Source organism: Rhodomicrobium vannielii ATCC 17100, from assembly GCF_000166055.1.
In the GTDB taxonomy this organism is placed as follows: domain Bacteria; phylum Pseudomonadota; class Alphaproteobacteria; order Rhizobiales; family Rhodomicrobiaceae; genus Rhodomicrobium; species Rhodomicrobium vannielii.
Window position 1 is genome coordinate 3,700,654 of record NC_014664.1, and the last position, 55,832, is coordinate 3,756,485.

General features: G+C 62.5%; 55 protein-coding genes, 1 tRNA gene and 2 pseudogenes (2 of these 58 only partly in view). 23 read left to right on the top strand and 35 right to left on the bottom strand.

Features of this window, described 5'->3' with window-relative positions; genetic code table 11:
- The 3 genes from RVAN_RS17010 to RVAN_RS17025 all read right to left on the bottom strand — a co-directional run.
- Positions 1-1,369, bottom strand: the 5' portion of a protein-coding gene (locus tag RVAN_RS17010; RefSeq protein ID WP_013420936.1) for an amidohydrolase family protein. The gene continues 77 nt to the left of window position 1, outside the view; the window shows 1,369 of its 1,446 coding nt (coding positions 1-1,369); the start codon lies at positions 1,367-1,369; the stop codon falls past the left edge of the window.
- 429 nt (positions 1,370-1,798) lie between these two features.
- A complete protein-coding gene (locus RVAN_RS17020) occupies positions 1,799-2,158 on the bottom strand; it encodes a hypothetical protein (protein ID WP_013420937.1) in 360 nt (119 codons plus the stop codon).
- A gap of 165 nt (positions 2,159-2,323) precedes the next feature.
- Positions 2,324-2,962 carry a hypothetical protein gene (locus RVAN_RS17025; protein WP_155942503.1) on the bottom strand — a complete coding sequence of 213 codons (639 nt, stop codon included), beginning with the start codon at positions 2,960-2,962 and terminating at the stop codon, positions 2,324-2,326.
- Positions 2,963-3,208: 246 nt separating this feature from the next.
- On the opposite strand from RVAN_RS17025, the gene ispH reads away from it, so the two are divergent.
- The 3 genes from ispH to rnhA are packed head-to-tail and all read left to right on the top strand — an operon-like array spanning position 3,209 to position 5,663.
- Entirely contained in the window at positions 3,209-4,180 is a 972-nt protein-coding gene (gene ispH, locus RVAN_RS17030; RefSeq protein ID WP_210160443.1) for a 4-hydroxy-3-methylbut-2-enyl diphosphate reductase, read from the top strand.
- Between the two features lie 21 nt (positions 4,181-4,201).
- Positions 4,202-5,161, top strand: a complete 960-nt coding sequence (locus RVAN_RS17035) for a homoserine kinase (RefSeq protein WP_013420940.1) — start codon at positions 4,202-4,204, stop codon at positions 5,159-5,161.
- A complete protein-coding gene (rnhA, locus tag RVAN_RS17040) occupies positions 5,151-5,663 on the top strand; it encodes a ribonuclease HI (protein ID WP_013420941.1) in 513 nt (170 codons plus the stop codon). Before RVAN_RS17035 ends, rnhA begins: the two co-directional genes overlap by 11 nt.
- Here the strand turns inward: rnhA and RVAN_RS17045 are convergent.
- Together RVAN_RS17045 and RVAN_RS19845 are read right to left on the bottom strand one after the other, a co-directional pair.
- Positions 5,660-6,625 (bottom strand): IS481 family transposase, encoded by a 966-nt coding sequence (locus RVAN_RS17045; RefSeq protein ID WP_013420942.1) that lies wholly within the window; start codon positions 6,623-6,625, stop codon positions 5,660-5,662. The two genes, rnhA and RVAN_RS17045, sit on opposite strands and share 4 nt — an antisense overlap.
- A gap of 156 nt (positions 6,626-6,781) precedes the next feature.
- Positions 6,782-6,913, bottom strand: a pseudogene (locus RVAN_RS19845) (transposase domain-containing protein); the annotation flags it as partial.
- Between the two features lie 439 nt (positions 6,914-7,352).
- On the opposite strand from RVAN_RS19845, the gene RVAN_RS20390 reads away from it, so the two are divergent.
- Positions 7,353-7,592: a hypothetical protein gene (locus RVAN_RS20390; protein ID WP_155942504.1), complete on the top strand. Its 240-nt coding sequence runs from the start codon at positions 7,353-7,355 to the stop codon at positions 7,590-7,592.
- 27 nt (positions 7,593-7,619) lie between these two features.
- Complete coding sequence (locus tag RVAN_RS19855) at positions 7,620-7,859, top strand: hypothetical protein (protein WP_081449522.1); 240 nt, start codon at positions 7,620-7,622, stop codon at positions 7,857-7,859.
- A gap of 284 nt (positions 7,860-8,143) precedes the next feature.
- Here RVAN_RS19855 and RVAN_RS17055 read toward each other — a convergent pair whose 3' ends face one another.
- The 5 genes from RVAN_RS17055 to RVAN_RS17070 all read right to left on the bottom strand — a co-directional run bounded on the left by RVAN_RS17055 (position 8,144) and on the right by RVAN_RS17070 (position 11,934).
- Positions 8,144-8,428: a hypothetical protein gene (locus RVAN_RS17055; protein WP_013420944.1), complete on the bottom strand. Its 285-nt coding sequence runs from the start codon at positions 8,426-8,428 to the stop codon at positions 8,144-8,146.
- Positions 8,429-8,501: 73 nt separating this feature from the next.
- Positions 8,502-10,061: a type II and III secretion system protein family protein gene (locus RVAN_RS17060; protein ID WP_013420945.1), complete on the bottom strand. Its 1,560-nt coding sequence runs from the start codon at positions 10,059-10,061 to the stop codon at positions 8,502-8,504.
- 101 nt (positions 10,062-10,162) lie between these two features.
- On the bottom strand, positions 10,163-10,441 hold the full coding sequence (locus RVAN_RS20930) for an RcpC/CpaB family pilus assembly protein (RefSeq protein WP_049779507.1): 279 nt from the start codon (positions 10,439-10,441) through the stop codon (positions 10,163-10,165).
- On the bottom strand, positions 10,384-10,767 hold the full coding sequence (locus RVAN_RS20935; RefSeq protein WP_245258006.1) for an RcpC/CpaB family pilus assembly protein: 384 nt from the start codon (positions 10,765-10,767) through the stop codon (positions 10,384-10,386). The genes RVAN_RS20930 and RVAN_RS20935 overlap by 58 nt, the downstream gene beginning before the upstream one ends.
- 102 nt (positions 10,768-10,869) lie before the next feature.
- Entirely contained in the window at positions 10,870-11,934 is a 1,065-nt protein-coding gene (locus RVAN_RS17070) for an AraC family transcriptional regulator (protein WP_013420946.1), read from the bottom strand.
- 185 nt (positions 11,935-12,119) lie between these two features.
- On the opposite strand from RVAN_RS17070, the gene RVAN_RS17075 reads away from it, so the two are divergent.
- The 12 genes and pseudogenes from RVAN_RS17075 to RVAN_RS17135 all read left to right on the top strand — a co-directional run bounded on the left by RVAN_RS17075 (position 12,120) and on the right by RVAN_RS17135 (position 25,928).
- Positions 12,120-12,884 (top strand): SDR family NAD(P)-dependent oxidoreductase, encoded by a 765-nt coding sequence (locus tag RVAN_RS17075; RefSeq protein WP_013420947.1) that lies wholly within the window; start codon positions 12,120-12,122, stop codon positions 12,882-12,884.
- A 44-nt stretch (positions 12,885-12,928) separates the two neighbouring features.
- On the top strand, positions 12,929-14,128 hold the full coding sequence (locus RVAN_RS17080) for an acetyl-CoA C-acyltransferase (RefSeq protein ID WP_013420948.1): 1,200 nt from the start codon (positions 12,929-12,931) through the stop codon (positions 14,126-14,128).
- 20 nt (positions 14,129-14,148) lie between these two features.
- Positions 14,149-15,285: an acyl-CoA dehydrogenase family protein gene (locus RVAN_RS17085; RefSeq protein WP_013420949.1), complete on the top strand. Its 1,137-nt coding sequence runs from the start codon at positions 14,149-14,151 to the stop codon at positions 15,283-15,285.
- Between the two features lie 36 nt (positions 15,286-15,321).
- The gene (locus tag RVAN_RS17090; RefSeq protein ID WP_013420950.1) at positions 15,322-16,617 is read left to right on the top strand and encodes an acetyl-CoA hydrolase/transferase family protein; all 1,296 of its coding nucleotides are present in this window, start codon (positions 15,322-15,324) and stop codon (positions 16,615-16,617) included.
- Positions 16,618-16,683: 66 nt separating this feature from the next.
- A complete protein-coding gene (locus tag RVAN_RS17095) occupies positions 16,684-18,174 on the top strand; it encodes a CoA-acylating methylmalonate-semialdehyde dehydrogenase (protein ID WP_013420951.1) in 1,491 nt (496 codons plus the stop codon).
- A gap of 97 nt (positions 18,175-18,271) precedes the next feature.
- A complete protein-coding gene (locus RVAN_RS17100) occupies positions 18,272-19,420 on the top strand; it encodes an acyl-CoA dehydrogenase family protein (RefSeq protein ID WP_013420952.1) in 1,149 nt (382 codons plus the stop codon).
- A complete protein-coding gene (locus RVAN_RS17105; RefSeq protein ID WP_013420953.1) occupies positions 19,417-20,496 on the top strand; it encodes a 3-hydroxyisobutyryl-CoA hydrolase in 1,080 nt (359 codons plus the stop codon). The genes RVAN_RS17100 and RVAN_RS17105 overlap by 4 nt, the downstream gene beginning before the upstream one ends.
- Before the next feature lie 20 nt (positions 20,497-20,516).
- Positions 20,517-21,407, top strand: a complete 891-nt coding sequence (gene mmsB / locus RVAN_RS17110) for a 3-hydroxyisobutyrate dehydrogenase (protein WP_013420954.1) — start codon at positions 20,517-20,519, stop codon at positions 21,405-21,407.
- Between the two features lie 14 nt (positions 21,408-21,421).
- A complete protein-coding gene (locus RVAN_RS17115; RefSeq protein WP_013420955.1) occupies positions 21,422-22,207 on the top strand; it encodes an enoyl-CoA hydratase in 786 nt (261 codons plus the stop codon).
- 556 nt (positions 22,208-22,763) lie between these two features.
- Entirely contained in the window at positions 22,764-24,314 is a 1,551-nt protein-coding gene (locus tag RVAN_RS17125) for an aminotransferase class V-fold PLP-dependent enzyme (protein WP_013420956.1), read from the top strand.
- 278 nt (positions 24,315-24,592) lie between these two features.
- Positions 24,593-24,733 (top strand): annotated as a pseudogene (locus tag RVAN_RS19865) (transposase); the annotation flags it as partial.
- Between the two features lie 763 nt (positions 24,734-25,496).
- Positions 25,497-25,928, top strand: coding sequence for a DUF2155 domain-containing protein (locus RVAN_RS17135; protein ID WP_245258007.1), 432 nt, complete (start codon positions 25,497-25,499; stop codon positions 25,926-25,928).
- Here RVAN_RS17135 and aat read toward each other — a convergent pair.
- The 6 genes from aat to RVAN_RS17165 all read right to left on the bottom strand — a co-directional run bounded on the left by aat (position 25,826) and on the right by RVAN_RS17165 (position 31,193).
- The gene (gene aat, locus RVAN_RS17140; RefSeq protein WP_013420958.1) at positions 25,826-26,518 is read right to left on the bottom strand and encodes a leucyl/phenylalanyl-tRNA--protein transferase; all 693 of its coding nucleotides are present in this window, start codon (positions 26,516-26,518) and stop codon (positions 25,826-25,828) included. The two genes, RVAN_RS17135 and aat, sit on opposite strands and share 103 nt — an antisense overlap.
- 47 nt (positions 26,519-26,565) lie before the next feature.
- Positions 26,566-27,906, bottom strand: coding sequence for an acetyl-CoA carboxylase biotin carboxylase subunit (gene accC, locus RVAN_RS17145; protein ID WP_013420959.1), 1,341 nt, complete (start codon positions 27,904-27,906; stop codon positions 26,566-26,568).
- Between the two features lie 12 nt (positions 27,907-27,918).
- The gene (accB, locus tag RVAN_RS17150; protein WP_013420960.1) at positions 27,919-28,386 is read right to left on the bottom strand and encodes an acetyl-CoA carboxylase biotin carboxyl carrier protein; all 468 of its coding nucleotides are present in this window, start codon (positions 28,384-28,386) and stop codon (positions 27,919-27,921) included.
- Positions 28,379-28,846, bottom strand: coding sequence for a type II 3-dehydroquinate dehydratase (aroQ, locus tag RVAN_RS17155; protein ID WP_013420961.1), 468 nt, complete (start codon positions 28,844-28,846; stop codon positions 28,379-28,381). The genes accB and aroQ overlap by 8 nt, the downstream gene beginning before the upstream one ends.
- A gap of 96 nt (positions 28,847-28,942) precedes the next feature.
- Positions 28,943-29,758: a DsbA family protein gene (locus tag RVAN_RS17160; protein WP_169309581.1), complete on the bottom strand. Its 816-nt coding sequence runs from the start codon at positions 29,756-29,758 to the stop codon at positions 28,943-28,945.
- Positions 29,759-29,819: 61 nt separating this feature from the next.
- Positions 29,820-31,193 carry a M48 family metalloprotease gene (locus tag RVAN_RS17165; RefSeq protein WP_013420963.1) on the bottom strand — a complete coding sequence of 458 codons (1,374 nt, stop codon included), beginning with the start codon at positions 31,191-31,193 and terminating at the stop codon, positions 29,820-29,822.
- Between the two features lie 182 nt (positions 31,194-31,375).
- Between RVAN_RS17165 and RVAN_RS17170 the strand changes: the two genes are divergently transcribed.
- On the top strand, positions 31,376-32,569 hold the full coding sequence (locus RVAN_RS17170) for a pyridoxal phosphate-dependent aminotransferase (RefSeq protein ID WP_013420964.1): 1,194 nt from the start codon (positions 31,376-31,378) through the stop codon (positions 32,567-32,569).
- Between the two features lie 79 nt (positions 32,570-32,648).
- Here the strand turns inward: RVAN_RS17170 and RVAN_RS17175 are convergent, their stop codons facing one another.
- Positions 32,649-33,113 (bottom strand): hypothetical protein, encoded by a 465-nt coding sequence (locus RVAN_RS17175; protein ID WP_013420965.1) that lies wholly within the window; start codon positions 33,111-33,113, stop codon positions 32,649-32,651.
- A 624-nt stretch (positions 33,114-33,737) separates the two neighbouring features.
- On the opposite strand from RVAN_RS17175, the gene RVAN_RS17180 reads away from it, so the two are divergent.
- Positions 33,738-34,280, top strand: coding sequence for a hypothetical protein (locus RVAN_RS17180; protein WP_013420966.1), 543 nt, complete (start codon positions 33,738-33,740; stop codon positions 34,278-34,280).
- A 24-nt stretch (positions 34,281-34,304) separates the two neighbouring features.
- Here RVAN_RS17180 and RVAN_RS17185 read toward each other — a convergent pair.
- Positions 34,305-34,388, bottom strand: a tRNA-Leu gene (locus RVAN_RS17185).
- 487 nt (positions 34,389-34,875) lie between these two features.
- Here RVAN_RS17185 and sauS point away from each other — a divergent pair.
- The 4 genes from sauS to uvrB all read left to right on the top strand — a co-directional run bounded on the left by sauS (position 34,876) and on the right by uvrB (position 41,412).
- Positions 34,876-36,303 (top strand): acylating sulfoacetaldehyde dehydrogenase, encoded by a 1,428-nt coding sequence (sauS, locus tag RVAN_RS17190; protein WP_041787828.1) that lies wholly within the window; start codon positions 34,876-34,878, stop codon positions 36,301-36,303.
- Between the two features lie 3 nt (positions 36,304-36,306).
- Positions 36,307-37,422, top strand: a complete 1,116-nt coding sequence (locus RVAN_RS17195) for a succinate--CoA ligase subunit beta (protein WP_013420968.1) — start codon at positions 36,307-36,309, stop codon at positions 37,420-37,422.
- The gene (sucD, locus tag RVAN_RS17200) at positions 37,419-38,303 is read left to right on the top strand and encodes a succinate--CoA ligase subunit alpha (protein ID WP_013420969.1); all 885 of its coding nucleotides are present in this window, start codon (positions 37,419-37,421) and stop codon (positions 38,301-38,303) included. The genes RVAN_RS17195 and sucD overlap by 4 nt, the downstream gene beginning before the upstream one ends.
- Before the next feature lie 178 nt (positions 38,304-38,481).
- The gene (gene uvrB, locus RVAN_RS17205) at positions 38,482-41,412 is read left to right on the top strand and encodes an excinuclease ABC subunit UvrB (RefSeq protein ID WP_013420970.1); all 2,931 of its coding nucleotides are present in this window, start codon (positions 38,482-38,484) and stop codon (positions 41,410-41,412) included.
- 274 nt (positions 41,413-41,686) lie between these two features.
- Here uvrB and modD read toward each other — a convergent pair whose 3' ends face one another.
- From modD to RVAN_RS17290, 17 genes are all read right to left on the bottom strand, one after another.
- Positions 41,687-42,631, bottom strand: coding sequence for a ModD protein (modD, locus tag RVAN_RS17210; RefSeq protein WP_013420971.1), 945 nt, complete (start codon positions 42,629-42,631; stop codon positions 41,687-41,689).
- Positions 42,632-42,770: 139 nt separating this feature from the next.
- Entirely contained in the window at positions 42,771-43,634 is an 864-nt protein-coding gene (locus RVAN_RS17215) for an SIR2 family NAD-dependent protein deacylase (protein ID WP_425337410.1), read from the bottom strand.
- A gap of 11 nt (positions 43,635-43,645) precedes the next feature.
- Positions 43,646-43,858, bottom strand: a complete 213-nt coding sequence (locus tag RVAN_RS17220) for a hypothetical protein (protein ID WP_013420973.1) — start codon at positions 43,856-43,858, stop codon at positions 43,646-43,648.
- Between the two features lie 146 nt (positions 43,859-44,004).
- A complete protein-coding gene (locus RVAN_RS17225; protein ID WP_013420974.1) occupies positions 44,005-44,277 on the bottom strand; it encodes a DUF6129 family protein in 273 nt (90 codons plus the stop codon).
- A gap of 2 nt (positions 44,278-44,279) precedes the next feature.
- Entirely contained in the window at positions 44,280-44,489 is a 210-nt protein-coding gene (gene nifT / locus RVAN_RS17230) for a putative nitrogen fixation protein NifT (RefSeq protein ID WP_013420975.1), read from the bottom strand.
- A 48-nt stretch (positions 44,490-44,537) separates the two neighbouring features.
- Entirely contained in the window at positions 44,538-44,768 is a 231-nt protein-coding gene (locus tag RVAN_RS17235) for a nitrogen fixation protein NifZ (protein ID WP_013420976.1), read from the bottom strand.
- On the bottom strand, positions 44,765-45,079 hold the full coding sequence (locus tag RVAN_RS17240; RefSeq protein WP_013420977.1) for a nitrogen fixation protein NifZ: 315 nt from the start codon (positions 45,077-45,079) through the stop codon (positions 44,765-44,767). Before RVAN_RS17240 ends, RVAN_RS17235 begins: the two co-directional genes overlap by 4 nt.
- Positions 45,076-45,912, bottom strand: coding sequence for a 4Fe4S-binding leucine-rich repeat protein (locus RVAN_RS17245; RefSeq protein WP_013420978.1), 837 nt, complete (start codon positions 45,910-45,912; stop codon positions 45,076-45,078). Before RVAN_RS17245 ends, RVAN_RS17240 begins: the two co-directional genes overlap by 4 nt.
- Positions 45,902-46,444, bottom strand: a complete 543-nt coding sequence (locus RVAN_RS17250) for a hypothetical protein (protein WP_049779670.1) — start codon at positions 46,442-46,444, stop codon at positions 45,902-45,904. The genes RVAN_RS17245 and RVAN_RS17250 overlap by 11 nt, the downstream gene beginning before the upstream one ends.
- An 80-nt stretch (positions 46,445-46,524) precedes the next feature.
- Positions 46,525-46,878: a HesB/IscA family protein gene (locus RVAN_RS17255; protein ID WP_013420980.1), complete on the bottom strand. Its 354-nt coding sequence runs from the start codon at positions 46,876-46,878 to the stop codon at positions 46,525-46,527.
- An 11-nt stretch (positions 46,879-46,889) separates the two neighbouring features.
- On the bottom strand, positions 46,890-47,105 hold the full coding sequence (locus RVAN_RS17260; protein ID WP_013420981.1) for a 4Fe-4S dicluster domain-containing protein: 216 nt from the start codon (positions 47,103-47,105) through the stop codon (positions 46,890-46,892).
- 38 nt (positions 47,106-47,143) lie between these two features.
- Positions 47,144-48,703: a nitrogenase cofactor biosynthesis protein NifB gene (nifB, locus tag RVAN_RS17265; RefSeq protein ID WP_013420982.1), complete on the bottom strand. Its 1,560-nt coding sequence runs from the start codon at positions 48,701-48,703 to the stop codon at positions 47,144-47,146.
- Between the two features lie 252 nt (positions 48,704-48,955).
- Complete coding sequence (locus tag RVAN_RS17270) at positions 48,956-50,773, bottom strand: AMP-dependent synthetase/ligase (RefSeq protein ID WP_013420983.1); 1,818 nt, start codon at positions 50,771-50,773, stop codon at positions 48,956-48,958.
- Complete coding sequence (locus RVAN_RS17275; protein ID WP_013420984.1) at positions 50,745-51,644, bottom strand: 3-keto-5-aminohexanoate cleavage protein; 900 nt, start codon at positions 51,642-51,644, stop codon at positions 50,745-50,747. The genes RVAN_RS17270 and RVAN_RS17275 overlap by 29 nt, the downstream gene beginning before the upstream one ends.
- Positions 51,634-53,625: an acetyl/propionyl/methylcrotonyl-CoA carboxylase subunit alpha gene (locus RVAN_RS17280; protein ID WP_013420985.1), complete on the bottom strand. Its 1,992-nt coding sequence runs from the start codon at positions 53,623-53,625 to the stop codon at positions 51,634-51,636. Before RVAN_RS17280 ends, RVAN_RS17275 begins: the two co-directional genes overlap by 11 nt.
- A 165-nt stretch (positions 53,626-53,790) precedes the next feature.
- Positions 53,791-54,846, bottom strand: coding sequence for a hypothetical protein (locus RVAN_RS17285; RefSeq protein WP_013420986.1), 1,056 nt, complete (start codon positions 54,844-54,846; stop codon positions 53,791-53,793).
- A 50-nt stretch (positions 54,847-54,896) separates the two neighbouring features.
- Positions 54,897-55,832: the 3' portion of an APC family permease gene (locus RVAN_RS17290; protein WP_013420987.1), read on the bottom strand. The gene runs 444 nt beyond the window's last position; only the last 936 of its 1,380 coding nucleotides appear in the window; its start codon lies beyond the right edge, outside the window; its stop codon occupies positions 54,897-54,899.

Below are 55,832 nucleotides of genomic sequence, written 5' to 3' on the forward strand. Positions count from 1 at the left end.
AGAAGCGGCACGCCTCCATCAGCATCCGGCATTCGGTCCAAACGTCGCCATCCACGATGGGCATGAACAGGTCGTGGATATTGTCGACGCCGAGATAGGTCCGCACCCCCGCCGCGAGCAGCTTCGGGAACGGCGCGATGGAATTGTGCAGCGGCGCCGTCATCGGCAGTTGCGCCATGCTGAGCGCGGCGGACGGGCAGATCACGATGCCCATATCGGCGTCGAGGATCTTCTGGATGATGCGGTCCTGCTCGCGCTCGCTTTTCGCGCCGAGCGAAATCGCATGCACACCGAAGACGCGGCCCTGCATGCCATGCTCAATGGTCTTTTCGGCGAGAAGCTCCGTCTCGTTTTCGAGCGGGTTGTTCTCCTGATCCACGTGCACATCCACCGGCTTGCCGAGGCGTTTCGCGAGGTCGAGGATCGTATCGAGATGCGCCTCGGGGCGTGGACGGTCGCGCGAGGGCAGCCCGCCGCAATAATCGGCCATCGCGCAGGCTTCGGCATATTGCTCGTAGGACGCGGGGTCGAGCACGCCTTGCAGCGGCTGAACGCCAACCTCGAAGTGAATTTGATCCGCATAGCGCTTCTTCACCTCGACCGCCGCCTTGATCGGCAGCAGGCCCACGGTGGAGTCCGCGTCGACCATCGTTCGGCAATAGGTCACGCCTTGCGCGATCATCGTCTCAAGGCCGCGGCTGATGCGCTCGACGAGATCGTCGTGGGTGTAGTTTTCCTTGAGGTAGCGGTAAATCTCCCACTTCTTCTGCATGTCGACCTGGCTGAGCCGCAGGTTATCCATGTTCACGAGGTAGGCCTTGTCGAAATGCGCGTGATGGCTCGCGAAACCGCCAAGCTTCTCGACCGCTTCCATGAAGTGAAGCCGAAGGTTCCACGGCTCGGAATTATCGGAGAGCTTGTAGCGGAACGTGCCCTTGTTCGTGTCCCGCACGATCTGCTGCAAGGTTTCGATGCCGACATCGCAATCGGTGATAAGCGGAATGCCGTTCTCGATACAGAGCTTGCGGATGAGCTTCGCGTCCGACGATTCGTCGTAGTCGTTGTCGCCCGTCAGCACGTTGATGACGAGGTCGAAGCGGTTCTCGTTCAGAAATGTGCGGATGTTCGGCGCGCGGCCGTCGGTGATCTTGTGAATCTCGACCGTGTCGATGCCGTGACGCGTGAGAAATCTGTGCGTGCCCGGCGTTGCAAAAACGTCGACTTCAAGGCTTAGAAATTGCTTGATCGCGGGAAGCATTCTTGCCTTGTCGTCCTCCTTGCCCGCACTGATAAGGACTTTCTTTCTGCTCTTTCGCCCCAAAAGCTTAAGATTGAAGGCGAGCATTTCCAGCGATATACCGTCGTTCATTCCATTTACCCCTTGCGTGACGTTCCCCCCTCGTGCTAGTTTTCCGGCTTCTCCTTCTCACATGCGCCGATGAACTTGCCGAAACTTGCCCCTCCGCAAATGGCCGCATGGTGATGAAATGCGCCTCACTCGTCAATGGCGAAATGGCGCTTTCGCGAAAATTCACAATTTTGGGAATAAACACCGGCGTTCGACGCGCGTTGAACGAAGCTTTTGACGGGACTGCGAGCGCAGTTCGCGGCAAGGAATACGCGGCGTCGGCGCGAACGCCGCCTTTGCCGCTCGATCGGCGCGCGGTTTGAAGACGTACGGTCGAATTTCGCCAGCGGCCGGGTCACCCTCCACGGCTCGACCGGGCGCAAGTCAGCCGCAGTTTTCGCGCCGAATTCGCCAAAGCGCCCTGTCGCATGTTGCTCGGAACGGTTCGGCTCAGACGGCGGGCTTCAGCAGAAAACCGGCCTTGTTCATGCACGCAGTGAAGGTTGCGGCGTACATCTCGTCGGACTGTCGTCGGGTGCGGATCGTCGCGCCAAGATTGACGTCGCCCGAAGACGACGCCCTTTGCGAATGGTCGGACTGTCCGACTTTCTGAACCGCCACGCCGGCGGCCAGCGCCTTCGCCTTGCAATCGTTTTCAGCGAATTGCTGCGCCAGTTCCCGCTCCGTTGCCGTCTTGTACCGTTCCGGCTCAGTCAGAACAAACTGATTCGCGGTCGGGACCGATGTTGCGGCGGGAGCGCAAGCGGCGGCTAGCAAGGCCAAAGCCAGTAGTGGGAGCGAACGCAGCACGGCATCTCATCCACAAACGATAAAGTTTTATACGTTTTAGCATGAAATGCGTGAAAGGGAAGCCCAAGCTTCGCCTCTGCTTAACGGCAGTTCTCACTTAGCGCATGTCGCTCACGGTTCGGCGCACCGACTAATCAACGAGCGATCCGCGTTTACCTCGCTTCTTTAAGCGGCGCCGGGGCCCTTCTTCTCAAAGGCGAACGAGACCGTGTAATCCTGCGGGGTCGTGCCATCGCGCACCGGGATTGCAACATCCCGAACCAGCGCGAAATAGGAAATCGGGTTTTGTGTGGTGATGTTCACGGAGACGTTGAAGGTCTCGGACTTGACCTTGTTTTTCGCCTTGTCGAGCACCTGCATCACGATGGACAGAGTTACCGCTCCCGGCTTGCCCTTGGGGCCGAGGAGCACCCGGCCCGCTAGGCCGTATTTGACCTGCACCACGCCCATTGTGGCCTGGCATTCGCGCGCCGTCTTCGTGATTTCCGCGCGATGGATGACTGCGGACGCGTCGCCGATTCGGTTGCTGTCATAGATCGTCACGTAGCGCTGGCCACCCTCGACCTGAAGGGGAGGGCATCCCGCGGCCGCCGCCATTTCAACCGGGCCATCCGAGTTCGTGCGAGCGGCCGTAATCATGCTGTCTTCGGTGATGATCGGGGTCCACGAAGGCTCTGCCTTTTTGCCCGAGAAGATGCCGCCGTCGCCGATGGACGGCATTTGCGACAGCCCGCAGGCGCTGACCGATACGGCTATGCAACCGCAACCAAGCAGCCGCAGCACTGCCGTTAAAGATCCCCTCATGTGCCCCATCGTTCCTTCTTTACCAAAGATTTAAACACTTCCCTCAAAGCCCGCGACTTTGAGTAGCGTTGCTTTTTTATGGTTTGTCGCGCTCATTATTGCTACAACATGGCACCGGATTTCGAGCGCGCTCCGCGAGCCTAACGAGCCGGAGAGAGGGCCGCAAGCTTCGACGCTCCCCTTCCCTGCCAAATTTGACCTTTTTGCGGAGTTCCGCACGCCTTTTGCGATCGCTCAGTTCTGGAGATGGACCTGATGACGGAAAAACCACGCCTTGAAGTTCTCCTCGCCGCGCCCAGAGGGTTTTGCGCTGGTGTGGACCGCGCGATTCAGATCGTGGAAATGGCGATTGAGAAGTTCGGCGCGCCGGTCTATGTCCGTCATGAAATCGTCCATAATCGCACGGTCGTAGAGAGCCTCGAAGCGAAGGGCGCGATCTTCGTCGAGGAGCTGAACGAGATTCCCAGCACCGACGCACCGGTCATTTTCTCGGCGCACGGCGTGCCGAAATCGGTCCCTGTCGAGGCCGCGAAACGTAACTTCTTCTATCTCGACGCGACGTGCCCGCTCGTCTCCAAGGTGCATTTCGAAGCGGAACGCCATTACAAGGCGGGCCTCGAAATCATCCTCATCGGCCATTCGGGCCATCCGGAAGTGATCGGCACGCTCGGCCAGCTCCCGGAAGGGGCGGTGACCTTGATCGAGCAGGTCAAGGACGTCGAAGACTTCGAGGCGCGCGACCCGGCCAAGCTCGCCTATATCACGCAGACAACGCTTTCCATCGACGACACCGTCGAAATGATTTCCGCGCTCAAGTCCCGATTCCCGCTCATCCAGGGGCCGGCCAAGGAAGACATCTGTTACGCCACGACGAACCGGCAGCGCGCGGTGAAAGCCATCGCGAGCAAGTGCGACGCGATTCTCGTCGTCGGCGCGCCCAACAGCTCCAATTCCAAGCGGCTCGTCGAAGTGGCGGTGCGCGCGGGATGTCCGAAGGCGATGCTCGTGCAGAAGGCGTCGGAAATTCCGTGGGACAATCTCGAAGGCATCGGGGTGCTCGGTCTGACTGCCGGTGCATCCGCACCCGAGGTGCTCGTCGACGAAATCATCGAAAAATTCAAGGCGCGCTACGACGTTACCGTCGAAATCGTTCGTACGGCAACCGAGGATGTCATCTTCAAGATCCCGCGCGCGCTCCAGCAGGCCGCCGCGCAGTGAGCGCAGCGCGACACGCGTGACATGGCTGTTTATACCGAAGTTTCGGTCGAAGATCTCGACGCGTTGCTGGCGAAATACGACATCGGGCAGGTCTTGGCCTTCAAGGGCATTGCCGAGGGCGTCGAGAACAGCAATTTCTATCTCGGGACGGACAAGGCCCAGTATATCCTCACGCTCTATGAAAAGCGCGTGGCGGCTGGCGACCTTCCGTTCTTTCTCGGCCTCATGGAACATCTCGCACAGAAGGGCGTGAATTGCCCCTTGCCTGTGCACGACCTTGACGGCCGCATTCTCCAGACGCTGGCGGGAAAGCCTGCTGCGTTCGTAACCTTCCTGCCGGGATACTCGCTCAAGCGACCGCAGCCGGTGCATTGCCATTCGCTCGGGGAAGCTATCGCGCGCCTGCACCTGGCCGGGCGAGATTTTGCGCTTCACCGCGACAACGCCTTGTCGGTAGCGGGTTGGCAGGAGCTTTTCGCGAGCATCGAAGGGCTTGCCGACAGGCTTGTGCCGAAGATCTCCGTGTCGCTCATCCGCCATCTCGACGACATCGCCGCGCACTGGCCAAGCAACCTCCCGCGAGGCGTCATACACGCGGACCTGTTTCCCGACAACGTGTTCTTCCTCGACAACCGCGTTTCGGGTCTGATCGACTTCTACTTCGCCTGCAACGACCTGTTCGCCTATGATCTCGCGATCTGCATGAATGCGTGGTGTTTCGAGCTGGACGGCGCGTTCAATGTCACGAAGGCGCGCGCGTTGTTCGCCGGCTATAATTCGGTGCGCGCGCTGGATGAGGCCGAGGTGGCAGCGCTGCCGCTGCTCGCGAAGGGGGCGGCGATCCGTTTTTTCCTCACCCGCGCTTACGACTGGTTCAACACGCCAGACAACGCCTTCGTGAAACGGAAAGACCCGATGGAATACTGGCGCAAGCTCGCCTTTCACGACGGCGTTAAGCACGTTGGCGCTTATGGCCTCTGAGGCCGAAGCCCCGCGCGAGGGCGCGGTCGTCGTCTATTCGGACGGGGGCTGCCACGGGAACCCCGGCCCCGGCGGCTGGGGTGCGGTGTTAATCTACAAGGGCCGCGAGAAGGATCTGTGGGGCGGGGAGCCGCTTACCACCAACAACCGTATGGAACTCATGGGCGCGATCAAGGCGCTCGAAGAATTGACGCGCCCGTGCGAAGTCGATCTCTTCACCGACTCGCAATATGTGCGCAACGGCATCACGCAATGGATCGGCGGATGGAAGGCGAATGGCTGGAAAACAGCCGCGCGCAAGCCCGTGAAGAACGCCGAACTCTGGCAGCGCCTAGACGCGGCACGCAAGCACCATGATGTACGCTGGCACTGGGTCAAAGGCCACGCGGGCAACGCGCTGAACGAGCGCGCGGACAAGCTCACGCAGAAGGCGATCGCCGAGCAGAAAGAAATCATCAAGCGCGGGGGCACGCCCGTCTCGCTGCCGGACGACGCGCTCTAGGTGTTCAGTCCCGGCATTTGATGGATTGGATCGATCTTGAATCTTTCCGGCTCATTCGTCCAGCATTTACAGATGAACTCATAAGGCGTGAGGCCTTTGAGGGTCTTTAGTCGGCGAGCAAAGTTATAGGCGTTGATGAAGTCCGATAGGTGGGTTTCGAGCTGCTCGTGACGGTCGTAGTGATAGCGTTTGACCGTCGCCTCCTTGATCGTCCGGTTCATTCGCTCGACCTGGCCGTTTGTCCAGGGATGCTTGACCTTGGTGAGGCGGTGCTCAATGCCGTTCTCGCTGCATCGCATGTCGAACATGTGCGTCATGTATCTGGCCGTTGGTCCATCGGCATAACGCGGCGGAAACGTGAACTGGATGCCGTTGTCGGTGAGCACCGTGTGAATCTTGTAGGGAACTGCCTCTATCAGGGCGACGAGGAAGGCTGAAGCGGACGTCCTGCCGGTCTTTTTGACGAGTTGCACGAAGGCGAATTTGCTCGTGCGGTCAATGGCGACGTAGAGATAGAGCTTGCCTTCGGCCGTCTGCACTTCGGCTATGTCGACATGAAAATAGCCGATCGGATAGGACTTGGACTTCTTCCTGGCGGGCTTGTCGCCTTCGACGTCCGGCAGCCGAGAAATACCGTGGCGTTGAAGACAGCGATGCAGCGACGAGCGAGTCAGATGCGGTATCGTCGCCTGTAGCGCATAGAGGCAATCGTCGAGCGGCAAGAGCGTATGCTTGCGGAAGGCGACGATTATCGCCTCTTCCTCGACCGACAGAACCGTGGATTTCGGCTCTTTCGGTCCAGTCGGCACATCGGCGACGGATGAGCGCTTCTTCCATTTCGAGACCGTCTTCGTGTTGATGCCGTAGCGCTTGGCCAGGGCCCTCAAGCTCTCTTGACTATGCTGTATCGCTCGACGGACCGCCTCAGTCGTTGTGGCGCTCCCATGAAGAATTTGTCCCATAGCGCATCCTTCCAGCCGAGGGAGAATAATGCACCATCAAATGCCGGGATCAAACATCTAGGCCCTTGCGGACACCGCCCCACGAGGCCGCGCGCGGATCCTCCGTGTCCCCCTTTCCCGCCGGGCCTGCCCGGCCTTCCCCAGCGCCTAAGCCCTTCACAGGGCGGCTGGCTTTTTCCAGTTCCATGGCAGGAGGTCTGCGATACGGCTGGCTGGGTGTCCTGGAAGCCGTCTGAGGACATCGGCGAGCCAGGCGCGCGGATCGACGCCGTTCATCTTGCACGTCTCGAGTGTAGATAGCAGACAGCGGCAGCCCGCGATTGATCGCCTCCAGCACGACATTACCGAGATCGGGAATGAACCCGGCAAGGCTGTCGCCCAGCGCGCGCTCGGCATCCTTCTTCTGCAGCCCGCCGCCGAAAAGCGACTCGTGATACCGGTTCACGATAACGGACACCGCAGCATCCGCGCCCGCCACACCGGCGATGGCTTCCGAGACGGCGCGCGCCTGACGAAGGGCAGGAACGGTGAAGGACGACACGATGAAGACCCGATTTGAGCCCCACACGACATTTTCCGTCCACGCATGCCAGGTCTTCGGCAAATCCACGACGATTGTGCTGAAGGACTGCGAAAGAAGACCGAGCACGAGGGCCACCGTTTCGGCGCTGACGTTGATGTGGCGGGCCGGGCACCGAGGCGCAGCCAGCACCGAAAGCCCGGAGGAATGCCGCGAGAGCATCACATCCAGGAGCTGCCGGTCGAGCCTGGCGGGCGAGGAGGCGACTTCGTCGATGCGGAAAGAGGGCGCGAGATCGAGATAATCCGCAACGGCCCCATCCTGAAGGTTGAGATCCACGAGGCAGACGTTCGACATGCCGTTTCGGCGTCCGATCAGGAACGCCGACTGGATCGCGAGCGTAGTGTTCCCGCATCCGCCGCTGACGGGGAAGAAGGAGTAACATGAGGTTGCGCGCCCGGGCGTCTCCCGCGCGTGCTGCTTCAGCGCGTGCTGACAGGCCTTGTGAAATTCCCCGATGGTGCAATCGCTCGACAGGAAATCGTCAACGCGGAGCCGGACGAGGGCGCCAACCGTCTCAGGATCGAGCAGGTTCGAGATCACCACAACGGGAACAGTCTCGAACTTCGCCGCCTTGAGGCGGCCAATGAAGGCCGTGTCGACGCGCCGGGCATTATCCAGTTCGACGATCAGGAGTTGCGGAGCGAGGACTGACTCGAGCGCGCGCCGGATCGCCGTTCGTGGGCTCGACCACAACAAGGCGCGTGCCCGGGATCGAGCCGAACGTCTTCTCGGCCTTTTCCCTTAGGCTGAAGCTAGACGTGAGGAGCACGACCGCGCCCGCAACGCGAGCCTGCGGCCCGCCCGCCGCCTCTTCACGAATTAAGGACTGCGCCTCGCCGAGAGGCATAGGCAAAGCCAGCCGCTCTTCCATGCGCTCCCCCTCTGGCAACCTCGTTCGTTGCATGCTCTGCCCGCCGCCTTCCGATTTCGCCCGATCAGTTCTGGATCGACGCCGTAGCCTGTGCACCAGGCCCGGCCTGACCGCTGATGGTCGTCGTGCTGAGCCCCTTCGGCTCAATCGACTTGTTCTGGTCGTAGCGCTCGATCGCGACCGCGGCGCGCTTGCCGTCCTGGGTGATCGTGCGGTCCTTCGCTTCCTTCGACCACGGGTCGATGGTCTGGCTCGCCTTGTTGACCGCCACCGCATCGCCAGCCTGGCGCGTGATGAAATCGCTGCGGGAATAATGGCTCTCGTAGCAGCCACCAAGACCGGCGACCATGCCTGCGTGCCGATGCGGACCGCCGCGCCGCGCCGGGACTCGCGTCCCTCCATCCGTTCGCTCGCGCTCATTATCATTTCGTCCTCTTGTAGCTGGTGTCGACCTGCGGCCCGTCCTGATAGTCGATGATGTGGCCCGTCAAATCCTGCCTCGGGCGTGACGTTTGCACTTCCTGCTTGCCCGCGATGAAGAATTCCTCATCGTTGCCCGGCCTGCGATTGGCCAGCGGCGAGCCCTGCGCGTCGCCCGGCACCATCGGCTGCACCAGACACGGGGTGACGATGATGACGAGATCGGTTTCCTTCTTTTGGAAGGAGGTGCTGCGGGTCAGTGCGCCGAGGATCGGCACGTCCCCGATCCATGGCAGTTGTCGCGTATCGGCATTATGGAACCCCTGCATAAGCCCCGCGATGGCGAAGCTCTGACCGTCGCGCAGTTCGACCGTGGTCGAGGCGCGGCGCACGCTGAGGCCCGGCACTTCGACGTTGCCGATCTTCACCGCCGCCGAGTAGTCGATTTCGCTCACCTCCGGCTCGATCTTCAGGTTGATCTGACGTCTGGCGAGCACCGTCGGCGTGAAGGCGAGGCCGATGCCGAACTTCTTGAATTCCGTGGTGATCGTGTTGTTGGTGCCAGCGACCGGGAAGGGAAATTCGCCGCCCGCGAGAAAGCTTGCCGTGTCGCCGGAGAGCGCGACGAGGTTCGGCTCGGCAAGGCGGCGGGCCAGCCCCTGCGATTCCAGCGCGCGGATCGTCACGTCGATGGGCGCGGAGCCCCCGATCACGCGCCCGGTCATCGCGCCGAAAGGAACGAGGTTAGATCCGAGGCCAGCGGCGAGATCGGAAATGAGGTTGGTCGTGATGCCGGTAGAATCCGAGGTGATGCTGCTCTTTTCCTTTAGCGTCTCTACGCCGGTCGTACCGCCTGCGTAACGACCGCCACCCGAGACATTCACGCCGACGCCGCGCGCGAGATTGCGGCTCGCCTCGATGAACCGGACCTCAAGCATCACCTGCTGCGGCGAGGCGACCGTCATCGCGTTCGTCACCTGCCCCGGCGCGAACTGCTCCGCGAGCGCCAGCGCGCGCGACAGCGCCACCGCATCGGACGCCTGGCCCGCGATCATGATGCGTCCGTTGACGGCGGCAACGCGCAGGTTCGAGAAGGAGGGGTTGTCGCGCATCACGCGGCGGAGCATGTCCACGTCGTGGGACACCTCGATGTCTACGATGCCGATTACCCTCTTGTCCTGATCGAGCAGCGAAAGGCGCGTGTTGCCGATCTTCTTGCCGAGAATGTTGATCGAAGCGTTGGTCAGCGGCACAACGTCCGCGATGTCGGAGTTGGTGACGAGCGCCTCGGTGAAGGGGTATTCGACCTTCACGTTTTCCGAACGATTGAGCACAACCCGCACATCGATGCGCTCGTTCTGCGTATTGAGATGATAGAGCGGCGCGGCAGCCCCGAAGCCCTGAACCTTTTTCACCGGCTGTTTCGACGGCGGCACGGGTGACGGAGGCTTTTCCGTTGCGTATGCGCTTGCACCCAACCCGAGGAAGATCGTGCAGATGAGGAGTTTCAGGGTGCGCGAACCGCGCGCTCCGCCTGCTCCGTTTCGTTTTGGCCCGTTCATTATGCTAGCCCCGCCCGACTGACCTTTTGAATATTCAAAAAACACAACTTTCGCGACGCAACGGAACTGGACGCGCCTTACTGCTCATTGTGAACGCGGTATTACTTCCGGTTCGCGGCGCGCGTGACAGCCACCACGGGATCGTTGCTCACCGCCGCCGGATTGTTGGCATGCAGATGGATCAGATCTTTCGATTCCACGATGCCGCTGTCGTGGCCTTTCCAGGGGCCGCCAGGATTGAGCGTCAGCGAAAGCTGGCCCAGCGTCGCGGCGAGAGCGAGCTTCTTCGCGTCGTCGGATGTCACCTCAAGCGTGACGGTTTTCAGCGTCTGCAGGGAAACCTCGGCGGCGCGTCTGTAATTCTGATCGACCGCGAGCACGCGGATGTTCTTGAGAACGTCACGGTGAACGCGGGATCGGGATCGCGCCCGTCTTCGCTGCGCTGCTCGTTCTTGGTCAGAAGCACGTCCACCATGTCGCCCGGCTGGAGCAGCCCGCCAACCGATGCCGTATCGTTGACGCGGATCGTGGCGCCGCTCATGCCCGCCGTGAGGCGGCCCGCCAGTGAGAGATCGTTGTTGTTGACGAGCTTCGATTGCAGGATCGGCTCGTTCTCGGCGAGAGGCAGCGCGACGCGGCGCTTCTGTTCACCGGCGAAGACTTCGTTCTTGGTGGCGAAGACGCCGCTCGGAAGCGCGCGGCGCATGCTCGCCAATTCCGTATCCGTCCGGTGAAGGCCGCCTTGCGGTGGAATTAAGAGACGGCTCTTGTAGGTGATGGTTTTCACGACAGGAGCGGGACTAAACACCTAGCCCACGCGGTAATTGCCGGGCGAAACGCCCGTCCATTTCTTGAACGCTCGATGGAACGCGCTGCTTTCGGTAAAACCGAGGTCGAATGCGATGGACTGGATTGTGGCGTCGGTGCGCGAGAGGAGCGAGATCGCGAGATCGCGGCGGAGGTCGTCGAGGATGACGCGATAGGACAGCCCCTCGTCGTCGAGGCGACGTCGCAGCGTCGAGGATGACAGATGAAACTCGGCGGCAATCTCGTCGAAGGTCGGCCATGACGCCGGGTCGAGGGTGCGCAGCCGCCGCCTGATCAGCGCCGACCACGTCTGCCAGCCGCGATATTTCACGAGAAGGTTCGCCGGAGCCTGCCGGAGGAAGGGCTTGAGGTCCGCCTCGTCGCGGATCACCGGAAGGTCGAGATAGAAGCTCTTGAAGAAGGCGCGCGTCTCCCTCGCGGAAAATTCGAGGCGCGGCGAAAACATGATCCGCCATTCCGGGCTGAAATCCGGCTCCCCGCAGCGGAACTGGACGCTCACGAGCGGAATCCGGCGGCCGACGAGCCAGCAGGCAAGGCCGTGCACCACGAGCAGATACGTCCCGTAGGCGAAGGCCCGCGCGGGCGGCGGACGGACACCGCGCGGCAAGCCGCAGGCCGCATCGCCGAGCGTGATATGGCAGTAGCGATCCTCGCGCGCGAGGCGGCCCTCGATGCCGTCGAGCGAAAGACGCAGGTAGCGCAGCGCACGCTGGAGCGCTTCGCCGAGCGTGCGCGTGCCGAGAACGGCAAGGCACAGCATGGCGAAGCTGCCGGGCTTCATGGCGCGTATGTCCATGCCGAAGAATTCGTCTTTCAACTCGCGCGTCAGATGCTGCCAGAGAAGCGCGTATTGCGCGACGGGCACGCGCGCCTGCGCCGAATGGAGCAGGTCTGGCGAGATGGAGGAACGCTGAAGCACACGCGCGACATCGATGCCCCGCTGGCGCGGCACCACCAGCGCCTCGCGCACGAACGCGATGGAGATCGTGTCGCGTTCGCCACGGCCGTCGCTCGCTTCCTCCAGTTTGGCGAATGTGTCCTGCAAGTTTCCTCTCGTCCGCCCCCCATTGCCAGTCGATTAGACGATGGACGAAGGCCAAATCCGCCATCGAGATTGAGGGGATCGGTCATCGTCCGACACGCGGGTTTACGATAGCTTCGCCGCAAATAGAAAGACGCGCAACTCCCGAGGCGATCGCGCGGAAAAACACATCCGAGCGCAGGAAAACCATGATTATCAAGGACAATGTCTTCGTCGTTACCGGGGCGGCCTCTGGTCTGGGGATGGAAACGGCACGCAGTATCGCGGCGCAGGGCGGCCGTGTCGTCCTCGCCGACGTCAATGAGGGGCAAGGGGCCGGACTCGCCGGGGAAATCGGACCCGCCGCGCTTTTCGTCCGCACCGACGTGACGGATGAGGCAAGCGCGAGCGCGACAATCGAGGCGGCGACGGCGTTCGGTCCGTTGCGCGGCCTCATCAACTGCGCGGGCATCGCCCCTGCGGCTAAGGTCGTCGGCCGCGACGGACCGCACCCCCTCGACATGTTCGCCCGCGTGATTTCAGTCAACCTCGTCGGCGCGTTCAACATGATGCGACTCGCGGCGGCTTCGATCGCGAAGAGCGCCCCGACCGAAACTGGCGAGCGCGGCGTGATCGTCAACACGGCCTCCGTCGCCGCCTTCGAGGGGCAGATGGGGCAGGCGGCCTATGCGGCGTCGAAAGGCGGCATCGTTTCGCTCACGCTGCCGGCGGCGCGCGACATGGCGAAACTCGGCATAAGGGTGATGGCCATCGCGCCGGGCATCATGGAAACGCCGATGCTGATGGGACTTCCGCGGGACGTGCAGGAGTCGCTTGGGCGCACCGTGCCATTCCCGGCGAGGCTTGGGCGCACGGCCGAGTTCGCTGCGCTTGTGCGACACATCATCGAAAACCCCTACCTCAACGGCGAGGTCATCCGCCTCGACGGCGCGCTGCGCATGAACGCGGTCTGATCCGCGCAACGGATTGAAGCAGCATTGAAATTCTGGAGGAAACCATGAGCAAAAACACCGACGCCATCGTCATCGCGTCCGTCGTGCGGACACCAATCGGCGCGTTTCAGGGCGCGTTCGCGAGCCTCGCCGCCCCCGAACTCGGCGCGGTGGCGCTTCGGGCAAGCGTTGAGCGCGCAGGGCTCACGGCATCCGACATCGATGAAGTCTTTATGGGCTGCGTACTCGGCGCTGGCGTGGGCCAGGCACCCGCGCGGCAAGCCTCGCTCCGCGCCAAGCTGCCGCTTTCGGCGGGATGCACCACGATCAACAAGGTGTGCGGTTCAGGCCTCAAGGCGGTGATGCTCGGCCACGATGCGATCCTTGCCGGCAGCGCGCGTGTGGTCTCGGCGGGCGGCATGGAGTCGATGACGAATGCGCCGTATCTTCTGCCGAAGGCGCGCGGCGGACAGCGCCTCGGCCATGACCGCGTGCTCGACGCGATGTTCTTCGACGGGCTGGAAGATGCTTATGGCCCTGAAACGAAGGGGCGGCTGATGGGCACTTTCGCGGAGGAGTGCGCGGCCGCCTACGGCTTCACCCGCGACGAGCAGGACGCTTACGCCGTGGCCTCCGCGACGCGGGCGCGGGCGGCGGTGGAGGGCGGCGCGTTCGATTGGGAGACGGTGCCGGTCACCGTCGAAACCCGCAAGGGCGCGGCGATCGTGGAGCGCGACGAACAGCCGGGTCGCATCGACATCGCGAAAATCCCCACGCTGAAGCCTGCGTTCCGGGAAGGTGGCACGGTGACAGCCGCCAATTCGAGTTCGATCTCTGACGGCGCGGCCGCTGTCACGCTGATGCGCCGCTCGACGGCGGAGGCGAAAGGCGTCGCACCGCTGGCGACGATCCTCGGCCATACGACCTATTCCGACGAGCCGCGCCTGTTCCCGACCGCGCCAATCCATGCGATCCGGGCGCTCCTCGACAAACTCGGCTGGCGCGCCGGGGATGTCGACCTGTACGAGATCAACGAGGCCTTCGCCGTGGTCGCCATGGCGGCGATGCGCGACCTCGGGCTTCCCCATGACAAGGTCAACATCGGCGGCGGGGCATGCGCGCTAGGCCATCCCATCGGCGCATCGGGCGCGCGCGTGCTCGTGTCGCTGATCGGCGCGCTGAGGCGGACGGGCGCGAAGCGCGGCATCGCGAGCCTGTGCATCGGCGGCGGCGAAGCCGTTGCGCTCGCTATCGAAATCGACTGATGAATTTGAGGGAGGCTTCCATGCTGCTCGCGTCGGAACATGAAATGATCCGCGACACGATCCGCGCCTACACGCGTGAAAACATCACGCCATTCGCCGCGGAGTGGGATCGCAACCACACCTTCCCGGCCGCCGCTCTGAAAGGGCTCGCCGAACTCGGCGTGATGGGCGTGGTGGTCCCCGAGGAATGGGGTGGCGCGGGCATGGACTACCTTTCGCTCGTGCTCGCCATCGAGGAAATCGCGGCGGGCGACGGCGCGACCTCCACCATCGTTTCGGTGCAGAACTCGCTCGCCTGCGGCATCACCTGCGCCTACGGCTCCGCCGAGCAGAAGGAAACGTGGCTGAAGCCGCTGGCGCGCGGCGAGAAGCTCGGCTGCTTCTGTCTGACCGAGCCGCATGTCGGATCCGATGCGTCAGCCATCGCGACGACGGCGCGGCGCGACGGAGACAGTTTCATCATTAACGGCGCGAAGCAGTTCATCACCACGGGCAAGCATGCCGACGTCGCCATCGTGTTTGCGGTAACGGACAAGAGCGCCGGCAAGAAGGGGATCAGCGCCTTTCTCGTGCCAACTGCGACGCCCGGCTATGTGGTGGCGCGGATCGAGGACAAGATGGGCCAGAAGGCGTCCGACACGGCGCAAATCCTGTTCGAGAACTGCCGCGTGCCCGCCTCGGCTCTGCTCGGCAAGGAAGGCGACGGCTACCGCATCGCGCTCTCGAACCTTGAGGCCGGGCGTATCGGCATCGCCTCGCAGGCGGTGGGCATGGCGCGCGCCGCGCTCGAAGCGGCCGTGGCCTATGCAAAGGAGCGCCAGACCTTCGGCAAGCCTATCATCGAGCATCAGGCCGTGAGCTTCCGTCTTGCCGACATGGCGACGGAGGTCGACGCCGCGCGGCTTCTGGTCTGGCGGGCTGCTATGCTGAAGGACGCGGGGCTGCCGTGCCTCAAGGAAGCGTCAATGGCGAAGATGTTCGCCTCCGAGATGGCGGAACGCGTTTGTTCCGGCGCGATCCAGGTTCACGGCGGCTATGGCTATGTCAGTGACTTTCCGGTGGAACGCATTTACCGCGATGTGCGCGTTTGCCAGATTTACGAGGGCGCGAACGACATCCAGCGGCTCGTGATCGGCCGCGCCATCGCCGCCGCATAGAAGAAACGATCATAAAAACAATAGGGGAGGGTACGCATGTCTTTCAGGGAGCTTTACCTAGCGAAGCGCGCGAGCGCACACGACGCCGTTTCGCTCGTGAAGGACGGCGAAACCATCGTTGTGCCGACCGGCGTAGGCGAGCCGCCGCTGCTGCTCACGGCGCTGTCGGATCGGCGGTGTGAATTCCACGGCGTGCAGGTCTGCCAGATCCTGCCGCTGCGCCGCTTCGACTATTACGATCCCGAGACGATCGCGCACGTCCGCCACACGGCCTATTTCTTCGGCGGCCCGTCGCGTCCGGGCGGGCAGGAAGGCTGGATCGACTATCTGCCGCAGTATTTCTCCGAGCTTCCGCTGCTGATCAAACGGGATCTCGTTCCCGCCGATGTCGTTTTCGCGCTTGCCTCGCCGATGGACAAGCATGGCTTCTTCGCGATCAGTCTCGGCACGGACTACACGATGGCGGCGCTGGAAAAGGCGCGCAAGGTGGTGCTTGAGGTCAACCCGCGCGTGCCTTTCACTTACGGCAATTGCCATGTGCATATTTCGAAGGTGGATGCCATCGTCGAAAGCGAAGACCCGCTGATGGAAGTCGGGCTCCCCGCAATCGGCCCGGTTCAGGAAGCCATCGGCAAGCTCGTGGCCGAGATGATCCCTGACGGCGCGACGCTTCAGATCGGCTACGGCGCGATCCCGGACGCAGTGGTGATGCAACTCACGCACAAGCAAGACCTCGGCATCCATACGGAAATGCTGGGAGACGGCATCCTGAGGCTGATCGAGGCTGGCGTCGTCACCAACAAGCGCAAGAACTATCTGCCGAACAGGATCATCGCGACCTTCGCGCTGGGTTCGCAGCGGCTTTATGACTTCATGGACCGCAACCCGGCGCTGGAAATGCACCCCGTCGACTTTACCAACGATCCCTATCTCGCGTCGCGCAACGATAATCTCATCGCCATCAACGCCACGATGCAAGTCGATCTGGTGGGTCAATGCGGTTCGGAAAGCCTCGGATTCGTGCCGTATTCGGGGACTGGCGGGCAGGCGGATTTCGTGCGCTCGGCCAATCGCTCGATCGGCGGCAAGGCGTTCATCGTGCTGCCCTCCACCGCGAAGAACGACACGATCTCGCGCATCGTGCCGACGCTGAGCATCGGCACGCACACCACCACCGGCAAGAATGACGTCAATTTCGTTGTGACCGAATACGGCGTTGCGCAGCTTCGCGGCAAGACGGCGAAGCAGCGGGCGCAGGCGCTGATCGCCATCTCGCATCCGAAGTTCCGCGCGGAGCTTCAGGAAGAGGCCGCCCGCCTGCGCCTCGACTAACGCGGGGAGAACGCGACAAGATACGACGGATGCATTCGCACACGAGTACAGAAAAAGAGGATCGACATGGAACTGGGACACTTCGTTGGCGGCAAGATGATCGCCGGGCAGTCGGGGCGGTTTGCCGATGTCTTCAATCCCGCAACGGGCAAAGTTGAAAAGACGGTCGCGTTGGCGACGAAGGCCGAGGTTCGAGCGGCTGTCGAGAACGCGAAGGCCGCGCAACCTGGCTGGGCGGCGGTCAACCCGCAGCGGCGCGCGCGCGTCATCATGGAATTCGTGCGGCTTCTGCACCGGGACATGGACAAGCTTGCGGAAGCCCTGTCGCGTGAACATGGCAAGACCTTCCCCGACGCCAAGGGCGACATCATCCGCGGGCTGGAAGTGGCTGAATTCTGCATCGGCGCGCCGCATCTTCTGAAGGGCGAGTTCAGCGAAGGCGTCGGGCCCGGCATCGACATCTATTCCGTCCGCCAGCCGCTCGGGGTCGTCGCGGGCATCACGCCGTTCAACTTCCCCGCCATGATCCCGATGTGGAAGTTTTGTCCTGCCATCGCGGCAGGCAACGCGTTCATTCTCAAGCCGTCGGAACGCGCTCCCTCGGTGCCCCTCATGCTGGCGGCGCTCATGCAGGAAGCGGGTCTGCCGGACGGCATCCTCAACGTCGTGAACGGCGACAAGGAGGCTGTGGACGCCATCCTCGACGATACGGACATCTGCGCTGTCGGTTTCGTGGGTTCGACGGCCATCGCCGAATACATCTACACGCGCGGCTGCGCGGCCGGTAAGCGGGTCCAATGCTTCGGCGGGGCCAAGAACCACATGGTGATCGCTCCCGACGCGGATCTCGATCAGGTCGCAGACGCCCTCATCGGCGCGGGCTATGGAGCCGCCGGCGAACGCTGCATGGCGATTTCGGTGGCCGTCCCCATCGGCAAGGATACGGCCGACCGGCTGCTTGAGCGCCTCATTCCCCGCGTCGAGAAGCTCAAGGTTGGCCCCTACACCTCCGAGACCGTGGATTTCGGTCCGCTCGTGACCGCCGATGCCAAGCGCCGCGTGCTGGGTCTTGTCGACAAAGGCATCGCCGAAGGGGCGTCTCTCGTTGTCGACGGGCGCGGCTTCTCGCTTCAAGGCTACGAAGACGGGTTTTTCGTCGGCCCGTGCCTCTTCGATAACGTCAAACCCGACATGGAGATCTACAAGGCCGAGATTTTCGGTCCCGTGCTATCCATCGTCCGTGCGGACACCTACGAAGAAGCCCTCGATCTGCCGATGAAGCATGAATATGGCAACGGCGTCGCCATCTTCACCCGCGACGGCGATACCGCGCGCGATTTCGCGTCACGGGTCAACGTCGGCATGGTGGGTATCAACGTGCCGATCCCTGTGCCGCTCGCTCACTATACCTTCGGCGGCTGGAAGCGCTCCGGCTTCGGCGATCTCAATCAGTTCGGGGCGGATTCTTTCCGCTTCTACACGAAGACCAAGACGATCACGTCGCGGTGGCCGAGCGGCGTCAAGGAAGGCGCGAGCTTCGTCATTCCGACCATGTGAAGACTTCCATCCAAACGCAGCCGGTCGGGGATCGTTCAAAGCTTTCGGACACCCGACCGTATTTCCACATGTTCATTCAAGGTTTGCGGGGAAGCTGATGGATTTCGGCTTGAGCGAGGAGCAGGCGGCCTTTTTCGAAATGGCCAGGACGTTCGGTCTGGAGCGCCTCGCTCCCGGTGCCGCCGTCTGGGACGAAAACAAAAGCTTGCCTCTCGATGTCCTGAAGGAAGCGGGGAGCCTCGGGTTCGCGGCGATTTACGCGGGCGAGGAGCATGGCGGAACGGGGCTGACGCGGCTCGATGCGGCGCTAGTTTTTGAAGGCCTGTCGCTGGGGTGCCCGTCGATCGCAGCGTTCCTGTCCATCCACAACATGTGCACATGGATGATCGACGCCTTCGGCAGCGAGGAGCATCGCGCGCGTTGGATTCCGAAGCTCGCGAAGATGGATGCGGTCGCCTCTTACTGTCTGACCGAGCCCGGTTGCGGCTCGGACGCGGCCGCGCTCCGCACAACGGCGGCGCGCGATGGCGACGAGCTTGTGTTGAACGGAGCCAAGGCCTTCATCTCCGGCGCAGGTCTCTCGGATCTCTACGTTGTGATGTGCAGAACGGGCGCGCCCGGACCGTCGGGAATTTCGGCGGTGCTGGTGGAAAAGGGGACGCCCGGTCTGAGCTTCGGAGCCAATGAGAAAAAGATGGGCTGGAATGCGCAGCCAACCGCTGCGGTTCAGTTCGACGATTGCCGCGTGCCCGCCAGCAATCTGCTCGGTGTTGAAGGCGACGGCTTCAAATACGCCATGCAAGGGCTCAACGGCGGGCGTCTCAACATCGCCGCCTGCGCGCTGGGCGCAGCGCAAACCGCGCTTGACAAGGCGTTGAATTACAGCGGCGAACGCAAGGCTTTCGGCAAGACGCTCGATCAGTTTCAGGCCCTGCAATTCAAGCTGGCCGACATGGAGATCGCGCTTCAGGTGGCTCGGTGCTTCCTGCGTCAGGCCGCGTGGAAGCTCGACCAGAAAACCGCCGATGCCGCGAAATTCTGCGCCATGGCCAAGTGCTTCGTGACCGACGCGGCCTTCGATGTCGCGGATGAGGCGCTGCAAATCCATGGCGGCTATGGCTACCTTGCGGACTACGGGCTTGAGAAGATCGTTCGCGATTTGCGCGTGCATCGGATCCTCGAAGGCACGAATGAAATCATGCGCATGATCACCGCGCGAGCGATGGTTGAGGAGAGGGGCCGATGAGTGAAGAAGATGTCGTCATCCGCAAGGAGGGCCGCGCGGGACGCATAACGCTCAACCGCCCGGCCGCGATGAACGCGCTGACCTGGGCAATGGCGCTCAGGATCGAGCAAGCGCTGGATAAGTGGGAGCACGATTCCGGGGTCGATGTCGTGGTCGTGGACGCTGCGGGCGAGAAAGCCTTCTGCGCCGGGGGCGATATCGCGGACCTCTATAAAAAAGGCCGCGCAGGAGACTTCGACTACGGCCGCAAGTTCTGGTGCGACGAATATCGGCTGAATGCCAAAATCCATCGCTACGCCAAGCCTTACGTGGCCTTCATGGATGGCATCGTCATGGGCGGTGGGGTTGGCGTCTCGGCGCACGGGTCGCATCGGATTGTGACCGAGCGTTCCGTCGTAGCCATGCCCGAAACCGGCATCGGACTCATTCCCGATGTCGGAGGAACGTTTCTGCTGTCGCGGATGCCGGGACGGTGCGGAGAGTATATCGCCATGACAGCGGCGCGCATGGGGCCGGGCGACGCCATTTATGGGGGATTCGCCGATCTTTACATGCCTGTCGAACGGACGGCGGCTGCCATCGCCGCGTTGTGTGATACGGGCGATGTCACGCTTTTGGACGCCCATTGCGAAGTCGCGCCAACGTCCGCGCTTGCCGCGAACCGGGTGGAAATCGACGCGCTCTTCGCGAGCCCGGATGCGGTTTCCATCGTCCAATCCCTCGAAAATGCCTCCTCGTCGCTGGCAAGGGATGCGGCGAAAGCCATCCGACGCAATTCTCCGCTTGCCGTGACGGCGGCATTGCTGGCCGTGCGCCGTGCCCGCGACCTCGCATCCATTGAGGACTGTCTGGCTCTCGAATATCGCTTCACCTACCGCTGTCAGGAGATGAGCGACTTTCTCGAAGGAATTCGCGCCGCCGTGATCGACAAGGACCGCAAGCCCAACTGGCGGTTCGCGCGGCTTGAGGATCTGGACGAGACGCGCGCGGAGGCGCTCCTCGCCTCGCTTGGGACGGAGGAATTGCCGCATTCGCCACCAGAACGGCGACATCCTGAGAAGCCGGTTCAATCATAACGATAACAGAGGAAACCTCCATGAAACGGGTCGCATTCATTGGCCTCGGCAATATGGGACTGCCCATGGCCGTCAATCTGCTGAAAAACGGATTCGATGTCCGGGGCTTCGACAAGGGGGCAACGGCAGCCTCCGCCGCCCTTGCCGCTGGCGTCGCGATGGAGAGGAGCGCGATTGCCGCCGTGACGGATGCCGATGTCGTGGTGACGATGCTGCCGAACGGCGCGATCCTGAGGCAGGTCTATGGAGAGATCGTTCCTGCGGCCAAGGCCGGCGCGTTGGTGATCGATTGTTCCACTGTAGATGTGGAAAGCGCGCGCGCGGCTCATGATATGGCGAGAAACGCCGGGTTGAAATCCGTGGATGCGCCGGTTTCCGGCGGCGTTGGAGGCGCGGCTGCGGGCACACTGACATTCATGTCCGGTGCCGATGTCGAGGCATTCGAGGCTGCACGGCCGATCCTGTCGGCGATGGGAAAAAACCTCGTCCATTGCGGAGAAGCGGGCGCGGGGCAGGCCGCGAAGATCTGCAACAACATGGTGCTCGGCATTTCCATGATCGCTGTGTGCGAAGCGTTCGCACTGGCCGACAAGCTCGGCCTCAGCCGTCAGGCGATGTTCGACGTCGTTTCCACGTCGTCGGGGCAATGCTGGTCGATCAACACCTATTGCCCAGCCCCCGGCGTCGGCCCGAAGTCTCCCGCCGACAACGAATACAAGCCCGGCTTTGCGGCCCCGCTCATGCTGAAAGATCTTGGCCTCAGCCAACAGGCGGCCGCAAGCGTCGGAGTCGAAACGCCCCTCGGCCAGCACGCCGCCGAAATCTATGCGCGGTTCGTTGCCCAAGGCGGCACCGACAAGGACTTCTCCGGCATCCTGCCATGGCTTGCCGCCAGAGCGAACGAAGCGTGATCGGGGGCATGACGATGACTGAGAATACCGAAGCAGACGCCATCCTTGTGGAACGCGATGGCAGGGTTGCGATTCTGAGGCTCAACCGGCCCAAGGCCCTGAACGCTCTCAACAACAGTGTCATGCGCGCCATGGCTGCCGCCATCGCCGCGCTCGACACCGATACCGGCGTCGGCGTTATCGTCATCACCGGCTCGGACAAGGCGTTCGCGGCGGGTGCCGACATCAAGGAGATGGCAGACCGCTCCGCCGTCGAAATGGCGATGTCGGATTGGTTTTCGGGTTGGGACGCCGTTGCAAGATGCCGCACACCGCTCATCGCCGCAGTATCCGGCTTCGCTCTCGGAGGCGGCTGCGAACTCGCCATGATGTGCGACATCATCATTGCCTCGGAGACGGCGAAATTCGGCCAGCCCGAAATCAAGCTCGGTGTCATCCCTGGTATGGGTGGATCACAGCGGCTCACGCGCGCCATCGGCAAATACAAGGCGATGGACCTCATCCTGACGGGTCGTCTGATCGACGCTGGCGAGGCGGATCGTGTCGGATTGGTTTCCCGGGTGGTTCAACAGGCGCGCTTCTGGGACGATGTCATGACAACCGCGCGCATGATCGCGGGCTTCGGCAAGCCGTCGGTCATCGCCGCCAAGGAGACGGCAAACCGTGCTCTGGAGGTCAGCCTCGCCGAGGGGCTGCTTTTTGAACGCCGCGTATTTCACGCGCTCTTCGCGACGGAAGACCAGAAGGAGGGGATGAACGCCTTCGTGGCCAAACGCCCGGCGGAATTCAGGCATCGCTAGAGCGTTTTCGAGCGAAGAGGCACCCTGTTCGCTCGAAGAAAACGCGCCAAAGCACGAGGCTGAAGCTTTTTGCGCGATTCCTGAAACGCGAAAGCTTCAGAGCCGACCGGTTGGGGGCAAACCAGTCCGATCGGCAAGACATCTTCAAACCGGGACAGGCGACGCCGTGAGTTTTGGCCCGATTTCCATGCGGGACGACACACACACGGCCGCTTGAAAGCCACCGAAAAAGCGGATGGGCCTGATGGCCCAGATCTGAGCGAGACGAGACGCGCGGCCGGAAGCCTCCCGTAGAAACCGGTCTCGCCCGGCCTCCTCGCCCTCGAGCCGAAAGGCTGTCCCGGCGTATTCCAGACCGCGTATCATCGGTCAGTCGTAATGGCGGGTCGCCTTCGCGTTTTACGGCACCGCGATAAAGCTCTGGATTTCGTCTCACGTGAAGCGGTATCGATCTCGCTCGAAAGCCGCAGCCCCCTGGGTGCCAAGGCCGTAAATTGCCGTAGAAGCAACGAGCGGCGGTCTTCATGTTCCTGAAGCGGTGCAACGAGAGGCAAGAATGGCGTCAGAAAAGCTCACCGAAATCTCGCAGCACCCCTCTCCGAGCGAGGATGCGGGTGCAGACGTCGCCGATTATCTGCTCGGGTCTGACCTGTCGAAGCTGCGCGGTTGGGTCGAAGCGAGATCGGCCTCATTCCTGAGGAGCGCTGATGCCGGGGAGCGGTCGCCGATCCGGCGCGTTCGGGAAAAATTTCGATCCTGCGAGGTGCCCGACACCGCCATGGCGTTGGACGATTATCTGTCGTTGCTCGATCAGGATGTTCTGCCGCATTGCTCGTCGTTGGCCTCGCCGCGCTACCTCGGACACATGACATCGCCCATTCCCGGCTTCCTGCCGGAGCTGGGGCGTCTGGTGCAGACCCTAAACCAGAACGTCGTGAAGATGGAAACCAGCGGCAGCCTGACGTTCGTGGAGCGTCAGGTTCTCGGGATGCTGCACAAGGAAACCTACGGTTTCGACACTGCGTTCTATGACCGCCGCGTGCAAGATCGCGATTCGACGTTGGGCCTCTTCGCGAGCGGCGGCACCATCGCCAATCTGACCGCGCTTCGGGCGGCCAAGCAGCGGGCGAGCGTACACGCAGGCGGCGGCGCCCGCATGGCCGTGATTGGCTCGGAGTTGATGCACTATTCCTTCGCCAAGGGTGCGGACCTGATGGGGCTGGAACTGCGCAGGGTGCCCGTCGACGAGCAGAACCGCATGCTTCCCGCGGCGCTTGAGCGGGAGATCGAAGCTTGCGAGGCGGAGGGCGTCACGGTCGCCGCGCTCATTGCCATCGCCGGAACGACGGAGTTCGGAAGCGTCGATCCGCTGGCTTCGATCTGCCGTCTCGGGCAGGCGCGTAATATTCATGTCCATGTCGATGCAGCGTGGGGCGGCGGCTTTCTGCTCAGTCCGCGCAATCGCCATATCCTCGCCGGGATCGAGTTGGCGGACACGGTCACCATCGACGGACACAAGCAGCTCATGGTCCCGCTTGGATGCGGGATGCTGTTCTTCCGCGACCCGGAAGTGTCGAAAACCATCATGCATCACGCGCCCTATGCGGTGCGGCCCAACTCCGAAGATCAGGGGCGTTTCACGCTCGAAGGCACGCGCCCCGCAACGGCGATCTATGTCCACGCCGCTCTGCACCTGATCGGAAAATCCGTCTACGATGCACTCTTCTCCGCCAGCCTTGAGCGGACACGGATCATGGCGCGCCATATCGAGGGGATGCCGGAGTTCGAACTGACCTCCCGCCCTGACATGAACATCCTGACCTATCGCTACATTCCCGAGGCGATGCGGGGCACCACACCGGGGCCTGCCGACAATCACCGGATCAGCCGCTTCAACGTCGCGTTGCAGCGCGCGCAGCGCGACAAGGGCGACAGCTTCGTATCGCGGACGTTTCGGCCTGTGTCGCGACATGGCGATGAGCCGCTCGCGCTTCTCAGGGCCGTCCTGCTCAATCCGCGCACCACGGAAGACGACATCCTCTTCCTCCTGCGCGATCAGGTCGGGATCGCCCGGGAACTGGAAAACTCCCCGGCGTTTCATGAATGACCGCTGCCGCACCGCGCAGGATCCGGCGCAACATGCCGCCAGCTGAACCGTCGCAGTGAGCGCAGAGAACTGCGTTTCATGCGCCGAAGGCATGGGTACGCCTTTTTCATTCGCCGGAAATGCTGGCGATGTCGCGGTGACGGCGCGCGTCAAGACGCTTCTTTTCCGAGAGCGCGATGTCGAGCACGACATCGAAGCCCGGACGCGGTAGCGGGGGCGGAGCGGGCGCTTTGGTGGCAAAAATTCAAAGCTGCACTGGAATTGATTGTTGCTAGGAAGTGTATGCCCAGCGTCACCTGATCGAATGCTGTTTCTCGAAGCTCAAACAGTTTCGACGCATCGCTACGAGATATGAAAAGACCGCCCGAAACTACCGCTCCATGATCGCGCTCGCAGCAACCATCTTGTGCATCCGATAAATGTCCACACTTCCTAGGTGTTCAGTCCCGGCGTGTGATGGTGTATCATTAACGCCGTCACAGCGGGACGAGCCAAGCTATCGGTTAAGCAATGATCCAGCCCGCCACGAATGTCGTTTTGACGGATTTCTTTTCGAGGCACGCCGCCGTACGGTGAGCGTCACAAAGCGAGAAGCTCGCATTCGCTCGAATTTCAATCTACGGCTTGGCAATAGGAGCGCGCCGACAGCAGAATCTCCGGCGCGCGTCCCTCGAATTTATTCGTTAGGTGTTCAGTCCCATGCTGTGATGGTCGAGCGGTTGCGACCGAGCTTGCGCGACGAAGATGGGCGTTGGTGGGCGGATTATGTGCGCTTACGCGTCGCCGCCAGACTTTTGCCGCGATAGGGCGCTTGTGTCGCTCAGCGATCTCCGGCGTCGGGCTTGGCTTCCCTCGCTTGCGCTGCCGGAGCGCTCGCCGCCGTGGAAACGTCGCTTCGAGAACCCTTCTTGATGGTGGTGCTCTTTCGCTTCTGCATGCCCGGAAGCGTGCTGCAATCGGACGCTGCCTCATGCGCAGGGAGCGATTTCGATCGGTCTTTACGCGTCAAATCGATTTCGATTTAACGCGAGCTGATCTATTGGTGAAAAGCGGTCGTGTTCGCTCTGGCCGCTCGGAAGATCGACCGGCGCTCACAAAGCGGACGCGTCGGTCGGCAACAAGAACTTCGGGCGTCGGCGCGAGCGCGCGGCGTTTCAACGGTCCAGGCTTTCCGGTATGATCATGAATGCGCGGCAGATAGCTCTTTCGACGGTCCTTGCCGGTCTTGCGCTCGTGGCACCCGGCACCCCGGCGTCCGCCGACAGGATCGCCAATTCGACGGCGGTCTTCGCGGCGCTCGACAAGGTGACGGGCCGCGTTCAGCCGCTCGAAATACCGATGGGACGCACTGTCACGTTCGGCGCACTGACCATTACGCCGCGCGCCTGCTACACACGCCCGTCCACGGAGACGCCGCTGACAAGCGCCTTCATCGAGGTGGACGAGGTCGTGCTCGACGGCTCGTCGCATCGCATCTTCACGGGCTGGACGTTCGCGGAAAGCCCGGGGCTTCACGCGGTGGAGCATCCCACCTTCGACGTGTGGCTGACGAGTTGCAAGACACCTTCGGCGGACATATCGGCCGGGAGACGGTCGAACGCGCCGAAACCCTGAAGCGCCTGCTCCAGCCGCCGGTGGAACGCCGCGCGGCTTATCTCCTGAGCGCCGAATTGCCGCAGGTGCTCGGTGACGAATTGCGTGTCGAGCAGACAGAAATCGCCATAACGGAGCCTTGCCGCGAGATAGACGAGCGCCACCTTCGAGGCATCGGTTTCGTAGGAGAACATGCTCTCGCCGAAGAAGGACCGTCCGAGCGCCACGCCGTAAAGTCCGCCGACAAGCTTGCCGTCACGCCACGTTTCGACGGTATGGCAGTAGCCCATGTCGAAGAGATCGGCGTAAAGTTCGCGGATGCGCCTGTTGATCCAGGTGGTGCGGCGCCCCGCGCGCGAGGACGCGCAGCCCTCGATCACGCCGTGATAGTCGCTGTCGACGCGGACCTCGAACTTGCCCTGCTTGATGACGCGGGCAAGCCGGCGGGGCACGTGCAACCCTTCAAGGGCGAGGATACCGCGCCGTTCCGGTTCGATCCAGTAAAGCGTCGTATCCTCGGCACTTTCGGCCATCGGAAAGATGCCGCAGGCATATGCTTTGAGCAGAACCTGCGGCGTGATTTCAATGCTGAGATTGGAGGGCGATCCCATGGTCCGCGAACCTGCCTTTTCGTCGCGAAAGAACCCGTCCCTCTAATCTAATGCTTCTGGAGATAATTTTCGAGCCAGTGAATGTCGTAAACCCCGTCGACGATGTCCGATTGCTGAATCAACGTTGAAAACAGCGGGATCGTTGTCTCGATGCCGTCGATCACGAACTCGCCGAGCGCACGACGCAACCGCATAAGGCATTCATTGCGGTTCTTGCCGTGCACGATCAGCTTGCCGATGAGGCTGTCGTAATAGGCCGGGATGGTGTAGCCCGCATACACGCCGGAATCGACGCGCACCCCGAGGCCTCCCGGCGGGTGGAAGTAGGAGATCTTGCCGGGCGATGGTCGGAAGGTGGTCGGGTTTTCCGCGTTGATGCGGCATTCAATGGCGTGGCCGTCGAAGCGGACTTCATCCTGCGTGAAGGAGAGGCCCGCACCGGCCGCGATCTGGATCTGTTCGATCACCAGATCGATGCCCGTGACCATTTCCGTCACCGGATGCTCCACCTGAAGGCGGGTGTTCATCTCGATGAAGAAGAACTCTCCGTCTTCATAAAGGAACTCGACCGTACCGGCGTTGCGGTATTTCAGCTTGCGCATCGCGCGCGCAACCGTCTCGCCGATCTCCTTGCGCTGCGCCTCGTTGAGCGCGGGCGAAGGCGTTTCTTCGAGGATCTTCTGGTGGCGACGCTGGAGGGAGCAGTCGCGTTCGCCGAGATAGACCGCGTTGCCCTTGCCGTCGCCGATCACCTGAATTTCGATGTGGCGCGGCTTCGATAGATAGCGTTCGAGATAGAGCGCGTCGTCGCCGAAAGCGGCCTTCGATTCCGCGCGTGCGGTCGAGAGCGCGATCGGCAGTTCGGCTTCCGTGCGCGCGACCTTCATGCCGCGTCCGCCGCCGCCCGCCGCCGCCTTCACGAGCACCGGAAAGCCGATCTCGCGTGCGATGGCGATGGCTTCCTCGTTCGTCGTGACGGCGCCGCCGGAGCCGGGCACCACGGGGATGCCGAGTTCTTTCGCGGTTTCCTTCGCGCGGATCTTGTCGCCCATGAGCCGCATATGCTCGGGCGTGGGGCCGATGAACGTGACGCCGTGCTCTTCGAGGATCTCGGCGAAGCGCGCGTTCTCGGACAGGAAGCCGTAGCCTGGATGAAGCGCGTCGGCGCCGGTGATCTCACAGGCTGCGACAAGCCGGGGAATATTGAGATAGCTTTCGCTCGCCGCCGGCGGGCCGATGCACACGCTTTCGTCGGCGAGGCGCACATGCATCGCATCGGCGTCGGCCGTGGAATGCACGGCGACCGTCTTGATGCCGAGTTCCTTGCAGGCGCGCTCGATGCGAAGTGCAATCTCTCCGCGATTGGCGATCAGGATCTTGTCGAACATGAGCCTGCCGCCTTATTCAATAATCATGAGCGGTTCGCCGTATTCGACGGGCTGCCCGTTCTCCACAAGGATGCGCTTGACGGTGCCGGAGCGAGGGGCGGCGATCTGGTTCATCGTCTTCATGGCCTCGACGATGAGCAGCGTATCGCCCTCGCGCACCTGTGAGCCGACCTCGACGAAGGTCGACGCGCCCGGTTCCGGCGAACGGTAGGCGGTGCCGACCATCGGGGATGTCACAACGCCCGGATGATTTTCGAGGTTGGACGCTGGCGCGGATCCTCCCCCGGGGCCGACGCCGGCAGTGGCGGGAGGCGCGTAGCCGGAAGGGACCAGATTCGTCTGGACGCTCAGCGTGCGCGCCACGCGAACGCGAAGGTTGTTTTCCTCGATCTCGATTTCGGTCAGGCCCGTTTCATTCAGAAGCAGGGCGAGATTCCGGATCAGATCTTCATTCGGATATTTGTTGGCCGTCTCAGGCATGGGGACTCCGGTTGATTGGAGCGGAAGCCTTCAGGATTTCCGCCACCGCGTCGAGCGCGAGCCCGTACCCTTGCGCGCCAAGTCCGCAGATAACCCCGGTTGCGGCCGGAGAAACATAGGAGCGATGGCGAAAGGCTTCGCGCTTGTAAATGTTGCTCAGGTGCACTTCGATAATCGGGAGCGAAAGCGCACGCAAAGCATCATGAATTGCGACCGATGTATGCGTGTATGCGCCCGCGTTCAGAATGAGGCCAGACGCCGCATGGCGTGCCTCCTGAATTTGGTCGACCAGCACGCCCTCGTGATTTGTCTGCCGAAAATCGATGGAAACGCCGAGAGTGGCGGCACGGTTACGCAAGGCGTCCTCGATGGTCGCAAGCGTATTGCCGCCATAAATCTCCGGCTCGCGTTCGCCGAGGAGATTGAGGTTCGGGCCGTTGAGGATGAAGATCGGCTTCAAGGCAACAGGTCCATGGCTTTCGAAAAGACAAGCGACAGGGCCGGGCGAACCCGGCCGTGCTCTTGTTAACAGCTTTCGTATCTCAGCGCAAAAGCGTCAGGATTTTTTCTCGTCTTTTGCACCGGGCGCGGATGCGGCTTCGGCGCATGCCTTGCAGCCGTCCTTGCGTGTATCTTCGACGACCTTTTTCAACGCGTCGTAATCTGCGGCGCCGGGAGTGACCTTGTCGCCGACGACGAAGGTTGGCGTTCCGTCGACGAACATGCGCTTGCCGATCTCGCCGATTTTCGCCACGAGCGCCTCCGTCTCGGGTGAAGCGCTATCGGCCTTCACCTTCTCCATGTCGAGGCCGATCTGTTCGGCGACCTTGAGTGCGCTTTCCTTGTTGGCGCGGCCTGCGGCGAACATCGCCTTGTGGAACTCGAAATATTTGCCCTGTTTCGCGGCGGCGAGGGCCACTTTCGAGGCATCGGCCGAGCCTTGCGACAAGATGGGATATTCCATGAACACCACCTTGACCTTCTTGTCGGCGTCAAGAAGCTTTACGACCTCCGGCAGAGCGTGGCGACAATAACCGCAATTATAATCGAAGAACTCGACGAGCGTGACGTCGCCCTGACCAATCGTCAGCGGCGCGAGCTCTGATTTCAGCCCCGAAAGGCTCTTGTAGAACTCAGGCATGCGCGAACGGGTGGCTTCGCCGCGCTTGGCTTCGGCCTTCTTCTCGAAGGCGTCCTGAACTTCGAGCAGGATTTCCGGGTGAGAGACGAGGTAATCCTTCACGATCTTCTCGATGGACCGCGTCTGTCCATCGGTGAACGTGTCCGTCTGCGCGCGTGCCGCAATGGGTGCCGCTATGGAAAGGGACAGGGCCATCGCCGCCGGCACGGCAAGCGCGACGGCTCTCTTCATTATCGTTTTCATCAGTCTCTCCGGGATTTCCGTTTCTGGTGGCTAGCGCAAATCGACGCGGCTAACCACGCACTTTTTCCATCTTGAAGTTTACGATGTCGTCAGCCTTGACCCAGCCGGGCGAACCGGCGGCAAGACCGTTCTTTGCGCGCTCCGCCATCATCTTGGCCACCTTCACGTCGCCCTTGTGGAAAGCTGCCAGCGCCGAGGCGAGGTCGGCTTCGGGGAAGCGTCTGAGCTTGCCGTAAGCCTGTGCCTGGAGGCGATAGCCGAGATAGGACTGCTCTTCTTCCACCATTCCCACGCGCAACAACTGAAGCGCTTCATCTGCGCTGCCGCCGCCGCTTTCGAGGATCGCCTGCGCCAGCTCGATGCGCATGAAACCCGACTTCGACACGAGGGACACCGCCTTGCGGAACGGCGCGACCGCTTCCTTCGCCCTTCCGCTTTCGAGAAGAAATGTGCCTTTCAACTCGTGAAACCAAGGGTTCTGCGGCTGCTGCGCGATAAGTTCCTCAAGGGCGGGCGCGGCGGACGGATAGCCGCCCATGTGATACTTCATGATGGCGCGCGCGTAGCGGGATGGCAGGCCGTTGTCATTATACTGGCGTGCGATCGCCTGCGGGTTGTTCTTCCATGTGTAGGCCGCGATCTTGGCCCGCACGAGATCGTGGCGAAGCTGAAGTTGCGCCGAATCCTTCTGACCGAAGTACGGGCTCTTTTTCGCGATTTCCTCAAGCTGCGCGATGCGCTCGGCGGGCACCGGATGCGTCTGGATGTACGGATCGACCCTTGTATTGCCGAGCGACTGGTTCGCGAAATAGCGGAAGGTCTTCAGCATCCCCGCCGGCGACTGCTGCGACTTGTTCAGGAACTCGACACCGGCCTGGTCGGCGGCGGATTCCTGCGCGCGTCGATAAGAGAGGATCGAGCGCATCAGCACCTGCGAGCCGCCCATCATCATCGCCGAGCCGCCCTGCATCGCTTCGCTGCTACCGCTTGCCGCGCCGCCGACCATAGTGCCGATGCTCAGGACCTGGAGCATGAGCGCCGCCGTCTGCATCTTCGCGATCTGCTGGCGAAGGCCGGTGATATGGCCGCCCTTGATGTGCCCCGTCTCGTGGGCGATGACGCCGATGATCTGGTTCGGCGTCTCGGACTGAAGGATCGCGCCCGTGTTGATGAACATGTTGCGCCCGTCGACGACGAACGCGTTGAAGCTGCCATCGTTGACGAGATGGACCTTGATATTGTTGCCGGAAACGCCCGCCGCGCGGAAGATGGGCGCGGTGTAATCGGCGATGAGCGCCTCGGTCTCGGCGTCGCGGATAAGGCTGATTTCCTGCGCCGCAGCCGTAGCGCTCGCCGCAGTGGCAAAAATTGCGACGCAAGCCGCCAATTTTCTCAAGCGCGAAATCGTTTGTGATAAAGCCATTTGGAAACTTCCACCCCGGATGGCGCCGCTTGCCGAAGGTTCATACCGAGCCGACGGGGCATGCATCGAACGGAATTTTTTGAGGAATAATGGCGGTGGAATTCGGGCGTAAGGATGACGCGGGCGCGGTTCGCTGCCTGCGGATCTATGGACCGGACAGGCTCGCGAAAGGATGAAAGGCCATGGACGAAAACGTGACACATAGCGAAGCGCCCGCACGGACCGTGCTTTCGCCATCGCTTCGCAGCGCGATCGGCGCGTTCGTCGTCATGGACGTGATGCGCGAGGCGAACCGGCTTCAGGCGGCGGGTGGCGACATCATCCACATGGAAGTTGGCCAGCCGGGCACGCCCGCGCCGCGCCTCGTGCGCGAGGCGGTAAAGCGCGCGATCGATGACGGCCCGCTCGGCTATACTGACGCGTTGGGCCTCCCGGCGCTTCGCGAACGCATCGCGCGGCATTATGCCGATGCCTACGGCGTTAACGTATCGCCGTCGCGCATCGTGGTGACGACGGGCTCGTCGGCGGGCTTCGTGCTGGCGTTTCTTGCGCTGCTCAACCCCGGCGAAGGGCTCGCGCTGCCACGTCCGGGCTACCCCTGCTATCGCCAGATCGCGCGCGTGCTCGACCTCGTGCCGGTGCCTGTCGCGGCGGGCGCTGTCACAGGTTACGCGCCGACGCCGGATGCGCTGGCCGCCGCCTTCCGCGACCGAGGCGCGCGCGCCGTAGTGCTGGCCAGCCCCTCGAACCCGACCGGCGCCATGCTATCGCCAGCCGCGCTCGGCCTCCTCGTCGAAACGGCGCGTGAGGCGGGCGCGTGGTTCATCTCGGACGAAATCTACCACGGGCTGACCTACGGCGCTCCGGCCGCGACCGCGCTCGCCTTTTCGGACGACGCCATCGTCATCAACAGCTTCTCGAAATATTACTCGATGACCGGCTGGCGGGTTGGCTGGATGGTCGTGCCCGAGCGCCTAGTGCGTGTGTTCGAGCGCGTCGCGCAGAACCTCTACATTTCGACGCCCACCGCCTCGCAAGTTGGCGCGCTGGCGGCGTTCGAAGCGGTTGAGGAACTGGAGGCGTACAAGGCCGTGTATGCCAGAAACCGCGACCTGCTTCTGGAGGAACTGCCGCGCGCTGGCTTCGGCCGCCTCGCCCCCGCCGATGGTGCCTTCTACGTGTATGCAGACGCAGGCGCTATCACCGATGATTCCGCCGCTTTCGTGCGCCGCATGCTGGCGGAGACGGGCGTGGCCGCGACCCCCGGCGTCGATTTCGACGAGGAGGACGGGCACCGCTTCATTCGCTTCAGCTATGCCGGGCCGTTCGAACGCATGCGCGAGGCGGCGGCGCGGCTGAAGGCGTGGCGCGGCTGAAATTCCCAGATTGAACGCAACTTAAATCACGAAAGAGGCCGCGTGGGCGTCGGGCGTGACTTCGCGGCCTCTCCCGCTTTCACCGAGCCCAGGCGGGGCCGGTGTTTTCAAGCGCGACCACGCAGGGCTGCGCAAGTTCCGCTTTATGCTGCGTCAGGCAGCGACGCACCTGTCCTTGCACATGCTCCACCTCCGGGCAGAACTTCGCGATCTCCGTCATGCAGAGGCTCGCCACCGGGCCGGTACCGGGGCCACGATCGGCGGCCGTCGATTCGACCGCGGTCAGGCACGGTTCTGAAAGCTCCTTGATCTTGCCCGCGAGGCAATCGCGCTGCCCCGCAGCCGGAACAGTCGCGCAGTGCTTTTCGATATCGGCGGGACACAGCTTCGTGACGATACCCTGCCACATGCCTCTCCCGCCGCCCATTCCGCCGCCGCCCATTCCGCCGCCGCCCATTCCGCCACCCATGCCACCTTGAGCCGCAGCCCCGGTCGCGAGCGCGAGTCCGAGCGCCGCCGCAAGTGCCATTCGTGCAGGTCTCATGCAATCCTCCTGTGGCTGTAACGCTGGTGAAACGAATTTGACATTCGCGATTGAGCTTCACCCAGATGTCAAAAGCTCCACCAGAAACATGAAGTTGCTCTTGGTCTTGCGATTCCGACATTCGCGAGGGTGCCGCACGCGGACGCACAAGCCGAAATCTGAACCGCCAGAAGCTTGCGCCCTGAAACGTGAGGCTTTGCTGATTGCGGATGTCAGCGAGTTGTCAGTTTCGAGCATGGGAAGCCTCGCAATTGGTTCCGTTGGACCAAAATTTCGAATAAGCCTGCAAAAAATAGAACAAACCACTTGAACATTGGGCATCACCGTAAGCTGCGGCGTTTCGAAGCGCGGCCGCGAAAGCCGCTCCGCTTTCGCCGGAAAGCTGCGCGAGCCGTCCGATGGCCGCGACAGGCGCGCCGAAGCGACGCGCCCTTTCACCCTTCGGGCGCTTCGGCCTTGAACGGATGGGCTTTCCCGCCTTTATGGTGATTGGCGAGGATCGGCCGACGGCCCTTGCAGCGGGCGCTTCAGCCCCATCGCGAAGCTACAGGTTTCTAATCTGACGCGTTTTCGTCACGCGAAACGACATTCCTTCGCTCGAAAACGCTCTTTGGAGCACACACGTTGAATTTTCAGGATCGCTTTTCGCGGCCGGGCGCAACCGCCGCCCTGATCGAAAGGCTGAATGCAGACCTCCTTTCCCATCCGAGCGCGACCGACACGCTCGACCGCTGGTGCCGCGCGTCAGGCCGCCTTCCAAGCGCGGCGCTCACCGCCGAAGTGCACCGCGACGGCGCGCGGCGTGACCTGACCGACGAAGAATGCGCACGCCTCGCCATCTCGCCGGACGACGCGCTGCGCTATCGCCTCGTGCGCATCTTCTTCGGCGACAAGTTTCTGTCCGAAGCGGAAAACTGGTATATCCCGGCGCGGCTTCCCGCTGAAATGAACCACCTTCTTGAAGAGACGGAGACGCCGTTCGGGCGCGTGGTCGAGGATCTCGATTTCCGGCGCGAAACGCTGTCGTCGGACGTGCTGTGGACGCCCACCTCAGACGCGCGCGCGCCGATCCTTCGCCACCGCGCCATCCTCTCGAACGGCGCGACGCCGATTTCGCTCGTGGTCGAGACTTATCAGCCGGGCGTGCTGTTTTTCCACGCGGGGTGAGTGCAAGTGAAGAGTCTCAAATGCTGGTGCGCACGGAGGGACTTGAACCCCCACGCCTTGCGGCAGTAGGACCTAAACCTACCGTGTCTGCCATTTCACCACGTGCGCCGCGTCCCCGTTTGGTCCTTGCGTCCCGGTCTTTGTCCCAGAATTGTAGCGGGGATGCAAGTGCTGCACAGCGCTTTTCAGTCCAGTTCTGGGTCCATCCTGAGCTGGCTTCCGTCTCGCTCTCCTCGTGAGGGGCCGCGAGCCCGCCTTGATGACGGCGCGACATTGACTTAGACTATCGATTATATGGAGATTGGCTTTGAGCGGGCTAGAAAGGGCGGGCCAGCCTTGCGAATTTACCGGTGGGCGACTCCGCAAAACCGGCAACGTGTCGAAAGCTCGATCAACGGTGATCGCAACAGGCTTTTCCCGGCTCGTTCGCCTTCATGCTGCCGGTTATCTTCGTTAACGACTTGAAACTATGGCGAGCTGTCTGAGCGCGGCTTTTTTCCTGAACTGATCGTGGCACTGATCTGGGTACAGCCTATTCAGCCAGCGGTTCACGAAACTTCGGCTTGGGAATGATCGATGATATCGCCGGTATTCGATGGAGCAACCTTTGGACGAAACTCACGCTTCTGCGCCAGCGGGCGACGTAGTCGGCGATCTGGTGAGAAAGGCGAGAGCTGCACAGGTGCAGTTTGGGCCCAGCGATCAGGCGCGGGTCGACGAGGCCGTGCGAGCTGTCGCCTGGTCCCTCTATCAGGAAGATCATGCGAGGCAACTAGCAGAGCTTGCTGTCGCCGATACGTTGCTTGGAAACGTACCGGACAAGATAATCAAGAAGCGGCGCAAGACGTTCGGCACGCTACGCGATCTGCTTGGCGTTAAAAGCGTTGGCGTTATCGAGGAAGACCGCGCCCTCGGTATCGTGAAATACGCAAAGCCGCTGGGCGTCGTTGCGGCTTTGACTCCATCGACAAATCCCGGTGCCACACCTGTCAACAAGGCGATGATGGCGATCAAGGGGCGCAACGCGATCATCATAGCGCCGTCTCCGCTTGGTTATCGTACGACTGCGCTTGCCGTGCGATGGATGCGCGAGGCTCTGGTGCAAATCGGCCTTCCCGCAGATATCGTCCAGATCCTGCCACCGCCCGTCACGAAAGATCTTACGCAGGCGCTTATGGCAGCGGTGGAACTCGTCGTCGTGACGGGCTCTCAGGACAACGTGCGACGGGCCTATTCCAGCGGCACGCCCGCGATAGGCGTCGGGGCAGGGAATGTTCCGGTCATCATAGACGAAACCGCTGATCTCGATGCCGCCGCGGGGAAGATCGCCGCCTCGAAGACTTTCGACAATTCAACCTCCTGCTCATCGGAGAACGCTGTGGTCATCGTCGCCAGCGTTTACGAACAGGCGATCGAAGCGTTGAAACGGGCGGGGGCGTGGCTTTGCGCTGCTTCCGACAAGGAGGCCATAGAGCGCACGCTTTGGGTAAACGGCAAACTCAACCGCGACCTCATCGCTCAGGACGCGAGCATACTCGCCAAGGCGTTCGGTCTACCTGCCGAGGCGGAAAAGGCTCGCTTTCTTCTGATCGAAGAAACGGGGATCGGCAAAAACCATCCACTCTCCGGCGAGAAGCTTTCGCTCGTGCTCACCGTCTATCGGGCGAAGGACTTCGCGGATGCAAAGCACCTTGTGCGGCGCATTCTCGAGCATCAGGGCCGCGGACATTCCTGCGGGATTCACACGACGAACATGGACCGTGCCCGCGAACTTGCGGCCGATCTCAAGGTCGTACGCGTGCTCGTGAATTTTGCGCACACCTTTGGCAATGGCGGCGGCTTCGATTCCGGCCTCAACTTCACGCTGAGCATGGGCTGCGGCAGTTGGCAGAAAAACTCGATTTCCGAAAACCTTAACTACAAGCACTTCCTCAACATTACGCACCTCGTCACGCCCATAACGGAAAACAAACCCGCGGAAGAAGATCTCTTCGGTCCTCATTGGCAAAGATACGGCAGGTGAAAGATGAACCTTCTCGAATATTCGGCCAAGCATATGGTTCTGAGCCGTGCCGGAATTCCGGTGCCGAACGGCATTCTCTGCCTTACGCCTGAAGATGCGGCTGGAGCATACGACAAGCTCGGGGCTTGCGTGATCAAGGCGCAGGTTTCGACCGGCAAACGCGGAAAATCGGGCGGCGTACGGCTTGCCTTCAGCGCAGACGAAGCGAAGGAGGCCGCCGCCGCCATTCTGGCGCTCACGATCAACGGCTTCCCAGTCGCTGCTGTTCTAGCGGAGGAAAAAGCCGACATCGAACGGGAATATTATGCCGCGATCCTTCCCGACCCGGTAACGCGCTCCCCGATGGTTCTGTTTTCCGAGGAAGGCGGCATGGATATAGAGGAACTGGCCGAGAGGAAGCCGGAAGCGATCCGACGGTTCTATGTCGACGTATCGGCAGGCTTCAGCGAGGCCGATGCGGCGGAACTCGCGGAAGGGCCGTACGCTGCCGGGATAGCTCCAATTCTTGTTCGCCTCTACGAGGCCTTCGTGGCGAACGATGGCGAACTTCTTGAAATCAACCCGCTGGCAGTGCTGAAGGATAAAAGTATCGTCGCCCTGGACTGCAAGTTCATCCTCGATCCAGCCGCAGCCTTCAGGCAACCGGAACTGGCGGCGACCGCTGTTCCCGAGAGGCGAACTCGCCTCGAAAAGGAGGCCGAGGATGCCGGTCTCAAATTCATCGAGCTTGAGGGGAATGTCGCCATCCTCGCGAACGGCGCGGGGCTGACCATGACCACAATGGACGCCGTGAGCCATTTTGGCGGCAGACCCGCGAACTTTCAGGAGATCGGCGGCGAAGCCTACACCAAGGCCGAAACGGCGCTGAGGATCGTGCTTTCCAATCCGGGCGTGAAATCGCTTGTGGTCAATTTTTGCGGCGCATTCGCACGCACAGACGTGATGGCAGAGGGCGTCGTCGCGGCCTGGGAGAAACTCACGCCCGAAATACCCGTCTTCTTCTCCATACACGGCACGGGGTCAGGCGAGGCGATAAACCTCGTCAGGTCAAGACTGGGCTTCGAACCATACGACTTTATGGAAGACGCGGTCAAAGCCGCTGTGGAGGCGGCACGATGATTCTTCGGCGCGAACACAAGGTTTTGATTCAAGGGCTTACCGGCAAGCAGGGAACCTTCTGGGCTGAAAAGATGATGGCATGCGGCACGCAGGTGCGTGGCGGTGTCAATCCAAAAAGGGCCGGCGAGACACATCTGGGTGTGCCTGTTTTTGCGTCCGCCTGCGAGGCCATGCGGAGCGGACATTTCGACATATCGGTGATGTTCATCCCGCCTGCCGCAGCAAAGGATGCGGCGCTCGATGCAATCGAAGCAGGCGTGAAGCAACTGATCGTTCTGACTGAGCATATCCCGCTTCAGGACGTTCTCATGATGCATGCGGCGGCAAAAAAACGTAACACCCGCATCGTCGGTCCCAACACGGCGGGTCTTGTGACGCCAGGCGAGGCATTTGCAGGCATCATGCCGGGGCATAACGCTCAGATATTTCAGCCGGGTTTCGTTGGCGTGATTTCCCGAAGCGGCAGCCTTGGAACGCTCATCTGTCTCAATCTGACACGTGACGGATTGGGCCAGTCGGCCTTTCTCGGCATTGGCGGCGACCCGGTGATCGGGACGACGACCTGCGAAGCGCTAGTAGCGCTCGATGAGGACAAAAAGACAGAGGCAGTTGTGCTGGTTGGAGAGATCGGTGGAGCGATGGAAGAAGCCGCCGCCGCTTACGCCGCCACGATGTCGAAGCCGGTGATTGCGTTCATCGCGGGCCGCTCCGCGCCCCCAGGAAAAACGATGGGGCATGCCGGGGCCATCGTGAGTGGCGGTCGCGGTACTTACCAGTCGAAGCGGGAAGCGCTCGAAAAAGCGGGGGTGAAAGTGGTGGATATGCCCTACGAAGTCGCCCCGGCAGTCAAGGCGGCGTTAGCGCAAAAAGGGTCTCAATAATGTCGCGCAGGCCGTAAGATGTTTTCGACTTTGATTGCGATCGTCGCGGAATCGGCTGCGTCATCGCCGGCCGCTTGAGCGAGAACGGCGCTACAGAGTGGCCCGCCGTGCTCAGCTCACACCCTCGCTTCCTTCGCGGACACTGGTCGAATCTGCGTCGCGGTGGCATATAAGGGCTATGACAAAACCAAGCGCGGCCAAGCCGACGGCCCGAAAAGCCAAACCCGCGTCCAAGCCAACAAGCGCACCTCGAAGCGCGAAGACCCGCGCGACCGCGTCCGGCTTCAGCGAGGCGCCGCAGGCCGACTTCGACCAAGACGTTGCCTACAGCTCGGAAAGCACCGCACATCTCATCCCCGCACTACGAAACCTGAAGCCGACCGGCGCGATGCCGCTTCCGTCGCATATGCAGGGCAAACTGCCACCCATCGGCGATCACCCGCTACTCACCGGCGAAAACATGCCGATGTTCATGCCGCATCGGCCACCGCGCCCGGAAAAAAGCGAGGGCGGCAAACCCTTCATCATCAAGTCGGATTTCGAGCCGTGCGGCGACCAGCCTGCCGCCATCCGCGAACTTGTCGAAGGCGTGACGAAGCTCGAACGCGAACAGGTGCTGCTCGGCGTCACGGGGTCCGGCAAGACCTTCACCATGGCTAAGGTGATCGAGGAAACGCAGCGGCCTGCGTTGATCCTCGCGCCAAACAAGACGCTCGCGGCGCAGCTCTACGGCGAGTTCAAGTCGTTCTTCCCGGATAACGCGGTCGAATATTTCGTCTCGTACTACGATTACTATCAGCCGGAAGCGTACATCCCCCGCAGCGACACCTACATCGAGAAGGATTCGTCGATCAACGAGCAGATCGACCGCATGCGCCATGCCGCGACGCGCGCGCTGCTTGAGCGCGACGACGTTATCATCGTGGCGTCCGTGTCGTGCATCTACGGTATCGGCTCAGTCGAGACATACTCCGCGATGACCTTCACCATTCAAGTGGGCGACCGCCTCCAGCAGCGGCAGATCCTCGCCGACCTCGTGGCGATCCAGTACAAGCGCAACAACATCAGCTTCGCGCGCGGCGATTTTCGTGTGCGCGGCGATACGATCGAAATATTTCCGGCTCACCAGGAAGACCGCGCGTGGCGTATATCCATGTTCGGCGACGAGGTGGAGAGCATCGCGGAGTTCGACCCGCTGACGGGCGAGAAGACGCAAGATCTCGCGCTCGTGAAGATCTACGCGAACTCGCACTACGTCACGCCGAAGCCGACGCTCCATCAGGCGATCCGCGGCATGCAGCAGGAGCTTCAGGAGCAGCTTCAGCGCTTCAACGCGACGGGGCGGCTGCTCGAAGCACAGCGGCTCGAACAGCGCACGCAGTTCGACATCGAGATGATCGAGGCGACCGGCTCCTGCAACGGCATCGAGAACTATTCGCGCTGGCTCACGGGCCGCGCGCCGGGCGAACCGCCGCCGACCTTGTTTGAATACCTGCCCGACAACGCGCTTGTGTTCGCGGACGAAAGCCACGTCACCGTGCCGCAGATCGGCGGCATGTTCAAAGGCGACTTCCGGCGCAAATCCACGCTCGCCGAGTTCGGCTTCCGGCTGCCGTCATGCATCGACAACCGGCCGCTGCGCTTCGAGGAATGGGATGCAATGCGCCCGCAGACGACGTTCGTCTCGGCTACGCCCGGCAAGTGGGAGATGGAACAGACGGGCGGCGTGTTCGTGGAGCAGGTCATCCGCCCCACGGGCCTCATCGATCCGCCGGTGGAAATCCGCCCCGTCAAGACGCAGGTGGACGACCTCATCGACGAATGCCGCAAGACCATCGCGCAGGGCTATCGCGTGCTTGTCACAACGCTGACAAAGCGCATGAGCGAAGACCTGACGGAATATGCGCATGAGCAGGGCCTCAAGGTCCGTTACATGCATTCGGACGTCGACACGCTGGAGCGCATCGAAATCATCCGCGACCTGCGCCTCGGTGCGTTCGACGTGCTGATCGGCATCAACCTCTTGCGCGAGGGCCTCGACATTCCCGAGGTGGCGCTTGTCGCGATCCTCGACGCCGACAAGGAAGGCTTCCTGCGGTCGGAAACCTCGCTGATCCAGACCATCGGCCGAGCGGCGCGAAACGTGGATGGCCGCGTGATCCTCTACGCCGACAACATCACCGGCTCGATGGAGCGCGCCATCGCGGAGACGAACCGCCGCCGCGAAAAGCAGGTGGAGTACAACACGGAGCATGGCATCACGCCGCAGTCGGTGCGCAAGAACATCGGCGACATTCTCGCGAGCGTTTATGAGCGCGACCACGTCACGGTTGATGCGGGCTTTGCTGAGGGCGCGCAGACGCCGCTCGTCGGCCACAACCTTCAAGCCGTGATTGCGAACCTCGAAAAGCGCATGCGCGAGGCGGCGTCGAACCTCGAATTCGAGGAGGCTGCGCGGCTTCGCGACGAGGTAAAGCGGTTGCGCGACGTCGAGATGACGATCATGGACGATCCGCTTGCGCGTCAATCCGAGGTCGAGGACCGCGCGGGCCGTTACGATGGCGGCGGGCGCACGTCGTGGGTGCCGCAGATCGGCGTCGATGTCGTCGAGACGAGCGGCGGAGGCGCGGGCAGGAAACGCGTGAAGCTCAAGGCCGGCGAGAAAAAGGTGTCCGAGGCGGCGCTGGCAAAAAGCCCGCTGTTCACAACGGGCGAAGGCTCGGACGCGCCGCAGGATTGGCAAGCCGCCGCTGAGGCGAATACAGATGTCGCTGCCGAGGCAAACGGAAAAGCGGCGACCGAAACAGATGGGGAGCGGGGTTCGCGCATCGCGCAGCCCGCAGCGTCGAGCCGCGAAAGTCGCAATTTGCAGTGGGGTCTGCCCGCAGGCGCCTCGCCAATGTCGCGCCCGCATAAGCCATCGCTCGACGAGATGGGGCCGCATGCCGAGCGCCCGCTTCCCGGCGGCAAGCCAAAGCCATCGCGCCCGGCACCGGACTTGAAGACGCTCAAACCCGGCAAGACGATCGTTGTCGAGGACGGGGCCGACGATCCGAAGCTGCGCGGCAAGCGGCGGCGGCCGTTGAAGACTGGCCGACCGGGAAGCTGACCGGCGTCAGAGCATTGTCGGATGGATTCAAAAGGGGTCGTGCTTCAAGTTTCTTGGTTGAGCATGAACTGACGCAAAACCGGCGTCCTTTGCGGGCTGCTGAAAGGGTTAGGGCTGCACCAACGCCCACCAGTAGCGAGACGATTGACCATATCCGGCTCACTTCGGCTCGACCACCGATCCTATTTTGCAGGTTCTGACCGGAAAGCTTTGCGTTTCAGCGGCGTGTTAGCCACACCCGAGAAATGAACCATTCGGACGTGACCACGACGCTCTAACCGTCCGCCTCGATCGTGACGGAGACATCGGCCGGGCGCGCAGTGTATGGCCATGACGAAACGATGATCCCCGCACCCGCTCGCACATAATCGCTCGCGTTGCCGGGGTGGATGCCGCCCGCCGCCGCGAGGAGTGCGCGCGACTCAGCCGCCTCCGCGAGCGAGCGCACATCCGCCACTTCGCCCGGCTCGAACTTCTCCAACTGAATGATGTCGAATCCGGCTTCTATGGCGTCGCCCGCTTCGTCCACGCTATGGACCTCAACGCCGATCTTCTTTTCGGGCGCCTCGCGGCGGAGAAGATCAGCGATATCCGCGAGGTTGGCGTCTGGCATGAAGGCGCGATGTTCAGCAAATACCAAGATCGTCTCGGAAAGCCCGAGCCGATGCGGCACGGCTCCACCCGCCCGCACCGCCATCACGGAGAGCCGCCGCGCGCCGGGCACGGTCTTTCGCGTACACGCCACGCGGATGGCTGGGTCGACGGCCTCGACCGCGTCCACGAGACTGCGGGCGGCCGTCGCGATGCCGGAAAGGATCTCCACCAGCGTTTGCGATGATTTCCACGCGGTGTGCAGGGCCTTCGCGTCGCCGCGCGCCTTCAGCAGCAGGTCTCCCGCCGAGGCGCGCGTGCCCGACGAAGCGACGATATGCGCCTCCGCGCCGACCCGCCGGATCATCGCCGCCGCGATTTCGATACCCGCGACGGTCATGGCGTTACGCGCGCGAAACATCATGCGCCCCGGACGGCGGCCGATACCGAGCGACAGCGTAGTCAGGTCGCCATCGGGCGTGTCTTCGGCGAGGAGGGAATCGATAAGTGAGACGGGCAGCGGCATCGGAGCATTCCCCACAGGCGCGCCGCTCGACAGGCCAGCGCCTTCCTTGATAAGGAAGGGTGAGGATGAGGGGCATGCGGGCCTTGCAATATTGCCCCTCACCCTACCCTTCTCCCATCGGGAGAGGCAAGTCGGGAGCGTTGATGCGCTCCGATTCGCATAGCCGCAGTCCGCGTGCCAAAGTCGTCCGGCCATCGCAGGCCGGGCGAAGCGAGCCGCTAAAGGTTGCCGAGCGCGCTCGTTACGATGCCTTCGCGAGCGCAGGCTCATACGGGCGTTCGTCGATACCCGTCAGTTGCGCCGCGAACTCCGCGAGCGGCATAACGATTCGCTCGACGTTGTAGATTTCGAGGAAGCGCTCTTCGTTCCGCGTGAGTGTCTCAGGCAGCACGGCCCAATGCTTGTCCGACGAGCGCTTCATGATCTCCCACGCGAAGATGCGCTCAAGCTGCGTGTTGAAACGGCAGCCGAGGAACACGAAACTGCGCCCCTTGCGAATGTCCTGCACCGCCTCCGGGATGGGCGTCTGGATGTCGATCTCGGTCAGCACCTCCACGAAATCCGAGTCGGAAACGAGGAAATTCGATGTGGGCGCGATGGACCCGATCGGTTGATAAAGAAGCGGCGCGCTCGCTGCGGCTGTGTCCGCGGTGCCCGGCGTGCCATCCGCGTTGAAGAAATGATACCACGAGCCGTGATGCTCGGCCTGACTGACGCCTTGCACCATGCTCCAGCCCGCGCTGCCCGCGAGCGCCTTCTGCGGAAGGTCGTCGTACCAGGCATGAACGATAAGCTTGAGCGCCGGGACCGAGGCCAGATAATGATGAAGCGCCGTCGGCGGCATGGGCGAGCGGAACGCCTCCGTCATCGCGGCGGCCACGGTCTTCCGGTGCTTGAAGTTTTCGATGAACTGCGCGGCCGCCGTGAGATTCTTGCGGATCTTGTGCGGCACGCTCGCTTTCGCGGTGAGGCGATCCACGAGGATCTCGGGCGCCTCGGGTACGGCGGATGTCCCGGCCAATTTCAGGACACCCGGCCCGAGATAAGGAATGACGGTTCCCCGGTTCAATCCCTCGCGTATCGTCTCAACCACGTTCGTCACGATGTCTCCTCCGCTCAATTGAGCGATGCCGCCCTATGCGACGAGAGTTCTGCGGGATGCAGACGGAACACGCCGCGACCGCCCGAAAGCGGCTGGTACGCATGGAACCCGCCGCTGCTGAGCCGGTCGAACCATGCTTGCGCGCTGACGCCCGCCGGGCGTTCGCCGATCTCCGTAACGAGGCCGTTCGGCGTGAAGCGCACATGAACCAAAACCCGTTCCGACATTTTGCATCTCCTTCTTCTGACATTCGCCGCGACGTTTGCTCGCAGGTCTGATTTGATTTTTGTCAGATACGGAGATGGTATGCCAGTAAACCCTGCTTCATCTTTTCGTTATCGAAAGTTGAAGCGCGCTTAATGTAAGATAAGACTCAGCCGGAAATCTTTCTCTTTACTACAACGATACCTGTGGCGGCGTTTGAGTCGCGGGTGAGCTGCCAGCAATGACCCGCACCGTTCACAAGATGTAGATCAAAACGCTCGTATTCCTTGAACGGGTCTTCGGTGTCAACGTCGGACGGATCGCAAAGCGTGATCGACAGTCCGGGAAACCGGGCGCGAAGGGCCGCGATGGCCTCCGCTCCCGCTTCGGCCGCCGAGAGGACCGCATCGATGCCCGCAAGATCTTCAGCAGAGAACGCCATTGTCAGTCAGCTAGCTTCTTCGCTTCGACGGTGAGCGGCAACTTCGTGTCTACCGGCAGATCCGGCAGTTCGAGACGCCAGCCATTGCCGAGCGTGATGACGCCGCCCCACATTTCGGGCTTTTCCATCTCGACGATGGGTTCTTCCAGATCCTTCTTGGGCACGTAAATCGTAAGCTTGCCCTCGGTGCATTTGCGGATCATGACCTTCATCAAGTTCTCCCTGGCTCCCAAACGGAACCATTTTCTGGCTGGCGGCTGCTACAAGGGGCTGATTTCGCCCTCGAAGCAACCAACGACGATCTTTTCATTGAATTCAACGAGATAGATGTGTGTTTTCGTCTCGACATGCGTGCCGACGTTGACGATTTCGCCCTTTTCGCCCGCGGCCACGAGCAGGCTGTCCTGCGGCGCGTCCGGAAAGGAGCCGTCGTTGAAAAGGTCCTGTGCGGCGCTGACCATCTGGCCCCACTGGAATTTCGGCGCGTTCATGGGTTCGTTCCTTCTTGCGGCATCTCATCTTCTTCCGGGTCGTCTACGAGCATGAGTTCCTTGCGCTTCATGCCCACGCGGTTCCCGGTTTCGATGAATTCGACGCCATAGATATAGAATTGCTGCAAAAATGTCCCGATGCTGACGACGAAGCCTTCCTCGCCCTTGCGGCAGAGGATTTCGCCGATTTCCTTGCCGGGATAGGTGCCGTCGTTTCGCACCACTTTCTTCGAGCGCACCTTGTCGCCGTAATAGAAATACGGCGCGTCGTTCAGTTCGACGATGTCGCTGTCGCGGCTGATGTTCGTCATGTCGAAGCCTCGCGCGTCGGTTCGGGCGCACCCGCGGACGGGAAAGGCACCACGTTGCCCTCGAATTCGGCCACGCTCTGCGCATCGATCCGCTTCAGCACGAGTTCACGCACGAGTTCGTCCGGGTCTTCGCGCATGGCCTGAAGCATGCCGGGGATCATGCGGCTCGCCGCCTCGTAACGCACGCGCCAATCGGGATCACGGTAAAAGCCGGCGAGTTCGGGCGGTGAAAGTCGGCGGGCCACCTCAAGCCGCACGCCGTCGTCCGGGTCCGTCGCAACACGCCACAGCATGTCCGCATCGATGCGGCGGGCGACGACGCGACGCACTTCCGGCTCGTCGTCGGAGATCATCGCGGCGAGTTCGTCGGGCGCGACGCGGCGCGCCACCACCAGCCGCACGTAATAATCTTCGTCGCGCATCATGCCGAACAGGTCGGCCGGGTCGATGAGCTGCGCCACGCGAATGCGCACTTCGCGGTGCGGATCGTTGCGCAGGTTGAGAAGGTAGCGCTTCGGCAGGCGACGCGCGGCGTTCCAGCGGACGGCCTCATCGGGATCGTTCAGGAGCGCGGGAAGACGGAAGATGTCCGCGTGCTTCGCCGCGATGGCGCGCACTTCGAAATAGGGGTGGCTGAGATAGTGGTTCGCGAATTCGCGGTTCCAGTCGAAAAAGCGGTCGACGCGGCGCGCGTAGCGGTCGTTCACGCAGGCGTGGCGGAGCTTGCAGCGCCCCTCGCCGGCAAGCTCGCGATGACGGCAGCTCTCACAGGCGACCGGCTGGCCCTGCCAGTCGATCGCTTCGTTGATCTCGGAGTCCGCGTCAGTCGTCATCGTCTTGCCCCATACGGTCGAGCACGCCCTGCAATACTTTTGCGCCGATCTTGTCGGTCGGATCGAGTTCCAGCAGCTTCCACACGGCGGCGCGGGCTTCGTCCATTTCCCCGAGCCGCATATTGAGATACGCATATCCTTTCAGCGAGAACAGGAAAAACCGAGGGAGCATGGCCCCGAAATCGCCGAACGCCGCATCGTGGGCGGATACAAGCCGCCAGTCTTCGCGAAGGCCCAGATCGCGCGCGGCCTTGCGAATGCACAGTTGCGCGATCTCCAGCGTCTCTTCCAGCCGGTTCTTGTAGAAGTAGAAGCGGTAAAGCCCTATCAGCACCGCCGCATGGTCCGGCGCTTCCTGCCTTGCCTTGAGGAGGTGCGTCTCGGCGACCTCTGCATTCTGGTACGTGGCGGCGGCGAGATTCAAATACCGCTGCGCCTTTTCGGGGAGGCCCGCACCGAGAAGCGCGGCGGTCAGAAGCGCATCGTCCAGCGGATGCGCCTCCCCTTCGCCGAACTCGATCGCAGGACTCATGTCCGTCCCCTGTGGTTCGCCCTTCGGCAAACGGTCGTAGAAGAAGAAGGTCTTTCCGCCCCCGGAGAGGCGGAAAGGCACTATTGGATCTTGAGCTCGGTGATGTCGAACAGCACCGGCGCAGTGGAACTGCATGAACTGGCTTGTTGTTTCGGATCGCGAAAGACAAAACCGGACTGAAGCGGGGTGTCGGAAAAATCGATCGTCACCCCCTCCAGAAGAAGACGGCTCTCCTCGGGGAGAAAAAGCTTCAGGCCGTTGACTTCGATCACCGCGTCGTCCGGCTGAGGCTCGGCCTCAACGCTGAACTCGGCGGAGAGCCCGGAGCAACCGCCCGGCGCCACCTTCAGGCGAAAACCGCTGCCGGGCTTGCCGTCGAAGCGAAGGAATCGCCGGATCACTTTTTCTGCCGCTGGAGTAACCGTCAGGTTCATGCTTTCAATCCTTACGCAGAGCGGGGATGAGCCGGATCCGGAACGCACGTGCCTTCGACCGGGCAAACCGCCGCGCACTGCGCGTCGTCGAAGTGGCCGACGCATTCGGTGCACGTCACCGGGTCGATGAAATAAACGCCCTTCTTCACGCTGATGGCGGCATTCGGGCACTCGGCTTCGCAAGCCGAACAAGCGGTGCACTGGGAGGCGATGATCTTGTAAGCCATAGGGGTCAACTCCTGTCTATGGGTCTGGGTCGGGGCGGCTAGGCCGCGGTGAAGGCTCCCTGACGAATATCCGCATCGCCACGCGCGACGTGCTCGATTTCGCCAGATTGGACTTTTTCTAAATATTCTTTGAAGTATGCAAGCGCAGATTGCTCGATGTACTCATGTGCGAAGCGATCGACCGGATCGATGCCAGCCTTGAGCAAGCCTTCCTTCGGGCAAGTGCCGATCCGGGCCACGAAAACGGCTGCGCAGTCGTTGATCGCGCGTATCACCGTCTCAAGCTTGTCGTCGTCGCCGAAACCACCTTGGCAATAAAGGTCGACGCGGCGATGGCCGATGAACTTCGCGCCTGCCGTCGAGACCTCGTAGATCTGGAATTCGGTCGCGTGGCCGAAGTGCTCGTTGACGCGGCCGTTACCCTTTGTCGCAACGGCGATCTGGATGGCGATGTCGGCCTTTTCGCCCGCGAGCTTCGCCAGTTCGTCCGCCTTCGCGGCCTGCGTCGCGTCCCGCTCCGCTTCCACCTTGGCCTGATAGGCCTTGCGCGCTTCAAGATCGTAGTCGATTTCCATCGCCATGACCTTCTCAGTCGTGAATTCGTCGCTGCGGTCTTCGCCGAGGAGCCCCACTGCGTCCGCACGGCACTGACGGCAATGCCGCATCATATTCATGTCGCCTTCGCAGGCATCTTGCAACGCCTTCAGCTCCTGCGCGGTCGGGCCGCGCTGGCCGTTCATGCCGAAGACGGTGCCATGCTCGGGCGCGGAGATCAGCGGCATGATGTTGTGCAGGAATGCGCCGCGCGCCTTCACCGCCTTGTTCACCTCGACGAGATGCTCGTCATTGACGCCGGGGATCATCACCGAGTTGATCTTGCAGAGGATGCCGCGCTCGGTCAGCATTTCGAGGCCGCGGAGCTGGTTCTCCGAAAGGATGCGAGCCGCCTCTACGCCGGTATAGCGCTTGTGCTCGTAGAAGATCCACGGATAGATCTTAGCGCCCACCTCGGGATCGACCATGTTGATGGTGATCGTGACGTGGTCGATGTTGTACTGGCAGATGCGGTCGACGAGTTTCGGCAGCATGAGGCCGTTGGTCGAGACGCAAAGCCTGATGTCGGGCGCGGTCTGTGCGACGAGCTCGAACGTCTTGAACGTCTTCTCGGGGTTGGCGAGCGGGTCGCCCGGGCCGGCGATGCCGAGCACCGTCATCTGCGGAATGGTGGAGGCGACGGCGAAGACCTTCTTCGCGGCCTGCTCGGGTGTGAGACGCTCGCTCACCACGCCGGGGCGCGATTCATTCGCACAGTCGTATTTGCGGTTACAGTAATTGCACTGAATGTTGCACGCCGGGGCCACCGCCACATGCATGCGCGCGAAGTGATGATGCGCCTGCTCGCTGTAGCAGGGGTGGTTCTTGACCTTCTCCCAGATTTCCGGCGGAAGCGTGCTTTCTGTGCCCGTCGATCCGCAACCGGATTTCCCCGGCCCCGCCTTCGTCTCGCAGCCCTTGCTGGCGACGATCTTCTGGAGCAAATCGTTCAGCGGTTTGATCTGGCCTTCGCCGGTGTCTGGAAGCTGTTCTGCGTCAAACATCATCGATCCTCGTAAAGGCCCGCCGCCTGAGGGTGAGGGCCAATGCGGCCCCATGCCCCGTATCCACCGCCTGCCGAGCGGCTTCTGCAGACGTGAAGCAATGACCGTGCCACAGACCAGAACGCTTCTAAAATCAGCGCCCGGCGGTTGCTCTGAGCGCGACGCGCTGTCGCGTTTCTTACACATGGGTGAACGGTCGGGGCCAATTGTACGGAATGGGCCAGTGAGATGGGCGGCGCAGCGCGCGCCTGCTTAAACCTTCTCGTTCTCGCGATAGAGGCTGTCCACGACCGGCGTCAGGCGCGTCATCACCGCCTGCCGCTTCACCTTCAGTGTGGGGGTGAGATCGCCGTTTTCGATTGAGAGCGGCTCGGGCAGGATGGCAAAGCGGCGGATGTTCTCCACGCGTGAATGTCGCGCGTTGATCGCGTGGATGCCCTCCTGAATTTTCTCGCGGATCGCCTCTGTCAGCGCAGGGCCGTCCGCCATTCCGCGCTCGCTCGCGAACCGCTCCGCCGCCGCCTTGTCGAGCGTGATGAGCGCGCCGAGATAGGGGCGCCGCTCGCCGCAGACGATGGCGTGTTCGACCAGCGGAAGCGCGACGAGTTCCATCTCAAGGTTGGCGGGCGCGACGTTCTTGCCGCCGGAGGTGATGATGATGTCCTTCTTCCGGCCCGTGATGTGAACGTAGCCGTCCAGATCGACGTGTCCGAGGTCGCCGGTGCGCAGCCATCCGTCCGTGAAGGTGCGCGCGGTGGCTTCCGGGTCTTTGGCGTAGCCCATGAACATGTACGGCCCGCGTATGAGGATTTCGCCGTCGCGGTCGATCTTGAGGTCGAGACCGGGATAAGGCTTGCCGACCGAGCCGATTTTTGTCGCGCCCCTGAGGTTCGTGGTGCCGACGCCCGCGCTTTCCGACAGCCCCCATAGCTCGCGCACCGGAAGATCGAGGCCGGTCATGAAGCGCAGCGTTTCCTCCGGGATCGGCGCGGCACCGACGCCGAGATGCTTCGCGCGGTCGAGGCCGATGAGGCGCTTCGCCTTGCGATGGAAAAGCCGCGATGCCACGGCCATGGCTAGCGCCGTCTTCAGGCCGATGCGCTCGCCCGCCTGCTCCTTGCGGTGCCACTCCTGGCCGACGCCGAGCGCCCATTGCACGATCTTCGCCTTCGGCCCCTTCGCCGCCGCGAGCTTCGCCTGCACGGCGGAAGCCAGTTTTTCGTAAACGCGCGGCACGCCGAAGAAGAAGTCGGGCCGCACCTCCGGCAAATGCTCGCCGAGGCTCAGGACATCGCGCGCGAAGTAGACCGCGTTGCCGACGGTGATCTGGAAATGGATCGTGAGGATGCGCTCGGCGATGTGCGCGAGCGGGAGATACGAAATCGTGCGGTCGTTCCCGGTCACCTCGAACAGCTTCAGCACGAGCGCCGCGGTTTTCGCGAGCGCGTCGTGGCTGATCTGCACAGCCTTCGGGGGGCCGGTCGTGCCGGAGGTGTAGATCAGGCAGCCAACGTCCTTCGGCTGGATCGCCTGCAAGCGGCGCTCGACCTCCGCGTCGAAGCGGTCGTCGCCCTGCGCCATGAACGCGTCCCACGTCATTTGCAGCGGGTCGGTGGCGTCCGCTCCGCGCATCATGACGACATGTCGAAGGTGGCTCAATTCTTCGCGCTGGCTCGCGATGCGGCGGAAGTGTTCCTCCTTCTCCGCGAGCACGATGGCGCATTCGGAATGCGCGATGATGTAGGCCGCATCCTGCGCCGACGCCGTGAAGTAGATGCCCGCGACATTCGCGCCGACCATCATGGCGGCGATGTCCATGATGACCCATTCGGGGCGATTGTAGCCGATGACGCCGACCGCATCGCCCGGCTTCACGCCAAGCGCGACCAGCGCCCGCGCCGCCCGCCGCACCTCGTCGCGGAACACGTTCCATGGCGTCGCCGTCCAGCCTTCGGCCTCGCGCACGTAATAGGCAGGCGCAATTCCTCGCCGCGCCGCCGTTTCGAGGAAGCGCCGAGGCGGCGAAACGAAAGGCTCACCCTCAAGCGGTGCTGGTCCCTGCCTCCCCATGATGCGATCCTCCCAGGTTCATTATTATTCTTGTTTCGTCCGGAGACGCAATTTCGCGCCCCGCGTTTCGCGCGCATGCGGCCAGCGCCTCGATCAGCGCGCCGTTGCTTTTCGCCTTCTCGCCGCCCGGCAAATAGAACGTGTCTTCGAGCCCGGTGCGCAGCATGCCGCCGAGTTCGGCCGCCCGCTGGTGAACGGGCCAGATTTCCGTGCGGCCGATCAGCGTCGTCTGCCAGAGCGCGCCGTCGCGGCGGTATCTCAGCAGCAGCGCGAGCAGATCCGCGTCGACCGGCATGCCCGACGCGACGCCCATCACGAAATTGTACTGCGCCGTCTTTGCCATTCCGTTCTCGACGTAAAGGCCGACCGAACGCACGATGCCCACGTCGAAGCATTCGAACTCCGGCCGCGAGCCCGCTTCCGCCATCGCGTCGAGGAAGCCCTGCACCTTCGACACGGGGTTGTCGAACAGCAGCGGCGGCCACGCCCAGCGCCCATCCGAGCGGAGCTTCAGATAGTTGAGGCTGCCCGCATTGCAGGCCGCGATCTCGGGCCGCGTGCGCTTGATGCAGGCGGCCGGACCGGAAATGTCGGGGCCGACAGTGCCGGTCGTCTGGTTGATGACGATGCCGGGGCAAGCCGCGCGGATCGCCTCGACAGCCGCCGCGGCGACGTCCGGCTCCCAGCTCGGCAGATGGCCCACGCCATCGCCTTGCGCGCGGAAATGAATGTGAACGATAGCCGCGCCCGCGTCGTAAGCCTCGCGCGCGGAAGCCGCCATCTGCTCCGGCGTCACCGGGATCATCGGGTGCTGGCGCGGATCGGTGAGTACGCCGTTCAGCGCACAGGTGAGGATGGCTTTATCGGACATCGGCGGGCGCATCCTCGGTTTCGATCTCGAACAGAAGCGCGCCGCTCGCAACCTGCGCGCCTGCGGTGGCATGCACCGCCGCGATGCGGCCCGACGCGAGCGCTGTTACGCGCGTTTCCATCTTCATGGCCTCGATGATCGCCAGCGTGTCGCCCGCCGCCACCGCCTGCCCCGGTTCGGCCAACACCTTGACGAGCAGGCCAGCGACAGGTGCGGCGATGCGCGCGCCGTCCGCCGCGTCGTCCGCATGCGCATGATCCGGCTCCGCGAAGGCGAAGGCCGCGTCGTCAACGGCGAGATGGAGCGTCGCGCCCTGCCATGCCGCCGCTGCGCGCCGCCGAACGCCATCCGCCTCGAACACGATCCGAGGCGGCGCATTTTCGATCAGCGCGATTTCGATCCGCTCGCCATCGACCGCAACCGCCAGCGGGCCGGAGCGCCGGCGCGTGTAGGTAAGCCGCTTCGTCTCGCCGCCGCATGTGAGGTCGAGCGAAAAATCGAAGGCGCTGCCGGACCAGAACCATTCGCCCGCGCCGCCACCTCGTTCGGCCGAGAGCGCGGCAGCCAGCGCCCAATCTGTGGGCGACGGACGGGGCCGCGCGAATGGCGAGGCTGCGTCGTGCGCAGCCGTTTGCGCCCAGTCGTCGAGCGTCGTCGTGGCGATTTCGGCGCGGTCGAACGCCTCGCCGCGCAGGAGTGCGACCAGAAATTCGCGGTTCGTCGCAAGGCCGAGCAGGGGCGCATCCTCCAGCGCCGAGGCGAGGCGGCGCGTGGCTTCAAGCCGGTCCCGACCGCCCGCGATGGCCTTGGCCACCATCGAGTCGTACCAGGGCGAAACCTCGCTTCCGGTCTCGACGCCGGTATCGAAGCGAATGCCACCGCGTTCCTGCGGAGCGAAGTGTATCACGGTGCCAGCTTGCGGGCGAAAGCCGTCATATGGGTCTTCCGCGCAGAGCCGCGCCTCGATGGCGTGCCCGCGCATCGCGATTTCGTCCTGCCGAAGCGGCAACGGCTCCCCGGCGGCGACCCTCAATTGCCAGTCCACGAGATCGACGCCCACCACCATTTCCGTGACGGGATGCTCGACCTGAAGCCGCGTATTCATTTCCAGAAAGTAGAAAGTCAGGTCCGCGTCGGCGATGAACTCGACCGTGCCCGCGTTGCGATAGCCAGCCGCCTGCGCGAGCGCGACGGCGTAACCCGTCAGCCGCTCGCGATGCGCGGGCGTGAGCACGGGGCTCGGCGCTTCCTCGATGATCTTCTGCCGTCGCCGCTGCGTGGAGCAATCGCGCTCGAAGAGATGCACGACATTGCCGTGATCGTCGCCAAAGATTTGCACTTCAAGATGGCGCGGACGTTCGATTAGCCGTTCCAACATCAGGCGGTCGTCGCCGAACGCGGCCTTCGCCTCGCGCTGCGCCGCCGCAAGCGCGTCCGGCAACTCCGCCGCCGCATGGACTGCGCGGATGCCGCGCCCGCCGCCTCCCGCAACCGCCTTCACCAGCAGCGGAAAGCCGATTGCGGCCGCCTCGGCGGTGAGACGTGCATCCGCCTGATCCTCGCCGCGATAGCCCGGCACGCACGGCAGACCGGCTGCTTCCGCGATGGCTTTCGCCGCCGCCTTGTCGCCCATGGCGCGGATCACGCGCGCGGGCGGCCCGACGAACACAAGCCCCGCCGCTTCGCATGCCTCCGCGAAATCGGCGTTCTCGGCAAGGAAGCCGTAGCCCGGATGGATCGCATCCGCGCCGGTCTTCTTCGCAGCGTCGAGGATGCGGGCGATGTCGAGATAGCTTTCACGCGGCGGCGACGGGCCGATACGAACGGCTTCGTCGGCGGCTCGCGTGTGCATGGCGTCGGCGTCGGCATCGGAGAATACGGCCACCGTGCGATACCCCATCGCGCGCGCCGTGCGCACGATCCGGCAGGCGATCTCACCGCGATTGGCGATCAGAAGCTTGCGAAATCGCCGTGCCGTCATTCTGGCTCCGCCCGTTGCAACGAAACTAATTTATTGCATCGGGCGGTCTCCCGCAATGAATGGAAGCAAGCTAAGCCGAAAGGTGAATAAAAAACGCCGCCCCCTGAGGGACGGCGTCACCTTGAAGTTGGGCCGGATATGCGGTGGCAAGCGCCACACGCCAAATCAGGACCGCGGCGGAGCCTTCACCGCGAGCAGCAGGTTCGACGGCTTGCCCCAGCGATAGCCGACCGTGAAACCGAGCGGACCCTTGCTCTCCTTCTTGAAGAGATCGACGAGCTTGGGCTGTTGTGCGTGGCGGAACTGCGCGATCGGCGCGAGGTAGCTGCCGAAAGGCTGAAGCTGCCAGTTCGCATCGAGATACTTCACCGGGATGCCGGTGTCGTCCTGCACGAGCGCTGCCGAGTGCTTCAGGAGGAAGTCGCGCACGTCGGAGAAGCCGGGATTGTGCAGCAGGTAGGACGCGCTCTTGATGAAGGCGTCGCCCTGGCCATAGCCGTCGAGGAACTTGATGAAGCCGCTCGCCTGCACGCCCTTGTTGGAAAGGTCGGTCTTGAAATAATAGATCGTCTGCTCTTCGCCATCCGCACCCGCCAGCACGATCTTCGCGCCCTTCGCCGCCGAGTCGATGCCCGGCTCGTCCGCCGCATGCAGCTTGCCTTCGCGGTCGAGCGCGATGAGGCTCACATCCTTGATGTCCTTGCCGGAGCGGGCGGCGAACACGTAGATGATCGGCAGCGTGCCCGACAGCTTCCGCCGCGAAAGCTGATGCCCCATCTCGCTCGTGATGAAATAGCTGTGCTTGAGCAGGCTACCAAGCGCGGCGCGCGTGCCATTCAGTTCGCTATTCGCCGTTCTAACGGTCAGGTCGGAAAGTTCGGGAACCGGGCCTGACGGCTCAAGCCCGGCCATGATGATGGTCTTCGCCTTCGGGAAGAACGCGTTGGCGTAGAGATAATCCGGGCCGGAGAACAGGTAATAGAGCGTCGGCTCCTGCTGCTTCACGTTGTCCGACGACCAGCTGCGCACCTTGGAGAGCTGCTTGTCTTCAAGCTGCTTCCAGCTCGAGTCCATGAAGGACTGGTGTTTCTTGAACGAGGCGTCCTTCGCCACGGCCTGAAGCGGCGAATTTTCCGATGGCTGAATACCGGCGAGCACGCGCGCGATATCCGTCTGCGCCTGACCGTCGGCGGCCATGAGCGCGCCGGGCAGGGCTGTCATCAATGCAATGCCTGCGAGGAATGATCGAACGGGGAAGCGGAATGTCATGGTCAAGCTATTCCCTTGCTAGGAGCCGCGCTGAACTTTGCTGAAACTGCATAGATGAAAAGACCCGCGATCATGAGACCGAGGCTCGCGAGCGATTGTCCCGGTCGCTCGATGAGAAGGTGGACGAGCACGGACCCCGTAACCGCCAGGAAAAGGACGGGCGTCAGGGGATAGGCCCAAGCCCTGTAGGGGCGCGGCAGGTCCGGGCGGCGAATGCGCAGCACGATGACGCCGAGCACCGTCAGGAAGGAGCACAGCGTGAGCGCGAACTGGATGAATTCGAGCACCGTCTCGAAGCCCTGCGTGAAGAGCAGCGCCGTGACGACGACAAGCTGGAAGACGAGCGCATTCACCGGGACGCCCTTGTTCGACGTCTTGGCGAAGAAGGACAGCATCGGGTTGTCCTCGCCCATCACCTGAGCGACGCGCGGACCGATCCACATCATCGCGCTGACCGCCGAGACAAGGCCCAGGCAGATGAGCGCGGCAACGATCTGGCCGCCCGTTTCGCCGAAGATGTGCCGCCCGGCGATCAGGCCGACATCGATCTGGCCCGCCAATTCACCCAACGGCGTCGTGTAGAGGAACACGGCGTTGAGGGCTACGTAGAGAACCGTCACGATCAGCACGCCGAAAAGCAGGGCGCGCGGAAGGGTCTTCTCAGGCTCCTTGATCTCGCTCGCGATGTAGGTCGCGGCGTTCCAGCCCGAATAGGAATAGAGCACGAAGACGAGACTGAGGGCAAAGGGCGCGCTCGCCATATAGCCCAGATCGGCGGCGGACGGCGCGAAGGAGATCGGCTGCGGCTCTCCCCAAATGAAGCCCGCCGCGATGAAGGCGACGATGAGCCCGAATTTCACGAAGGTGGAGACATTTTGCAACTTGCTGCCCGTGTTGACGCCCATCAGATGCACGAGCGAGACAAGCCAGACGACGGC

Excerpts from the sequence above, each read along its gene's own strand:
- nifT (WP_013420975.1), bottom strand. The coding sequence starts at position 44,489 with ATGAAGGTCATGATCCGCAAATGCACCGAGGGCAAGCTTACGATTTAC.
- mmsB (WP_013420954.1), top strand. The coding sequence starts at position 20,517 with ATGAAACGGGTCGCATTCATTGGCCTCGGCAATATGGGACTGCCCATG.
- RVAN_RS17280 (WP_013420985.1), bottom strand. The coding sequence starts at position 53,625 with ATGACGGCACGGCGATTTCGCAAGCTTCTGATCGCCAATCGCGGTGAG.
- RVAN_RS17220 (WP_013420973.1), bottom strand. The coding sequence starts at position 43,858 with ATGTCGGAACGGGTTTTGGTTCATGTGCGCTTCACGCCGAACGGCCTC.
- RVAN_RS17160 (WP_169309581.1), bottom strand. The coding sequence starts at position 29,758 with ATGAAGAGAGCCGTCGCGCTTGCCGTGCCGGCGGCGATGGCCCTGTCC.
- RVAN_RS17175 (WP_013420965.1), bottom strand. The coding sequence starts at position 33,113 with ATGAGACCTGCACGAATGGCACTTGCGGCGGCGCTCGGACTCGCGCTC.
- RVAN_RS17090 (WP_013420950.1), top strand. The coding sequence starts at position 15,322 with ATGTCTTTCAGGGAGCTTTACCTAGCGAAGCGCGCGAGCGCACACGAC.
- RVAN_RS17060 (WP_013420945.1), bottom strand. The coding sequence starts at position 10,061 with ATGAACGGGCCAAAACGAAACGGAGCAGGCGGAGCGCGCGGTTCGCGC.
- RVAN_RS17235 (WP_013420976.1), bottom strand. The coding sequence starts at position 44,768 with ATGAACGCGCCGAAATTCCAGTGGGGCCAGATGGTCAGCGCCGCACAG.
- RVAN_RS17170 (WP_013420964.1), top strand. The coding sequence starts at position 31,376 with ATGGACGAAAACGTGACACATAGCGAAGCGCCCGCACGGACCGTGCTT.
- RVAN_RS17125 (WP_013420956.1), top strand. The coding sequence starts at position 22,764 with ATGGCGTCAGAAAAGCTCACCGAAATCTCGCAGCACCCCTCTCCGAGC.
- nifB (WP_013420982.1), bottom strand. The coding sequence starts at position 48,703 with ATGTTTGACGCAGAACAGCTTCCAGACACCGGCGAAGGCCAGATCAAA.
- RVAN_RS17025 (WP_155942503.1), bottom strand. The coding sequence starts at position 2,962 with ATGAGGGGATCTTTAACGGCAGTGCTGCGGCTGCTTGGTTGCGGTTGC.
- uvrB (WP_013420970.1), top strand. The coding sequence starts at position 38,482 with ATGACAAAACCAAGCGCGGCCAAGCCGACGGCCCGAAAAGCCAAACCC.
- RVAN_RS17105 (WP_013420953.1), top strand. The coding sequence starts at position 19,417 with ATGAGTGAAGAAGATGTCGTCATCCGCAAGGAGGGCCGCGCGGGACGC.
- RVAN_RS17165 (WP_013420963.1), bottom strand. The coding sequence starts at position 31,193 with ATGGCTTTATCACAAACGATTTCGCGCTTGAGAAAATTGGCGGCTTGC.
- RVAN_RS17240 (WP_013420977.1), bottom strand. The coding sequence starts at position 45,079 with ATGACGAACATCAGCCGCGACAGCGACATCGTCGAACTGAACGACGCG.
- rnhA (WP_013420941.1), top strand. The coding sequence starts at position 5,151 with ATGGCCTCTGAGGCCGAAGCCCCGCGCGAGGGCGCGGTCGTCGTCTAT.
- RVAN_RS20935 (WP_245258006.1), bottom strand. The coding sequence starts at position 10,767 with ATGCGCCGCGCGCTTCCGAGCGGCGTCTTCGCCACCAAGAACGAAGTC.
- RVAN_RS17055 (WP_013420944.1), bottom strand. The coding sequence starts at position 8,428 with ATGGTCGCCGGTCTTGGTGGCTGCTACGAGAGCCATTATTCCCGCAGC.
- sucD (WP_013420969.1), top strand. The coding sequence starts at position 37,419 with ATGATTCTTCGGCGCGAACACAAGGTTTTGATTCAAGGGCTTACCGGC.
- RVAN_RS17260 (WP_013420981.1), bottom strand. The coding sequence starts at position 47,105 with ATGGCTTACAAGATCATCGCCTCCCAGTGCACCGCTTGTTCGGCTTGC.
- RVAN_RS17285 (WP_013420986.1), bottom strand. The coding sequence starts at position 54,846 with ATGACAGCCCTGCCCGGCGCGCTCATGGCCGCCGACGGTCAGGCGCAG.
- ispH (WP_210160443.1), top strand. The coding sequence starts at position 3,209 with ATGGACCTGATGACGGAAAAACCACGCCTTGAAGTTCTCCTCGCCGCG.
- RVAN_RS17225 (WP_013420974.1), bottom strand. The coding sequence starts at position 44,277 with ATGGCGTTCTCTGCTGAAGATCTTGCGGGCATCGATGCGGTCCTCTCG.
- RVAN_RS17035 (WP_013420940.1), top strand. The coding sequence starts at position 4,202 with ATGGCTGTTTATACCGAAGTTTCGGTCGAAGATCTCGACGCGTTGCTG.
- RVAN_RS17100 (WP_013420952.1), top strand. The coding sequence starts at position 18,272 with ATGGATTTCGGCTTGAGCGAGGAGCAGGCGGCCTTTTTCGAAATGGCC.
- RVAN_RS17250 (WP_049779670.1), bottom strand. The coding sequence starts at position 46,444 with ATGAGTCCTGCGATCGAGTTCGGCGAAGGGGAGGCGCATCCGCTGGAC.
- RVAN_RS17085 (WP_013420949.1), top strand. The coding sequence starts at position 14,149 with ATGCTGCTCGCGTCGGAACATGAAATGATCCGCGACACGATCCGCGCC.
- RVAN_RS17245 (WP_013420978.1), bottom strand. The coding sequence starts at position 45,912 with ATGACGACTGACGCGGACTCCGAGATCAACGAAGCGATCGACTGGCAG.
- RVAN_RS17075 (WP_013420947.1), top strand. The coding sequence starts at position 12,120 with ATGATTATCAAGGACAATGTCTTCGTCGTTACCGGGGCGGCCTCTGGT.
- RVAN_RS17080 (WP_013420948.1), top strand. The coding sequence starts at position 12,929 with ATGAGCAAAAACACCGACGCCATCGTCATCGCGTCCGTCGTGCGGACA.
- RVAN_RS17045 (WP_013420942.1), bottom strand. The coding sequence starts at position 6,625 with ATGGGACAAATTCTTCATGGGAGCGCCACAACGACTGAGGCGGTCCGT.
- RVAN_RS17195 (WP_013420968.1), top strand. The coding sequence starts at position 36,307 with ATGAACCTTCTCGAATATTCGGCCAAGCATATGGTTCTGAGCCGTGCC.
- RVAN_RS17255 (WP_013420980.1), bottom strand. The coding sequence starts at position 46,878 with ATGAACCTGACGGTTACTCCAGCGGCAGAAAAAGTGATCCGGCGATTC.
- RVAN_RS17135 (WP_245258007.1), top strand. The coding sequence starts at position 25,497 with ATGAATGCGCGGCAGATAGCTCTTTCGACGGTCCTTGCCGGTCTTGCG.
- accC (WP_013420959.1), bottom strand. The coding sequence starts at position 27,906 with ATGTTCGACAAGATCCTGATCGCCAATCGCGGAGAGATTGCACTTCGC.
- RVAN_RS20390 (WP_155942504.1), top strand. The coding sequence starts at position 7,353 with ATGCCGCGAGAGCATCACATCCAGGAGCTGCCGGTCGAGCCTGGCGGG.
- accB (WP_013420960.1), bottom strand. The coding sequence starts at position 28,386 with ATGCCTGAGACGGCCAACAAATATCCGAATGAAGATCTGATCCGGAAT.
- RVAN_RS17095 (WP_013420951.1), top strand. The coding sequence starts at position 16,684 with ATGGAACTGGGACACTTCGTTGGCGGCAAGATGATCGCCGGGCAGTCG.
- RVAN_RS17115 (WP_013420955.1), top strand. The coding sequence starts at position 21,422 with ATGACTGAGAATACCGAAGCAGACGCCATCCTTGTGGAACGCGATGGC.
- RVAN_RS17275 (WP_013420984.1), bottom strand. The coding sequence starts at position 51,644 with ATGTCCGATAAAGCCATCCTCACCTGTGCGCTGAACGGCGTACTCACC.
- RVAN_RS17270 (WP_013420983.1), bottom strand. The coding sequence starts at position 50,773 with ATGGGGAGGCAGGGACCAGCACCGCTTGAGGGTGAGCCTTTCGTTTCG.
- sauS (WP_041787828.1), top strand. The coding sequence starts at position 34,876 with ATGGAGCAACCTTTGGACGAAACTCACGCTTCTGCGCCAGCGGGCGAC.
- aat (WP_013420958.1), bottom strand. The coding sequence starts at position 26,518 with ATGGGATCGCCCTCCAATCTCAGCATTGAAATCACGCCGCAGGTTCTG.